Consider the following 56,637-nt stretch of genomic DNA (forward strand, 5'->3'; position numbering starts at 1 on the left):
GACGTCTCGTCGCCCGGCGGCGCGATTCCCATGCCCGACCCGGTGGGAACGCCGCCTTCGACCGGCCAGCAGCCTGCCGCTCCAGATGCGGCAGAGCCCGACAGTCCAGCGGATGGCGGCAGCAACAGGCCGCGTGTCGATCCCGAGGCGCCCTTGCCTGAAGTCGTCTACGACCTTGGCAAGCTGCCCGAGCCCGTGCGGCGCATGCATGATCTGATCATCGAGGCCTGCAAGAGCGGCGACATCGAAAAGCTCCGGCCCCTGATCGGCAAGGGCGACAGCATGACCCAGCTGTCACTGGCCGACATCGACGGCGACGCCATTGCCTTCCTCAAAGGGCTGTCCGGCGACCCTGACGGCCAGGAGATCCTGGCCATACTGGAGGAAGTGCTCAGCGCCGGCTATGTCCATGTCGACGCCGGAACAGCGCAGGAACTCTATGTCTGGCCGTATTTCTTCGCGCTGCCGCTGGACAAGCTCGACGCCAAGCAGCGGGTCGAACTGTTCAAGATCGTCACCGCCGGCGATTTCGACGACATGAAGCAGTTCGGCGCTTATATCTTCTATCGCGTCGGCATCACGCCTGCCGGGCAATGGACATTCTTCGTCGCCGGGGACTGAGTGGCTTGCTCCTGCTTGTAGGGATAGGGAAGCTCAGACGACAAGGGCCTCGGAAAACTCCACCGCCCTGCCCTGGCCCGGTGTGACGATTTCGCCTTCCCACATAACGCGGCGGCCGCGAATGACGGTGCCGACCGGCCAGCCGGTGACTTCCTTGCCGTCATAGGGCGTCCAGCCCGCCTTGGAGCCGGCCTGCGCATTGGTGATGGTCTCGCGCCGCTTCATATCGACAACCGTGAAGTCGGCGTCGTAGCCGGCGGCGATGCGGCCTTTTCTGGCCATGCCGAAAATGCGCTGCGGGCCGTGGCTGGACAGGTCGACGAAGCGCTGCAAGGTCAGCCGGCCTGCGTTGACGTGGTCGAGCATGATCGGCACCAGCGTCTGCACGCCGGTCATGCCCGAGGGCGAGGCTGGATAAGGTTTTGCCTTTTCGGCCAGCGTGTGCGGTGCGTGGTCGGAGCCGAGCACGTCGACGATGCCTTGCGCGATGCCGTGCCAGACGCCATCGCGGTGGCGGGAGGCACGCACGGGTGGGTTCATCTGGATCAGCGTGCCGAGCCTGAGATAGTCGTCGGCGCTCAGCGTCAGATGGTGCGGCGTCGCCTCGCAGGTCGCGACGTCCCTGTGCTGTTCAAGGAACAAGATCTCCTCGGCGGTCGAGATGTGCAGGACATGGATGCGGGCGCGAACGTCGCGCGCGATGCGCACCAGCCGTTCGGTGCAACGCAAGGCGGCGATCTCGTCGCGCCAGACCGGATGCGATGACGGGTCGCCCTCGATGCGTTCGCCAAGGCGCTCGCGCAGCCGGAACTCGTCCTCCGAATGAAAGGCGGCACGGCGGCGAGTGTTCCGCAGGATCGAGGCGACGCCTTCGTCGTCCTCGACCAGCAGGTCGCCGGTGGACGAACCCATGAAAACCTTTATGCCCGCGGCGCCCGGCAGCCGCTCGAGCTCGCCGACATCCCTGGCGTTATCGCGGGTACCGCCGACCCAGAACGCGAAATCGCAATGCATACGGTGGCTGCCTCGCCGAACCTTGTCGGCCAGCGTTGCCTCGCTGGTGGTCAACGGGTTGGTGTTGGGCATCTCGAACACGGCGGTGACGCCGCCAAGCACCGCCGCCCGCGAGCCGGTTTCCAGATCTTCCTTGTGCTCCAGTCCCGGCTCGCGAAAATGCACCTGACTGTCGATGACGCCCGGCAGGATGTGCAGGCCGCGACAGTCGATCGTCTCGCCGGCCGAGGCCTGGCGGAGATCGCCTATTGCGGCGATGCGTCCGTTCTTCACGCCGATGTCACGTGCCCCCTCGCCATCATGGTTGACCACTGTGCCGCCTGTCAGGATGAGGTCGTAGGTCATGGCCATGCTCTCTTGCGGGGGGAGTGTCAGCGGCTTACGTAATGGCCAACCGTTTTGCAAGATCAGGCTTTTATCCTCCCCATGCCCTGTGCCCTGCTGAAAGACCGCGCGCTCATCTCCGTCTCCGGCCAGGATGCCGAGCACTTTCTGCAAAACATCCTGACCACCGATCTCGACACGCTTGGCGCCGGCGAAGCCAAGCCGGGCGCGCTGTTGACGCCGCAAGGCAAGATCCTGTTCGACTTCCTGATCTCGCGTGCCGGCGAAACCGCCTTCCGGCTGGAATGCCGGGCCGACATTGCAGATGATTTCGTGCGCCGGCTGATGCTCTACAAGCTTCGCGCCAAGGTCGAGATTGCCAAGTCGGAACAGTCGCTTGTCGCTGTTGCCTGGGGAAAAGAGTCAACCGCCTCAGAAAATGATTCAACCGCGTTTGCCGACAGGCGCTTTGCCAGGGAAAGCGTCACACGCACCTATGCCGGCATTGCGGATGCCGGCGACATCGCCGCATGGAAGGCCTTCCGCATCGCCCACGGCATCGCGGAGAGCGGTGCCGACTATGCGTTGGGCGACGCCTTCCCGCATGACGTGCTTCTCGACGAGACCGGCGGCGTCGGCTTCAGGAAGGGCTGCTATGTCGGCCAGGAAGTGGTCTCGCGCATGCAGCATCGCGGCACCGCCAGGCGACGTGTGCTGATCGTGCAGGCTGGGCTTGCCCTGCCCGCCTCCGGCACCGAACTCACGGTCGAGGGCCGGCCGGTCGGCACGCTCGGCTCGAGCGCCGGCGACATCGGGCTTGCCATTGCCCGCATCGACAGGGTCAAGGCGGCGCTGGACGCCGGCCAGCCGATCATGGCCGGCGATGTTCCGGTGAAGCTCGCCATTCCCGCCTGGGCCACATTCAGTTTTCCGCAGGAAACCGTCAGCGCGGAGGAAGCCTGATGGCGGCGGACCGCACCGGTGCGCCGCCGCGCGCCTGGCAGCGCATGCTGTCAGGCCGCCGGCTCGACCTGCTCGACCCCTCGCCGCTCGACATCGAGATTTCCGACATTGCCCATGGGCTCGCCCGCGTCGCCCGCTGGAACGGCCAGACCAGCGGCGAGCATGCGTTTTCGGTCGCCCAGCATTCGCTGCTGGTCGAAGCCCTGTTCAATGATCTGGTGCCTCAGGCTTCTGCCACCGACCGGCTCGCCGCGCTGCTGCACGATGCGCCTGAATATGTCATCGGCGACATGATCTCGCCGTTCAAGTCGGTGATGGGCGGCAGCTACAAGGACTGCGAATTGCGCCTGCAGCGCGCCATCCATCAGCGCTTTTCGCTGCCTCCCGAACCGGCCGCGGCACTGCGCAGGGACATCAAACGCGCCGACCAGATCGCCGCCTATTTCGAGGCAACGCTGCTGGCCGGCTTCTCGACCGCCGAGGCGACCGAATTCTTCGGCCGTCCGCGCGGTTTCTCCGCCGAGCGCTTCGATTTCACACCACGCTCGGTGACCTGGGCGCAAGATGCCTTCCTGAGGCGGTTTTCGGCGCTTGAGAAGTCGCGGCATCCAGTTGCAACGTCGGCGGTAGGGTAGAGAACGCTAAATTAACCGGAAACGGCAACAGTGTGGTGTTCGATCACGCACCGCAGGCGCGCCTCATGCCCGTCGTGGACGTCAAGGATGGTTCGATCGTCCCGAAACGGGCGCCCGAAGGCGTGGAGCGCTCTCGCCGCATGGAAGACGAGCTGCGCGAACAGAACGAACGCTTTTCAGCCGCTGTCGAGAACATGTCGCACGGGCTGTGCATGTTCGATGCCGACGAACGCATGATCATCTGCAACGGCAACTACCTCAACATCTTCTGCCTCGACGCCAAGCTGGTACGACCAGGCATCCGCTTCATCGACATTCTGCGCCACAGCGTCGACATCGGCATCGCCTCGCAAAGCGCCGACGAGCTCTATGCCATCCGCAAACCCTACATCGACCAGGCGAAACCCTCGACCTACGAAGAGACGCTGTCGGACGGTCGCATCATAAACATCTCGCACCGCCCGCTGGCCGTGGGCGGTTGGGTCTCGATCTACGAGGACATCACCGAACAGCGGCGCGCCGAGCAGGACCTCAAGGAGCAGCATCGCCGTTTCGACGCGGCACTCGCCAACATGTCGCAAGGCCTGCTGATGTACGACGCCGACGGCAGGATGATCGTACGCAACCGGCGTTTTCTGGAGCTCTACAACGTCACCGCGGGGGACTTTCCGCTCGGGACGACGCATCGCGACGCGCTCGAAAAACTGCTGGAACTCGGCATCTACCAGAAGATCGACGTCGACAGCGAAGTCGCCAAGACCGAGGCCTGCCTGGCGGCGGCAAAAATGCACTCGGCCTATCGTTATCTAACCGACGGCAGGACGGTCCTGGTCACGCGCCAGCCGATGAGCGGCGGCGGCTGGGTGGTGACCTTCGACGACGTCACCGAACGTCGACGCACCGAAGAGCGCATGATCCATCTTGCGCATCACGACACGCTGACCGGACTGCCCAACCGCTCGATGTTTCGCGAGCGGCTCGACCAGGCGCTGGAGGATGCGGCGGCACCGCCGTTGGCGATCTTCTCGCTCGATCTCGACCGCTTCAAGGCGATCAACGACACCTGGGGACATCCCGCCGGCGACTGGCTCTTGAAAAGCGTCGCCGAAAGGCTGCAGCGTTGCCTGCGCAATGAGACTGACGTCGTCGCCCGCTTCGGCGGCGACGAGTTCGTCGTCATGCAGTTCAACTCAAGGGGCGTCGCCGATGCTGAAAAACTGGCGAAGCGCATCGCCGAGGCCATCGCAAAACCGTTTCGCGACAAGAGCCGGGATATGCACATCGGCATCAGCCTGGGTATCGCTGTTTTCCCTGAAGATGGCAGGGACGCCGACACGCTGCTGAAAAACGCCGATACGGCGCTCTATCGGGCCAAGAGCGAAGGGAGAAACCTCTATCGCTTCTTCGAGCCCGCGATGGACGCCATAGTGCAGGCCCGGCGGGCTCTCGAGGTCGACCTCGAGGCCGCACAGCCGCGTCAGGAGTTCGATCTCGATTTCCAGCCCATCATGAACATCGCCTCCGGCGAGATCATCGGCGCGGAGGCCTTGATGCGCTGGCATTCCCCGGCGCGCGGCACCGTCGCGCCGGACGCGTTCATTCCCGTCGCCGAAGAGACCGGCCTGATCGTGCCGCTCGGCGAATGGGCGCTGAGGAAGGCCTGCGCGGCGGCGGCCAGCTGGCCGCCCGGCTTGCGCATCGCGGTCAATGTCTCGGCCGTGCAGCTCAAAAGCGGCGGGTTTGCCCGCAGTGTCATCTCGGCGTTGGCCTTTTCAGGTGTGCCGGCCGGACAGCTGGAGCTGGAAATCACAGAAACCGTACTGATGGACGAGAGCAAAACCGTGCTGAAGACGCTGCGCCAATTGCGCGATCTCGGCATCCGCATCGCGCTGGATGATTTCGGCACCGGCTATTCCTCGCTCGGGTATCTCAGGCGTTTCCCGGTCGACAAGATCAAGATCGACCGCTCCTTCATCCGCGACATGAGCAATCGCGACACGGCGGCGATCGTCCGCACCATTATCGGGCTCGGCAACGAGCTTGGCATTGTCGTCACCGCCGAGGGCGTCGAGACCGAGGCGCAACTCGACATGCTGCGCGACAATGGCTGTGAAGAGGCGCAAGGCTATCTGATCGGTATCCCCTCGAAGGCGGCGGACATCCAGCGTCTGTTGAAGGCGCGTGCGCTACGCAGCCAGACCGGCTGATAGCGTAGGCGCAAGGTCAGATCAGCGTTTCCACGTATTTCTCGTGGAAGCTGACATAGCCCGGCTCGACCACCTTCAGATGCCGCTCGATCAGCGCGTGAAACTGCGGCAATTGGTGAAACGGCACGCCCGGATAGGCATGATGCTCGGCATGGAACGGCATGTTCCAGGCCAGCTTGCGCACCACCCAGTTGGTCAGCGTGGTTCGCGTATTCTCCAGCATGTTGGCCACGAACGGACAGCGGCCGTGCTCGGCGAGCAGATAGAGGCGCAGAAAGGGCTGCCCCAGCAGAGCCGGAATGATCCAGACATAGAGAAGCACGGAGAGACGGAAATAGACGGCGAACAGAAGAACGACGGCGTAAAAGGCAATCGTGGCGCGCGCTTCGGCCCGCACCTTGGGTCGGCCTTTCGGCGGCACATAGCTTTCCTGGCTGCCGCCAACCGCATTGGCGTAGAGCGTCTTGAGATGGCCCCACCACAGCGGGATGCCGGAAACATGCACGAGGTACTGCCGCAGCGTTTCCGGCTTGGGAAAGGCGAGCTCCGGATCGTTCTCAGGGTCCTGCGTGAAGCGGTGATGGGCGAAATGGAAATAACGGAACCAGTCGGCCGGCAGCGCCAGCGCCAGGCTGCACACCCGCGCCACGGCATCGTTCAGCCACTGCGTGTCGAAGGCCGTGCGATGAACCGTCTCGTGCAGCAGCGTGAACAGGAAGACGATCAGGATGCCTTGCGGCAGCATCAGCAGCGGCCAGAATGGCACTTTCGCGGCGATCAGCGATCCAATGATCACTATCGCTCCCCAATGGGCGCCGAGCTGAACGAGACCCACAGCATTGGACTTGGCGGTCAGGCGACTACGCTCCTCCGGGGTAAGTGACGCGATGATGTCGCGATGGTCCATCGATTTCGATCCAGGCTGGCGATTTGATAAGACCCACTCTAGTTGGTGAAAAAGCTTTCCAAAAACGACGATTCCTGCGATTTGGATAAGTTCATCTTATCTATATGGCGATCATGGTCACATCTCCATCGCTCAAAGGACTTCAGGCCTTCGAGGCCGCGGCGCGTACGGGCAGTTTTGCTGCGGCGGCGGAAGAGCTTTCGGTCTCGGCGGCCGCCGTCAGCCAGCTTATCCGCACCGTCGAGGAACAGATGGGGCGCAAGCTGTTTCATCGGGTCAACCGCAAGGTTGTGCTCACCGAGGCCGGCGTGGAGATGCTGCCTCGGTTGACCATGGCCTTCCACGAAATCGGCAGTGTCTCGCGCGAATTGGGCGGCGATGCCTTCCGCCCGCGCCTGGTGGTGTCGGTGCCGCCTTCCATGGCGATGGGCTGGCTTTCGCAGCGTCTGTCGGGCTTCGTCGCAAGCCACGGCGCCGCCGACATCTCGCTGCGCGGCGACGACGACCCGGTGCCGTTCGACCGCGAACTGATCGACATCAGGCTCTCCTACGGTCCGCATTATCGCGAGCACCCGACCGAGGACATCACCCGGGACGCCGTCTATCCGGTCTGCGCACCGAGGCTTGCCAGCGCGATCAAGGCGGACGCCGGTCCGCTCGCCGGGCTGTCGCTGATCCACACCGACTGGGGACCAACCGGCGCCTCGTTTCCGTCCTGGCGCAACTGGTTCGAGGCTGAAGGTGTCCAACCTGGCCGGGCGGCGCAGCGGGGCCTGTCGGCCAACTCGTCGCGCGCCGCCCTCGACCTCGCCATTTCGGGGCTGGGTGTGGCACTGGCGCAAGGGGTCTATTGTGCCGAGGCGGTGGAGGACGGCAGGCTGGTTCGGCCCGCCGCCAGGGCGATCGCACTGCGCCAGCCCTATTGCCTGACCATTCCCGAGCGCAGCGCCAGGCGCGATGTCGTGGCGGCATTCCGCGATTGGCTGATCGAGGAATGCCGTCGCGCCGTGGGCTCGCCGGCGCTGCGTTGACCCGTCGGGCTCGCGTGGTCACAGGTGCCCGCTCAAGGCCGCCACCATTTCCTTGCTCGTCGCCACCGGAATGATCTCGAACTCGACCAGATCGGCCCATTCGATCACCCAGCGTTGCAGCAGCGTGACGTCGTCCGTCTCCACCAGCAGGAAGCAGCGGCTCATGTCCGCGGCGATCCAGCTGTGGTGAACGACAAGCTCCTCCGGCTTCAGGCGGCCCCGATCGCGGAAACGGCGGTAGATATCCTTGCGGTCGCAGCCGGTGAAATCCTCGATCACGATGAACTGCATGTTTTCCCCTTGGTGGACTTGTTACCGCCCCGGCCGGTCGAGCCGCTCCAGGAACCACTGCGTCAGCCGCACCCAGACCTCGTCCTTTTCGCCGGAATCCTCCCAGCCATGGTCGAGATTGGGGTTGTCGTTGACCTCGATGACGAAGACGCCGTCCTTGGTCTCCTTGAGGTCGACGCCATAGAGGCCGTCGCCGATGCAGCGCGCCGCCTTGACCGCCGTCTCGACGACATGGGCCGGCGTCTCCTTCAGCGTGAAGGTCTTGATGCCACCTTGGTCGGGCTTGCCATTGGCCTTGTGGTTGACGATCTGCCAGTGCTTCTTGGCCATCAGATAGTGCACGGCAAACAGCGGCTGGCCGCCGAGCACGCCGACGCGCCAGTCATATTCGGTCGGAATGAATTTCTGCGCGATGAGGAGGTCGGAATCCTCCAGCCACTCGGTCGCAAGCCGTGTCAGTTCCTCAAGATTCTCGCATTTCTTGACGCCGCGCGAGAAGGACGAATCCGGGATCTTCAGCACGAGCGGGAAGCCCAGCGTCTGCGCGGCCAGTTCGAAGTCGGAGGTGCCGGCGATCATCACGGTCGGCGGCACCGGCACCTTGTTGTAGGCCATCAGCTCGTTGAGATAGACCTTGTTGGTGCAACGGATCATCGACAGCGGATCGTCGATGACGGGCATGCCTTCCTGCTGGGCGCGGCGGGCGAAACGATAGGTGTGGTTGGAGATCGAAGTGGTCTCGCGGATGAACAGAGCATCGTAGTTCGCGAGCTTGGCAAGATCCTTCCTGGTGATAGGCTCGATTTCGACGCCCATCTTTTCGGCGATCTTGGCCCAGTAGCGCAGCGACGAGATTTCCGACGGCGGCAGTTCCTCGTGCGGATCGACCAGCGTGGCGAAGGTGTAGCGCGCCGGCGTGCGCCCCTTGGTGTCGCGCCATTCACGGTTGGTGTAGGTCTCCAGGCACTGGATGAAGCTTTTTTCCTCGTCCTCGGTCATACGCGCCAACGGATGGAAGCCGATCTTGCGGATCGAAGCCCATTCGGCGCTGTCCTTGATGTGAACCTCGAGCGCCGGCGCCCGGAACCAGTCGAACAACAGCTTGGCGAAGCGGTCCCAGACTTTCGACGGGCCGATGCCGAAAAAGATGCACACCTTGGCTGGAAAGGCGCCGCCGAGATCCTTGCGGCATTTGTTGAGCGCCAGTTCCAGTTCCGGCAGCGCATGTTCGTAGAGCTTGCGTTCGGACAGGTCGATCATCGTCTCAACGGTCGGAATGACCTTGTGGCCGCGCGAACTCGCCAGCAGCGAGGCATAGTAGCCGCGGCTCTGGTAGCCGTAATTGTTGGACAGGTTGATGACCTTCGGCCGCTGGCCGCGGAACAGCGACGGATGCGCGAGATAGTCGCGATTGGTGATGATCTTATGCGGTGTCGCCACCTGGTCGAGATCGCTCTGCCGGCCGGTAAGGATGACCCAGGTCATTGTGTGTCGCGCTTCCCCAGAGTGATGGCGGCACGCAGTCCGTCGCGGCCGAACTGCGCCATATTCATGAAGATGCCGTAGGGCACGGGAATGTTGGCGGCATCAAGGATGGTTTCCTGCCTTTCGTCCTCGACCCAGGGATCGTGGATAAGAATATGATCGCCATCGTCGCCGATGGCCAGCACCCAGTGCGGCACCTTCTTGCCGAACATCAGGAAACCGCTGATCAGCACCAGAACCAGTTTTCCCTCTGATATCGCGGTTCTGATGTCATCGATGGTGAAGGAGCGGTAATTCACCGGGATGCCGTAAAGTTCCGCGCGGCGGCGAAAGTCGACCTGGGCCAGTTCCATCACGCGGCGCTTGTCCTCGCTGCGCACCGATTGCAGAAACAGCGCGCCGTAGAAGGAAACAAAGATCTCCGCCGCGAGCCCGCTTTCATAACCCGAGACAGCCAGGCCGAATGGTTCGCAGCCGCCCGGCCCCGACATCATGAAGACGGTCGTGGCCTCGCGCCAGAGGCGGATTTCCATCACCGGATCGGGCACGAAGTCGCGGTCGAAATTGGCCATGGCCATCATCAGGCAGCATGGGCCGCAGGTGAACTCGCAGGTCTGCTGGTAGAACGGCACCCTTGTGGCGACCGGAAGGTCGCCGCGCAGGGTTTTCTCATAACGAAGCGCGGTCGCGCCGTCCTCGTAATAGCCAGGCTCGCGGCCAATCTTGCGGTAGCCGGCCCGCTCGTAGATGCGGATGGCGCGGTCGTTGTCCTCGCGCACTTCGAGACGCAGCATCATGCGATCGTGCCCGAAGGCCGCCTCCTCCGCCGCAGTCAAAAGCTGGCGCCCGATGCCAAGCGCGCCGAAAAATGGACCGACGGCTATGGAATAGAGCCGCGCCACCCCACTGCCCTTGCGGAACAGCACGATCGCGTAGCCGGCGACGCGGCCGTCGAGTTCGGCGACCAGCGTCTCAGCGGTCTCGCGCTCGATGAAAAGGCGAAAGGAGCGACGGGAAATGCGATCGCTCGAAAAAACGGCTTTCTCGATGGCGGCGAGATCATCGACGTCAGACGCGCGGGCCGTACGGATCTCGGCAGGCATGCGACTTGAGAAAACCTCGATTGCGTTGCGGAAACGGCCCCGATCAAAAGCGTCGCAAACACCGGCCGAAGCGCCAGTATTCATCAAGCGCTATCGCTCCTTGATTAGGGCCGAATTGTGACAGTTTCGGCGGCGGCAAGGAAGCTCGCGGGCTTTGAGCAGGATCGCTGTTTGATAGGCCACCGGCTGCGAACAATCGCGGCCAACTCAGCTTGCGAGACCCGCCAGAAGCTGGCCATAGGCATTCTTGGCCACGACCGCCAATTGCTCGCGCGGCAGCGAGCCGACGACGGCGCAGCCATAGCCCTTGTCCAGCCAGTAGACGGCCTGAGGGCCGTCCTGCGCCGAAGCATAGGTGCCCTTGGCATTCTCCACCGATTCCGCGGTGACGAAGAGGGATATGCGCTCGCCCTTGTCGTCCTCGTAGAGCAGCATCGCGGCCTTGCTGTCGCCGGCCGGCAGCAAGCGGCCGCCAACCAGTTGGAAGCCGTTCGCGGTCAGGTCCGGCGCCACCAGCTTCAGCCCGACACGGTTGGACAGCCAGGTCTGCAAATGATCCTTGTCGCTGGCCGGCACTTCCACGGCATGCCGCTTCTCGGCGGCGTAGATGACATGGGCGGCAATCGCCTGTTCGGCGAGCCGATCTTCCGCCGGGTCCTCCTGTCCGATGCCGTCCATGCCGGCAAAGTAGCCGCCAAATCCACCCGTGGCCAAAAGCACCGCCGCGGCAGCGGCAAGCCACCAGCGCGAGCGCGGCACCGCAGTCTTAACCGGCGCTTCGCCGAGCACCACCTTGCGCAAGCGCGCGGGAACAGGTTCATCCAGCACGCCGGCAAAGGCTGAGCGCAACGCCTCCCGGTCGGCTGTGAAGCGGGCGCTCCTGGCCCTCATCTCGGGATTGGCGTCGAGCCAGGCATCATAGGCGGCGCGCTCGTCGGCCGGCAGTTCGCCGTCGAGCGCCATATGGATGTCACGTTCTGAAAAATCGCGGCGGATCATTTCTCGACGATCCTTATCGCGCGGCGACGCGCCGTGTCATCCAGCAAGCCGCGCAGCTCCTCACGCCCGCGCGCAATGCGCGACATCAGCGTGCCGGCGGGCACGCCCAGCATGTTGGCGGCCTCGGCATAGGAGAAGCCTTCGATGGCGACCATGACAAGAGCCGCACGGCGATCGGGGCTTATTGCCTGCAGCGCGTTGAAGATCTCACGCGAGGCGATGCCGTCCAACTGCTCTGCCGGCTGGGCTACCGCCTCGCCCGCTTCCAGGGGCAGCATCGCCGCTTCGCCGCGACGGTTCACCTTGCGCATCTGGTCGATGAACAAATGATGCATGATCGTAAACAGCCACCTCCTGGGGCTTTCTCCCGTCTGCCAGTTGTCGAGCCGCACGAGTGCTCGCTCGAGGCAATCCTGGACGAGGTCGTCGGCAGAATCCCGGTCGCGCAATAGCGAGCGTGCGTAGCGGCGCAGGCGCGGTATTTCGCCAAGGATTGCTGCCTTCTTTTCGTCCATGACCGCTGGTTCTGAAATCGCCCTTGTTGATCCCGATTCAACGCGCCTTCCCGGCGCGACGCAAGCGGCCAGCGCGAAGCGGTCCACCGCCCCGGTCACCCAAGCAATGAGACAACGCTGGCGGGAGCCGGTTTATTCCCGGCTTGATTGAACGCCTGCCGTCATTGTTCGAGGACCGGTATCTCCTCCCTCGCCGCCCTGGTCAAAAGCCGCTGGTAGAACAGGCCAATGCCGATCAGCACGGCGCCGAGACCGATGAAGGACAGCGCCCTGAGTACGCCCTCCAGCTCCGACATGTCGAAGAGGAAGACCTTCAGCACGGCGATTGCGATCAACGCGGCCGAGGCAATGCGCAGCACCTGCGACTTCAGCCAGACGCCGGCGGTGAGCAGCGCCACGCCGATCACCAGCCAGAGCGCCGAATAGGTGTAGGTTTCCAACTGGCCGAGCCCGCTCCACAGGCCGATGAACTCACCCTTGAACAGCCGCCTGACCGACAGGGTGGCATAGGCAAAGGCAAGCAGCGCCGCGACCAGCGCCAGCATTGCCGAATACCATTTTGGCCGCTTGCCCCTGACATAGAGCGCCAGTCCGCCGGCGGCGACGGCCGGCAGGAGATAGGCAAGGAACAACAGGTTGAAGACCGGGATCCGGCCGGTCGATTCGTCCGTAAACAGCGGATTGAGCACCACGAAGTGCCGGATGACGATCAGGGCGACCGAAACCACGCCCGCTGCCATCGAACCATAGCGCAGCACCGAACTTGGCGAGCGCATGTCGATGGCGACCAGGATGGCGCCGGCGCCGATGGCAATCAGCGTGTAGATCGCCTGTTCGGCGAGCGTCATCGGACCCGTGTCGATGACACCGCCATGCATGGCGTGACGCACCAGCATGGCGACGGCAAGCAGCGCAAACAGCGCCGCCGCGGCTTCCATGACGAGGCGCGGCCGGCCATTGGTGGTGCGGGCGAGTTGCCAGGCGGCGAAGCCAAAGGCGAGCGCCGGGACGCCATAGCCCGGCAGCAGCCAGTTGAACACCGGTGTCGTCGACAGGAACTCGGCGCCGACGATGGTCGGATCGAAGGCGACGCGGCCAAGCACGGCGATCACCGCGCCAACCGAAATCCAGCCTAGCACCGGGTAGGAGCGCCAACGCGTGGCCAGCGCCGGCACTATGACTGCTGCACCAAGCAGAATGGTGGTCCAGCCGGAACTGAAAGCCATGTGCAGCATCAAGAGGCCGGCGATCGCCGCGCCTCCGAGGGCAAACGACACCGCTATGCCGCCCTTGAGCGGCGGCTCTTCGGCGCGCGCGATCCACTCGCCACCGGCGGCGAAAACCACGACCAGCAGTGCTCCGGCGGCGGCGTAGACAAAGTCGCGGTCGAGATTGCCGAAGGTGAACCAGAGCGCCAGCAGGATGACCAACGGCACGATGACACCCGATGCCGCCCATGAGGCGGATCGAAGCGAGGAAGATGCCGCGAATTTGCGGGCGGCCCAAAGGCCCGCGCCGATGAAGACCAGGCCGAGCGCAATGCCGATGCGCAAGGTCAGGGCATTGGACGTCGCCACGGGCAAACCATCGACACCGAGTGCGCCGGCCGAAAAGTCGGACACGATCGAGGTTGGCGGGATGATGCCGAGATAGATCATGACCGTCGCCAGTCCGGCGGCGTAAATCAGCGGTAGCGCCAGCGGGCGATAAAGCGCGACGGCCACCATCGCCGCGAGGATCGCGGCGCCCGGCAAGGCATAGCCGGCCGCGGCGAAGGCTGGGTCGACCGACAGGCCCAGCGCCGAGAAGGCAACGAACAGGGCAGGCACGATGGACGGCCAGTCGAAGGCCCTGGCGGCGACGATTTCATCACGGCGACCGAGCCAGACAAAAGCGAGGACGGCCAGGGTGACGGCGTCGATGAACAGGATGGAGGAGAGGTTCGCAGCCGGCGCGTCGGTCATATAGAGAATGGTCCAGATGCCGGTGCCGAAAAAGGCCGCCGCCACCAGCGCTTTCCAGTCGCGCATGCGGGCGATGACGCTGGTGGCGGCGAGCACGATGGCGAGGTAGCCGAACAACGCCCAGGGGTTGGGCGCCTGGGAGGCGATCAGCATCGGCGTCACCATGGCGCCGACAAGACCGATGCCGGCCAGGGCCAGGCCATGGACCAGGGCAGCCGCGATCGTCGCCACACCGATGGCCCCAAGCAGCGTGAAGGCAAGCGCCGGGCCAATGAAGCCGTAAATGCCATGGGCGGCATAGACAGTGCCGAACAGGATGAAGGCACCGGCCGCCGTCAGGATCGCCGGAACATAGGCGCCGGCAACGCCTTGCACCGGCACCTTGAAGCCGGTGCGGCGTATGAACTCGCCGCCGGCAACCAGCACCAGCCCAAGCACCGCCGCCATGGTGAGCCGCACGCCGGGGCCGAAAATGCCAGCCTCGATTGTGTAGCGGATCAGGAACAGGCCACCCAGTGCCAGCGCGATGCCGCCGACCCAGACCGCCCAGCGCGTGCCGAGTGCCGTCTCGATATCCGGCTTGCCGGGGGCCTTGGAGGCTGCAACCGGCTCGACAGGTTCTGCTGCCTTCGGAGCCTCGCTCGTGGACCAGGGGCCGGACACAGCCTCGCCAGCCGGAGCTTCCGTTTCTGTAGCCGGCGCCTGTACGACCGGTTCACTCACCGCCGGCGAGGCAATATCGGCCGTGGCCGCGACCACCGGCGCCGCTTCGGCCTTGCCATCGGCCGCCATCTGTTCTGCCGGCTTGGCCACCGGCGGCACGGCGCCTGAAAGGACGAGACTGCGCAGCGCGCCAAGTTCGCGTTCGATCAGACCGATGCGGCTCTGCTGACGCGAAATAATGACGAACAAGGCGATGATGGCGACAAGCCCGATCAGGCTTTCAAACATGGCGGTTCCCCCAAACCAGGCCAGTTTTCACTGACGTTTCATCTCACTGACATCCAAATACGGCGGCTAAACGGCTGAAAAACTCAACGCGCCGCCAGATTGGCGGCTGGAACATGTCTCGGTACCGAAAGCCAAGAGCTTGCCGCCGAGCGACGAATCCGACCCCGATAAAGTTCGACCTCCATCATGCGGCATTGTCTCCGGCAATGGCCTTGCGCGTCGCATGATGCTTGCGCAAGGCGGCGAGAAAGCCGGCGCGGGCATCGGGCTGTTCGATACCGCGCGGCTCATAGACGTGGCGCGTGAAGAAAAACCCGGTGAGCCGGAAGGCGTCCTCGATCGCGGCTGGATCTCCGCGCAGGCCGGAGCCGCGTTGCAGAAAGGCGGGCAGCGCCAGCATCTTGTCGCGCCATGGCGCGCCAGCTTCGCGCGACACCGCGCGGCCCGACTTCGGCGAGACATAGGCCAGATCCTGCCTTGTGCCGGTGGCGGCGCATTGGCTGAGGTCGAGGCCGAAGCCAAGTTCGTCAAGGATCAGAAGTTCGAAGCGCGCCACCAGTTCGCCGGCAGCATCGGGATCGTCGAGATGGACGATCATCACGGAAAGCGCCTCGTAAAGGCCGCCATGGGCGTCACGCTCGGGCAAGAGACGCAGATGCGCGGCCATGGTCTGCAGGCCGTAGACGGCAACGGCGCTGTCCATCAGCCTGGCAGCGTTCATCTCGATCGCCTCGGCCTGGAACGTGCCGAGATGCTCGTCAAGGCGCGCCCGCCATAAGAGATCGACGCGATTGCCGGGCTGGAGAACAGGTTGCTGCTTGCGCGAGCGACCGCCGCGCACGAGGCCGAGATGGCGGCCATGCACACGGGTCATCACCTCGAGTATGGCGCTGGTTTCGCCATGCTTGCGAGTGCCGAGAATGATTCCCTCGTCGCGCCATTCCATGCCCAGAGCTTTTCACCGATCGGGTGGCGAAATCAAGGTATGGGCTTGGCGCCTGGGCCGGCTCTCGCACCCACGCATAAAAAACCGCCCGCAGCGATACGCTCCGGGCGGCCTGGTAAGGTCAGTCGATCGGTTAGAACGAGCGCTGGAAGCGAACGATGCCGCCGACGCTGTCCTTCTTGTTGGCCTTGCTCCAGTTGCCGTAGAGGGACGGGTTGCCATAGTTGCCGTAGTGATCCCAGTCGACTTCGGTCGTGATCGTGAAGCCGGGGACGATGGTGTAAGCGACGTTCGCCGCAAGAGCGTAGTTCTTGTCGTCGTCAGCCGAAACCTGGACGTTGAACGCGGTCTTGTCGTTGAACTTGTAGGTGCCGCCACCCCAGACGGCCCAGTTGCCGCCCCACGGCTTGTACTGGCCACGGCCCTTGGAGAAGTCGCGGAGATTATCGTCAGTGCCATAGCCGCCCATGACGAAAAGGGCCAGTTCCTTGGTGACGTTGACATCCAAGCGAACCTTGCCGGCCACTTCCTCGTAGTTGCTGTCATAGGCGACGACACCGGTGATCGCACCCCAGTCACCCTTGTACTTCAAGCCACCGACGACATGCGGAACGTAGCTGTCGATCGTGTCGCTGATGCCCGAAGCATCGGTGCCTTCTTCGAGCGAGACGACGCCCGAGAAGCCGCTGCCGGCGTCAAAATAGTAGCTGATAAGGTTGGTGTCCTTGATACCATACGGGATGATGGTGTCCTGGATGACATTGCCGGCGTAGCCGATGAACGAGTCATACGTCGTCTCGTCCTTACCGACGCGCAGGCCGCCGAGCTGGATCCAGGCGAAGTTCAGCGTTACCGCCTTGTTAACAGCCTGCCAGTCGGTGGCGCCGCCAGTATAGTCACCAGACTTGTTGCCGAACTGGAAGCGGGTCTCGGTGAAGGTCTTCAACGTACCGAGCTCGGTTTCCTGACCGGTGTAGGTCCTCAGCGCGAAGCGCATGTTCTTGTAGTAGGTGTCGTGCCTACCGTCGCCCATGTGATCGGCAACGTTGTTGACACCATCCAGCGTGCCCGAATCGCCGACGCCGATGTCATAGCGGAGATAGCCGCCGATGCGCAGGCAGGTCTCGGTGCCGGGGATGTAGAAGTAGCCGGCGCCGTAGACGTCGCAGATCTTGACGTATTCGGCGGGTTCCGGTTCGGCGACGACGACCGCGTCGGCGGCGCGAGCGCCGGAGACCGCGATCAGGGCCGCGGCTGAGCCGAGAAGGAGGCTCTTGATGTTCATTTTCTGACCTCTCCAGTCATAGTTTAAATGGCTTCGGATTTGTGGCTGGCGGATATGTTTTCCCGCCTCACCTCCACAACGAAAAAGGCGCGCACCGCGTCCCCTTTTCGCGGCGAACATACCCATCAATCTTCCGCCTTCAATGACGGTTTTGAAAATAACGGCGATTCACGGAACAGTTTTATGCCGTGTTGCACAAATAACACTAGCTGCGGCACAATCGGAACAACGTCATAAAATAAATATATATGCCGAAAATTTCTCGGCTAACCATATTCTCGAGGCAATGTATTTTGGCACGTCCGCTGCAGTCGCCAATATAACATCGACTTTTCGAAGATATCCTTATTGCTTTTCGCAGAAATGACCATGGCAATTCATCATCGTTTGAGGGCACGCCAGTGCTGCGACGATGCCGGCGCAGCCGATCGGCTTTGCCGAGGCAAACCAGCATCGCCTGGAATGCTGCCCCATTGATAATCGCGTGACGGAGCAGACTGGACACGGCGCAAACAGGCTCGGCCCGCCATAAAATCGGAAATCTTTCAGAAAGCGCTCGGGATTCTTGGCTGCAAAAGCGCCAAAAATCCTGGGTCGGCCGATGTGGCCAACACGGCCTGCTGAACAATTCGGCTGGGTTGTTTCCAGAGGCATGTCGACCGATCGGGCAGTCCGGCGACCTCTCATAGATCCCTGCCCGCTGAGAGGACCTGCGATGACTTCCTTGTTGAGCCTGGTGCGAAGGCACCAGCTGACTGCCTTCTTTTCATTGACGATTGGCCTCACCTGGCTGGCCTTCATTCCGTTCTACATGTCGAATGGCGACAGCATTCCCTGGTTCACGTTCGGTCCGATGGTCTCAGGCTTTGTCGTCGCGGCTGTCTCCGGCGGCTGGAGTTCGGTCAAGGCCATCCTCAGCGCGATGGTGAGGTGGCGGGTTCGTCCGATATGGTATCTGGTGGCGTTCGGCCTGCCGTTCGGAACGCAGTTGGCCTCGATCCTGATCAATCCGATGCTTGGCGCAGCGGCGCCGGCCTGGAGCAACGTCCCGGCGCTGTCCGAGATGCTGCCGATCATTGCGCTCTACGCTCTCTTCAGCGGCCCGCTCGGCGAAGAGCCGGGGTGGCGCGGTTTTGCAACGCCACGTCTGCTTGCCAGTCAGCCGGCACTCGCCGGCAGCCTGATCCTCGGTGTGATCTGGGCTATCTGGCACTTCCCGCTCGGGCTTGTCGGCGACCTCAGCCTTTACGGCACGATCAACGTCGTCCTGGCGGGCGTGGTGTTCACCTGGCTCTATCAGAACACCGGCAGCGTGCTTCTTGCCATCATCATGCACGTCACGCACCAGAACAGCGTCCGTTTCCTAGGCAAGGTGTTCATCGGCGGTGACTATGTGCAGCAGCAGTGGATCGCCGTGGCGATCTGGGCAATCATCGCGGTGGCCATCGTCGCTTACTACGGCACCGAAAGCTTCGTCCGGCGGCCAAGGACGCAACTCGCCGTGGCTGGCGCGGTCTAGGCTCGTATTGAGCGCGGTGTCCGAAGCCGGGCGCCGCGCCTCTTCGTCGGCCGCTGGACACGTATGGGTCTTGACCCAGCCCGTCAGCCATAGCCCAATGCCGGCATGGCTTCCACGGAGCAGGCCTTTTGATGGCGGTCTTGGCCACCGACCAGATTTTTCAGTTCGGCGGTTTCACGCTCGATCTGGGCAAGGGCACGCTCAGCCGGGCCGACCAGCCGGCCTTTCTGCGGCCGAAGTCCTATGCGTTGCTGACGCACCTGGCCCGCAACATCGGCCGCGTGGTGCCGAAATCAGAACTGATGGACACGGTCTGGCCAGGCGTTTTCGTCACCGAGGATTCGCTGACGCAATCGGTGCGCGAAATCCGTAAGGTACTCGGCGAAGAGTTGGTGCGAACGGTGTCGAAGCGTGGCTACATGCTGGTGGCCGAGACTGAAGCGGTGCGCGAACCTGGCGCACAGCCGATCGTGGCGGTGCTTAGATTCCGCAATGACAGCGCGGATCCGGCCGACGACGCAATCGTCGACGGATTTGCAGAAGACATTATCAACAGCCTCGCCCGCTTCGGCACGGTGACGGTGCTGGCGCGCAACTCAAGCTTTTCGTTTGCGTCCCATTCGCCCGCCGAATGGCCGGCCATCCGCTCGCGCATCGGCGCTGACTATCTTGTCGAGGGCTCGGTGCGGCGGCAGGCGGACCGCATCGTCGCCGCGGTCAATCTTGTCGATGCAGCCAGCGCCACCCAGATCTGGGGCGATCGCTATCAGGCCGAGGCTGCCGGGCTGTTCGCCATCCAGCAGGATATTGTCGAGGAAATCGTCGGCCGGCTGGTGGTGCGGGTCACCAATGCCGGGCTGCAGCGCGCCGCACGACGACCGGTAACCAGCCTGGCCGCCTATGAGCTGGTGCTGCGCGGCGTCGCCTTGCTGCGCGACCCGGCGCAGAGCGACCTGCAAGGAGCGGCAGAGCTGTTCGAGGCCGCGATAGCCAAAGATCCGGGCTATGGCCTCGCCCATACCTATCTGGCGCTGTCGTATGTGCTGAACAGCGAATTCGGACCCACCAGCGATGCCCTGCTGGCGAAGGCCCGCGACCTTGCCGACAAGGGTATTGCGTTGTCCCCCGATCAGGCAACCGCACACCGCATTCAGTCACTGGTGCGGCTCAGCCTGCGCGACCACGAGGCGGCCGAGCATCATTTGCGGATCGCGCTTCAGCTCAATCCAGGCGACGCCGAATGCATCGGGCAGATGGGGCATCTGCTAACCATGCGCGGGCGGGCGCTCGAGGCGCTTGCCTGGCTGGCGCGCGCGATCAGGATCGATCCGCTCAATCCGCACTGGTACCAGTACGATCGATCGCTGGCGCTCTACATGCTGGGTGAGTACAGGCCGGCCGCCGAGGCGCTGGAACTGGCGACGCGGCCGACGCCATGGATCCGAACGCGACTTGCCGCGTGCTATGCGCAGCTCGGCAACATGGAAGCGGCAAGGCGCCAGGCCGCGCTGGTCAACGCCGATGGCTCCGATTTCTCGTCGGTCGAGTATGCGAGGTCTGTCGTTCCGTTCGAAAACAGGGCTGACGCGGAGCATCTCGCCAATGGCGTGTTGCTGGCGCTTGGACAGCCGCGGTAGTCTGATGTTCCTTTCCACTTGCGGGGAACAGGCCCCCGGCGGACCAAAGCCGTGTCAATGGTAAGCTTGCTATCCAAAGGCCGCTAGAGCGTTTCACCGTTTCATGGAAACGGCGAACCACTCTGACTCTTTGTTTTGACGCAATTCCGGACGGAAAACCGCTCACACTTTTCCTGGAATTGCTCTAGTGCGGGAATTCGAGCCCCATCTCGCGGTAACGCTCGGGATCATCGCCCCAGTTCTCGCGCACCTTGACGAACAGGAAGAGGTGCACCTTCTGCTCGAGGATACCTGCGATCTCCATGCGTGCCGCCTGGCCGATGGCGCGGATGGTTTCGCCCTTGTGGCCGAGCACGATCTTCTTCTGGCTGTCGCGCTCGACATAGATGGTTTGGTCGATCCGCACCGAGCCGTCCGGCTTCTCTTCCCATTTCTCGGTTTCGATATGCGAGGAGTAGGGAAGTTCCTGATGCAGCCGCAGATAGAGTTTTTCGCGGGTGATCTCGGCCGCGAGCTGGCGCATCGGCAGGTCGGAAATCTGGTCTTCCGGATAGTACCAGGGGCCGGCCGGCAGAGCCTGCGCCAGATAGTCGAGCAGGTCCTTGCAGCCGGAGCCGGTCAGTGCGGAGACCATGAAGGTGCGCTTGAACGGCACTTTCTCGTTTGCCGCCGCGGACAGGGCCAGAAGCGTCTCGTGCTTCACCCGATCGACCTTGTTGAGGATCAGCGCCATCGGCTGGCGCACATCCTTCAGCCGTTCGAGGATGGCGTCGGCATCACCCCGGATGCCGCGTTCGGCATCGATCAGTAAAAGCACGATATCGGCATCCTTGGCGCCGCCCCAGGCGGTGGTCACCATCGCCGTATCGAGACGCCGCTTGGGCTTGAAGATACCGGGCGTGTCGACGAAGACGATCTGCGCATTGTCATGCGTGGCGATACCGCGCACGATGGCACGCGTCGTCTGCACCTTGTGGGTGACGATCGACACCTTGGCGCCGACCAACTGGTTGACCAGCGTCGACTTGCCGGCATTCGGCGCGCCGATCAGCGCGACGAAGCCGGAATGCGTGGCGGGGGTTTCAGCAGTTTCAATATCGGTCATGCCGCGTTCCATACACCTTCGCGCAACAGAAGGGCAGCTGCGGCTGCCTGCTCCGCTTCACGTTTGGAACGACCGCTGCCGGTCGCCGGCTGAAATGCACCGACCCTGACACTGACGGTGAACAACGGATCGTGGTCCGGCCCCTCGCGGCTGTCGATCTGATAGGCCGGAACGGCACTTGCCGCCTGATGCGCCCATTCCTGCAATTCGGTCTTGGCGTCGCGGCGCGCGGCACCGGAAGCCTGCGAACGCGGGCGCCAGTATTTGTGAATGAAGGCGCGTGCCGCCTCGAGGCCACCGTCGAGATAGAGCACGGCGATCAGCGATTCCAAGGCATCGGCGCGCAGATTGACGCGCTTGCGCCCCTCCAGCCCGCGCACATCCGATCCGGCGCGGATCAGGTCCGGCAGCCCGATATGTTCGGCTATCTCGGAAAGCGCCTCGGCGTTGACCAGCGCATTGAGCCGCAGCGACAATTCGCCTTCCGCCGCATCGGGAAACGCCGCCAGCAACATATCGGCAACGACGAGGCCCAGAACCCGGTCGCCGAGAAACTCGAAACGCTCGTAATCGGTGCCGGCATTGACGCCGCGGGCGCTGGCATGGGTCAGCGCGCGCTGCAGGCGCTGGCGGTCGGCAAAGGCGTGGCCCGTGCGTTCCACCAGCGCTTCGGCGAGCGCATCGGCGGTCAACCGTCTTGTTGCCGCCATGACCCTAGTTGACGAAATGGAACAGGCGCGAAACGCGCATCAGCGACGGCCATTTCCAGATTTCGAGAGGGCTCGCCTTGCCGGCGATCGAGAAGAAGACAAGGTTGGCGCGACCAACCAGGTTCTCAGCCGGAACGTAGCCGACGGTGAACCGGCTGTCGGCGGAATTGTCCCTGTTGTCTCCCATCATGAAATAGTGGCCGGGCGGCACGTCGAATTCGCGCGTGTTGTCGCCGATCGAATTCGGATTGAGGTCGAGCGTGTCGTAGCTGACGCCGTTGGGCAGGGTTTCCCGGTAGACGTCGATCGGCTGAGGCATTTCGGTGATATCGGGATTGTCGATCTGGCCGGTCTTTACGCGCGGCACGCCGACACCGTTGATGAACAACTGGCCATTCTTCATCTGGATCTTGTCGCCGGGCAGGCCGACCACGCGCTTGATGTAGTCGACGGACGGATCCGGCGGGAACTTGAACACCACAACGTCGCCGCGCTTGGGCTCGGAGCCCCAGATGCGGCCCGAGAAGAGGTCAGGCCCGAACGGCAGCGAATAGCGCGAATAGCCGTAGGACCATTTGGTGACGAACAGATAGTCGCCCTCCAGAAGCGTCGGCCGCATCGATCCCGACGGGATCGAAAAGGGCTGGAATAACAGCGTGCGGATGACCAGCGCGAGCAAAAGCGCCTGGACGATGACGCTGACGGTTTCGCCAAGCCCGCCGGATTTCTTCTGGGATTTTTCAGCCACGCTCATGTCGTCCTCGATTGTGCGTTGGATGGTATAGAGTCTCGGCGCGCGCTGGGCAACGTCAATGCCGGTCGTCAGATGCAATCAATGTGGCGCTTGTTCGACGGGCAACGCCTCGATGATCACAAAGGCTTGAGCGAGCGGGAAATCATCGGTGATGGTGAGGTGGATCGCCGCCCTGTGCCCTGGGGGCAGGATTTTTTCGAGCCGGGCCAGCGCGCCGCCGGTCAGCGCCATGGTCGGCGCGCCGCTGGGCAGGTTGACGACACCCATGTCGCGCCAGAACACGCCTTGCGCCATGCCCGTACCCAGTGCCTTGGCGCAGGCCTCCTTAGCGGCGAAGCGCTTGGCGTAGGAGGCAGCGCGGGCTCGTCGGTTTTCCGAACGCGCCTGTTCGACCTCGGTGTAGATCCTCTGGACGAAGCGCTGGCCGTGATGTTCCAGCGATTTCTCGATGCGCCTGATATCGATCAGATCACTGCCTACACCGATGATCATCGCGTAGCGGAACCAATGCTTGCTCCAGGATGAGGCGGTTGCTGGCGGCGGCTTGCGCGCTCGGCCAGCCGCTTGCGCCTCTGCTCGCGAAAGACATTCATGCCCCAGCGCGTGACGCCGTAGAACAGGAGGCCAAACACCAGCCCGAGCGGCACCGCGCCGATCAGCATGGGTTCCAGCACGGGATGCCACAGTTTCGCGAAAGAAAGCGTGTGCAGCATCTCGCCCAGATGCGCCGGCGGACCATGTGCCGGCAGGCGATCGTGCAGGATGAGCTTGCCGGTTTCCCAGGACGCGCCCCACAGAATGGGAAAAGTCAGCGGATTGCCGAAGAAAACAGCGCCCAGTGCCGCCGCCACCAGATTGCCGGCGATCACCCAACACAGAACGGCGGCAATGATGAAATGGAAGCCCACGGGAAAGAATGAAGCGAAGACACCAGCCGCCACACCGGCTGCCACCGCGTGCGGCGTGGCCTTCAGCCGCAGGATGCGCTTGGAGAAATACTGCAGCGAGCGCGAGAACGAGCGGCGCGGCCACAGATAGGTGCGCACCCGCTCCAAAAGACCATCAGGCTTGCGGCGACGAAAAAGCACTCTCTTCCTATTCCCGATACGTTACAGCTTGCGTTCCGGCTGTCTTCAGCCGGACTTCAACCGCCACATCTTGCGCTTTACGGTCACCCGAAGGCAATCGCGACTTTGATATAGCGATCCGCAACCCCGACAACAACCGAAGGCTACCTGTGCAGCGGCCGCGCCACCATAATCTTTGGTAAGGTTCACGTCTCCAACACCTGACAATCGCGGCGAATTTGAGAATGGCTTCGGCCTATTGTCGCAGCCGGATGTCTGAGACACTACCGCAAGTACTGGCTGACTTCGACAAGATTGCCGTCCGGATCGCGGAAATAGACAGACATCATCGGACCGCGCGCCCCGATGCGTTCGACCGGCCCCAGTTCGAGCACGACGCCATTGGCTTCGAGACGGGCGCGGATTTCGTCGAGCGGCCGTTCGGTGATCAGGCAGAAATCGCCTGACCCTGGCGTCGGCGCCTTCGCCTTCGGCTCGAAAGTGCGGCTGATCTCGTGGACATTGATCTTCTGGCCGCCAAAAGCCAGCGCTGTCGGCCGGCCCGGCGTGTCGATGCGCTCGAAACCCAGCACGCGCTGGTAAAAGGCGCAGGTCGCTTCGAGCGACGCCACTGTCAGCACGAAATGGTCGATCCCGACGATCATTTCGAATTGCCTTCACGCATGTCGTCACTCCCAAAACCGCCGCAGACTTTTTGGGCGACATGCATGGTCAGATATTGCGACTGCCAGGCTTGACCGCCGGTATCGCGGCAAGCTCCGGCGGCAGCCGGTCCGGCGGATAGGCCGGAACCTCGTATTCGGCGAGCGCGATCAGCGGCACGCCGACATGGGTCTTGCCGGCGGAACGGTCGATGATGCAGGCGGCCGCCGCCACCTCGGCGCCAAGCTCGCGCAGGCACTCGATGCTTTCGCGGATCGACAGGCCGGTGGTGACGATATCCTCGACGATGACGACGCGCGCACCCCTGGCGATCTCGAAGCGGCGCAGGCGGAACTCGCCCCCTTCCCGCTCGACCCAGATCGCCGGCACGCCGAGATGGCGCGAGGTTTCGTAGGCCGGGATCAGGCCGCCGATCGCCGGGCCGACGACATAGTCGATCTTGCCTGGCACCGCTGCCCGGATCTTTTCGGCCAGCGCCTTGCAAAGCCGCTCGGTCTTGTCGGCATGCATGAACACCCGCGCCTTCTGCAGGAAGACCGGGCTGCGCAGGCCCGACGTCAGGATGAAATGCCCCTCCAGAACAGCACCCGCCTCGCGGAAAATGCCCAGCACTTCATCGGTCTTCATCTGCGCCTGCCCCCCAGATAGATCAGCCATGTCAGCCATTCACACGCCGTGCGTCGCTGACGCTCGAATTGTCCTTGAGCTGCGACAGCAGCCGGTTGAGGTGCTTCAGATCCCAGACTTCGAGATCGATCAGCATTTCGGTGAAGTCGGGCGCCGTGCGCACCATCGACAGCGTATGGATGTTGGCGTCATTGGACGCAACGACCTGGGCGATATCGGCGAGCGAGCCCGGCGCATTGATGGCGGTGACCGAGACACGCGCGGGGAAGCGCTCCTTGGTGCGCTCGTCAATGTCCCAGCGCACGTCGATCCAGCGCTCGGGCTGGTCATCGAAAGCCTGCAGCGCCGGCGACTGGATCGGATAGATGGTGATGCCGGTGCCCGGCTGGACGATGCCAACGATGCGATCGCCGGGCACAGCACCCTCCGGCGCGAAGCGCACCGGCAGGTCGCCGCGTACGCCGCGGATCGGCACGGCGCCGTCACGCGGCTGGTCCTTGTCCTTGCGCGCGGCCCGGCCCGGAATCTGGAACAGCATGCCAGCGGCGTTGCGGATCTTCGACCAGCCCTCCTCGCGCTGCTTGGGCGCGGCCGGCGTGACGCGTTCGTCCTTGTAGTCTGGGAAGACCGCCTTCATGACGTCGGTGGAGGCAAGTTCGCCACGACCGACGGACGCCAGCACGTCCTCGATGTCCTTGCGCGCCAGCCGGTGCAGCACCGGCTTCAGGCTTTCCTTGGTGAAATTCTTGCCGGCGCGTTCGAAGGCGCGTTCGAGAATACGCGCGCCGAGGCCGGAATACTGCTTGCGAATGGCGTTCTTGGTGGCCCGGCGGATGGCGGCGCGCGCCTTGCCGGTGACGACGACCGATTCCCACGCCGCCGGCGGCACTTGCGCCTTGGAGCGGATGATCTCGACCTCGTCGCCATTCTTCAGTTCCGTCATCAGCGGCATGATGCGGCCGTTGACCTTGGCACCGACGCAGGTGTCGCCGACATCGGTGTGCACCGCATAGGCGAAATCGATGGGCGTGGCGCCGCGCGGCAAGGCAATCAGCATGCCCTTTGGCGTGAAGCAGAACACCTGGTCCTGGAACAGTTCCAGCTTGGTGTTCTCGAGGAAATCCTCGGGATTGTCGCCTTCGGCAAGCTGCTCGATGGTGCGCCGCAGCCAGGCATAGGCATTGGTCTCCTTCGAGATCGCATGGCCGGCACCGTTCGTCTTGCCGCCGGTGTCCTTATAGATCGAGTGCGCCGCGACGCCGTATTCGGCGATCTTGTTCATCTCGCGGGTGCGGATCTGCAGCTCGACGCGCTGACGCGACGGCCCGACAATGGTGGTGTGGATCGAGCGATAGTCGTTCTGCTTCGGCGTCGAGATGTAGTCCTTGAAGCGGCCGGGCACCATCGACCATGTGGTGTGGATGGCGCCAAGCGCGCGGTAGCAGTCCTCGACCGTATCGACCACGACGCGAAAGCCGAAAATGTCGGACAGCTGCTCGAAGGACAGCGCCTTGGCCTCCATCTTGCGGAACACCGACCAGGGCTTCTTCTGGCGGCTCTTCACGCCGGCGTTGATGGCATGCTTTTCAAACAGCCCCGACAGCGCCTTTTCAATGTCGGTCAGCACGCCCTTGTTGCGCTCGAATATCTCGGCAAGCCGCGCGGTGACGGCGCGATAGGCTTCCGGATTGATGTAGCGGAAGGCGATCTCCTCCAGCTCTTCGCGCATGCCTTGCATTCCCATGCGCCCGGCCAGCGGCGCATAGATGTCCATCGTCTCCTCGGCAATGCGCAGGCGCTTGGCCTCCGGCATGTGGTCGAGGGTGCGCATGTTGTGCAGGCGGTCGGCAAGCTTGACCAACAGCACGCGAACGTCTTCCGAGATCGCCAGAAGCAGCTTGCGCAGGTTCTCCGCCTGCTCGGCCTTCTTGGAGACGAGATCGAGCTTCTTCAGCTTGGTCAGGCCCTCGACCAGCTTGCCCATTTCGGGGCCGAACAGATCGTCGATCTCGGCCCGCGTCGCCGTGGTGTCTTCGATGGTGTCGTGCAACAGGGCGACGGCGATCGTTGCCTCGTCCATGTGCATTTCAGTGAGGATGGCGGCGACTTCGAGCGGATGCGAGAAATACGGATCGCCGGAAGCGCGCTTCTGGTGGCCATGCTTCTGCATGGCATAGACATAGGCCTTGTTGAGCAGCGCCTCGTTGACGTCAGGCTTGTAGCGCTGGACGCGCTCGACAAGCTCATACTGACGCATCATGGGCGGAATCTCTCAGCGATGAAATGAATCATGCGCCGCACTGCTGTACGGCGCATGTCATAGATAGCCACGAAACTGCCGGGACGGAAGTGCCGGAAACGCGTTCCGGGCAGGTCCAGAAAACTCTCTTAGTAGTCGTCGCTCTTTTCCGGCGGTACCAGACCTTCGATGCCGGCCAGCAGGTCTTCCTCGGTCATGCGATCGAAGGTGATGTTGTCCTCGGCATCGTCGGTTTCAGCGGCCGCGACAGCGCCGCCGGTCTGATCGGCGATCACCTCGCCTTCAGCCTCGGGCTCGTCGACCTCGACATGCTTCTGCAGCGAATGGATCAGATCTTCCTTGAGGTCGTCGGGCGACAGCGTCTCGTCGGCGATCTCGCGCAGGGCGATGACCGGGTTCTTGTCGTTGTCGCGAGGAACGGTGATCTGCGCGCCCTGGCTGATCTGGCGGGCACGGTGGCCGGCCAAAAGCACCAGCTCGAAGCGGTTGTCGACCTTGTCGATGCAATCTTCAACGGTTACGCGGGCCATGGACTGCCCCTTTCATGCCTGGATTTGATGGAAAACAGGGGCGGTCCATAACCCGAACGCGGCCAAAATACAAGCATCATGGCATTGGCGGGACTATTGGGTGCTCAATCCCTGCCCAAACACCGGATCTGGCAAACAGCCCGCGTCGTTCGTTCGACGCCGCGATCACAATTGCTTGCATTGCCGCATCACGCCTTGGATTGCCACCAAACTGGCGTTATCTCGAATGGACAAGGTCAGCCGGTTTATTATGAGCCTGACCGATAGTCGCTACCGCATTTCGTTTAGACGGCCGCATTTTTCGAAAAGGAATATTTTCCATGTTCGACCCACGTGAAAAAATCGCCTTGTTCATCGACGGTGCCAATCTCTACGCTACGTCGCGGGCGCTCGGCTTCGACATCGACTATCGCAAGCTGTTGTCGAGTTTCCAGAAGCGCGGCTATCTCTTGCGCGCCTATTATTACACGGCACTGGTCGAGGATCAGGAATACTCCTCGATCCGCCCGCTGATCGACTGGCTCGACTATAACGGCTTCAAGGTGGTGACCAAGCCCGCCAAGGAGTTCACCGATTCGACCGGCCGCCGCAAGATCAAGGGCAATATGGACATCGAACTGACGGTCGATGCGCTGGAGCTCGCCGATGTCGTCGACCACTATGTCATTTTCTCCGGCGATGGCGACTTCCGCACGCTGGTCGAGGCGCTGCAGCGGCGCGGCCGCAAGGTGTCGATCGTCTCGACCATGGCCTCGCAACCGCCGATGATCTCGGACGATCTGCGCCGCCAGGCCGACCATTTCATCGACCTGACGACGCTGAAGAACGAAGTCGGCCGCGATCCTTCCGAGCGGCCCGTGCGACGGCCCGAACCGGCTGAAGTCGATGAGGACGACTACTGAGGCCGGTTGCCTTGACCGCCCTCTCCCAAGCCGAACCGGGTCGCGACTGCCCGCTCTGCCCGCGGCTGCATGATTTCATTGCGCAGTGGCGGCAGCGCGAGCCGTCCTGGTTCAACGCGCCGGTGCCGACCTTCCTGCCGCCGCAGGGCGAGGACAGCGTCCAGCTTCTGATCGTCGGGCTGGCGCCCGGCCTGCGCGGTGCCAACCGCACCGGCCGCCCCTTCACCGGCGACTATGCCGGCGACCTGCTCTACTCGACGCTGATCGCGCACGGCTTTGCACGCGGTGAGTTCAAGGCGCGGCCCGATGACGGGCTGGAGCTTGTCGGCACCGCGATCACCAATGCAGTGCGCTGTGTGCCGCCGGAGAACAAGCCGGTGGGCGCCGAAATCTCGACCTGCCGCAGCTTCCTGGTGCCGACGATCGCACGCTTTCCCAAGCTACGCGCGGTGCTGGCGCTTGGGTCCATCGCGCACCAGTCGACCGTGCGCGCGCTGGGCGGGCCCGTCGCCGCCTATCCGTTCAAGCATGGCGGGCAGCTGCCGGCCGGCGGCGTCACGCTGTTTTCGAGCTATCACTGCTCGCGCTACAACACCAACACCGGCGTTTTGACGGAGGCGATGTTCGTCAGCGTGTTCAGCGAGATCGCGGCGTTCCTGCAGAAATAACCACCGCCCTTCAAAACCCCTCCAGCACGATCTTGCCCTTGGCCTTGCCGGTTTCGATCAGCGCATGAGCGCGCTTCAGATTGGCGGCATTGATGGTGCCGAAGGTTTCACCCAAGGTGGTGCGGATGACGCTTGCGTCGACCAGGCGCGACAGCTCGTTCAGATGTTCGCCCTGTGCGGCCATGTCCTGCGTCTCGAACAGCGAGCGAGTGAACATCAGTTCCCAATGCACCGAAACGCTTTTGCGTTTGAACGGATTGATATCGAGCGTCTGGGGATCGTCGATCAACCCGAACCGGCCTTGCGGTGCGATCAATTCGGCAATCTCGGCCAGGTGCCGGTCGGTGTTGGTTGTCGAGAACACGAAGGCCGGTGCGCCGATACCGAGTGCCGCGACTTCGGCAGCCAGCGGCTTGGAATGATCGATGACATGATGGGCGCCAAGCCCAAGCACCCAGTCGCGTGTCTCTGGCCTCGATGCGGTGGCGATCACCGTCAGATCGGTCAGTTGGCGCGCAAGCTGCACCGCGATCGAGCCGACGCCGCCAGCGCCGCCGATGATCATGATGGCGTTCGCGGCACCCACGACAGGCTTCTTCACGTCAAGGCGATCGAACAGCGCCTCAAAGGCGGTGATCGCCGTCAGCGGCAGCGCCGCGGCCTGCGCATACTCGAGCGAGCCGGGCTTGCGGCCGACGAGGCGCTCATCGACAAGGTGGAACTCGGCATTGGTACCTTGCGGCGCGAGCGCACCGGAATAGAAGACGTCGTCTCCGGGCTTGAACAGGGTGGCATCCGGCCCCGTTGCAACGACACGGCCGGCGGCGTCCCAGCCAAGCACACGCCAGCTTCCGGCCTCGGGTTTGGCACTCCGCCGTATCTTGGTGTCGACCGGATTGACCGAGATCGCCTTTACCTCGACCAGCAATTGACGGCCTTTCGGCTCCGGCTTGGGCAGGTCGATGTCGACAAGGGACGCCTCATCGGTGATGGGGGCTGGGACTTGATAGCCGACGGCGCGCATTTCGATCTCCGCAATTGCTGTTGAGCTTTGTATGCGGCAGAGATGCGGATTATGTGCGCAAGGCGCAAGAATGCACATATAAAGCGCATAGTGTCGAAAAGGATACCGTCATGCCGCGCATTCGCCATGAACGACTCGATTGCAGCCCTGGCTGCAGCGTGGAGGGAACGCTGCGCTATATCGACGGAGAATGGAAAGGCGTCGTGCTCTACCATCTGTTCGAAGGGACGCTGCGCTTCAACGAGATCCGCCGGCGCATTCCCAACTACACACAGCGCATGCTGACCAACCAGCTGCGCGAACTGGAAGCCGATGGGCTGATTGCTCGCAAGATCTATCCGGAAGTGCCGCCGAAGGTGGAATACAGCCTGACGCCGCGTGGCAGAAGCCTGGGGCCGGTGATCACAGCCCTGAAAGAGTGGGGCGATGCGAATGTGACGCTGGCGCCGCAGGTTTCGCAGGCTGCAGCATAAAGCGGCAGTGAGCGCTGTCCCCTGAATGAGTTCACGGGGATGGCGGAGCTTCCGGAAGGATCGATCCCGGTGATGCTGTGGACAGCGCGGCCAGCACGGCCGGCCCGCCCTGCAGAACGTTCAGGTCGACGTCACCCTCGATGCCATCCACGCGGCCCCGGTTGTGGTACTGCCAATAGACCCAGTCGTGGCGGTCCGGTTCCACCAGCAGCGAGCGAAGCCAGAGCGGGCGAGCAGCGATCTGCCCGGCATAGGCAGCCTCAGCCTCATCGGTCAGATAGACGATCGCCGTCTTGCCGAACGCCGCCTCGACAGGTCCGAGGAAAGCCTGGAGTTCGGCATTCAACTGTTCGGGCGATGGGCGCTGCGGACAGTTGCCGCCGAACTCGACATCGACCACCGGCGGCAGCAAGGGCTGATCGTGCGGTACCACCGAGATGAAATTCTTCGCCTGGTCGGCGCCGGGCCGGCAGAAGGTGAAGAAATGATAGGCGCCTACGGCGATGCCGGCCGCACGGGCCTCACGTAGATTGGTGGCAAAAGCGCGATCGACATGATCGCCCCCCTCGGTCGCCTTGATGATGGCGAAGGCGACATCGTCGGCGGCAGCCCGCCGCCAGTCGATCTGGCCTTGATGATGCGAGACGTCGATGCCCCTGACCGGATATTTGTTACGGTCGGGAGAATAGGTGTGGAAGTAAAAGAAGCCGCCGGCCACGGCCATCGCTGCAAAAACCAGGCTCATCGATCCCCAGAGGATGATCCGGTTCTTCAAAGCGATCCCCCCTGGTACCTGCCGGTTGCGCCTGCCCGAAATTTGGAAGCCAACCTGGCTTTTCGAGGGCTACCGCCTGATGTCTCTCACCCACGCTCCTTCAAGAGCCGGCCCTTCTCGCGCGACCAGTCGCGCTGTTTCTCGGTCTCGCGCTTGTCGTGCAGTTTCTTGCCGCGGCCGACGGCGAGCAGCAGCTTGGCGCGGCCCTGATCGTTGAAATAGATTTTCAGCGGCACCAGCGTCATGCCTTCACGGTCGACGCTCTGCGACAGCTTGGCCATCTCGCGCTTGTTGAGCAGGAGTTTGCGCCGCCGCCTGGGCTCGTGGTTGAAGCGGTTGGCCTGCAGATATTCGGGCAGATAGGAATTGATCAGCCAGATCTCGCCGCCTTCGACCGAGGCATAGCTGTCCTGGATATTGGCCTGGCCCTGGCGCAGCGACTTGACCTCGGTGCCGGTCAGCACCAAGCCGGCCTCGATCGTGTCGAGCACCTCATAGGAAAACCGCGCCTTGCGGTTTTCCGCAACGGTCTTGTTGTTGGGATCGGCTTTTCTGACTTGATTCATGATGTGGAGAGGTGGCGCCTCATCCTCAATTAATCAAGCCGGCGTGCTTCATGGCCGCATCGATCTTCGCCGCGGTCGACTCCTCGACCGTGACCAGTGGCGAGCGCAGCACATTCTCGACCTTGCCCAGCTTCGACAGCGCGTATTTGGCGCCGGACACGCCGGGCTCCAGGAAGATCGCCTTGTGCAGGGGCAGGAGACGGTCCTGCAGCTCAAGCGCCTTCGCGCTGTCGCCGGAGAGCGTCGCCTCCTGGAATTCGGCGCACAGCCGCGGTGCGACGTTCGAGGTCACCGAGATGCAGCCGACACCGCCATGAGCGTTGAAGCCGAGCGCCGAGGCATCCTCGCCGGAAAGCTGGATGAAATCCTTGCCGCAGGTCATCCGCTGCTCGGACACACGCTCGACCTTACCGGTCGCGTCCTTGACGCCGACGATGTTCTTGAAGTCGTGCGCCAGCCGGCCCATCGTCTCCGGCATCATGTCGATCACCGAACGCGGCGGGATATTGTAGATGATGATCGGCAGCTTGGTCGCCTTGGCGACGGCGGCGAAATGCTCGTAGAGGCCGCGCTGCGTCGGCTTGTTGTAGTAGGGCGTGACGACGAGCGCAGCGTCGGCGCCAACCTTTTCGGCATATTGCACGAGGCCGACGGCTTCCGCCGTGTTGTTGGAACCGGCGCCGGCGACGACCGGAGCGCGGCCCTTGGCCACCTCGATGCAGACCTTGACGACATGGCGATGCTCGTCATGCGACAGCGTCGGCGACTCGCCGGTGGTGCCAACCGGAACCAAGCCTGTCGTGCCTTCCCCGAGCTGCCATTCGACAAAGGCGCGAAAGGCTTTCTCGTCGAAACGCCCGCTCTTTTCGAACGGTGTCACGAGCGCAGTAAGCGAGCCTCTCAGCATGTCGTCCAACTCCTTGGGACTTGTTTGTTTATGCATGTCATTGTCCCAAAACCGGTATCCACTTTTGGGCGACATGCATCGGTGTTTTGTCGATCAGTTTATCGTGCGCGCCTTCTAACCGAAAGCGAAGCGGCGCACCATAGTCTCGACATGGTTGCGCGGCAAGCATCGCCATGGTGCCAGCAAGCGCAATTCGAACGGCCTCGATAACTCTTTGTTTACGAGCCCTTCACGACCTAAGTTTAGGCTTCGAGGCATCTTCGCCTGCTGGTAGAATGCTGGGATAAGGAAAGACACGAGACCATGCCGACCCGTCGGCCTCACCTCTTCGCACTGCTAGGCGCCATCGCAGCGCTTATGCCCGGCGTGGCGATCAGCGGCAGCGTGGATGCGCGGGTCACCTCGGCGATCCCGATGCCGAGCCCGCAGGACAGTACGCAGCAGGGCCCCTCACCCAGCGTCGCCCCGTTGAAAACTGGGCTCGACGCACTGGCCGCCGGCGATATCCCCGGCGCTCGCGGTGTGCGCGATGCGCTTCCCGCCCAATCGCTCGACCAGCACATTCTGGCCTGGGCGATCGCACTTTACGGTGGCGACAAGGTTCCGAGCGGCGACATCGCCGCCGCCGCGAAGATGCTGCCCAACTGGCCGGGCACCATTGCCTTGCGCAAGAACAGCGAGCGGGCGCTCTATCGAGAAAACCCCGCTCCCGACATCGTCATTGCGGCGTTCGATGGCAGCCAGCCGCAAACGTTCGAGGGCGTCATGGTTCTCGCCCGCGCCTATGTGGCGACGGGCAATGTCAAGGCTGCGCGCTCGGTGCTGTCGCCGTTCTGGCGCACCACGGTCCTGGAAGCCAAGGACGAGACGGCGCTGATCAAGGAATTCGGCAGTCTGATCCCTGCCGCCGACCACCGTTTTCGCATGGACCGTATGTTCTATGCCGACCGGGTGAATTCCGCGCTGCGCATTGCCGGTCTTGCCGGCGCCCAGCAGTTTGCCGAGGCCTGGGCCGCGGCCGACAGAGGCGACAAGAATGCGTTGAAACGGCTGACGGCCGTCCCGGCATCCCAGCGTTCTGCCGGCTATTTCTTCGCGCAGGCCGAATATCTGCGCAAGCAGGAGGATTTTGCCGGCGCCGCCGCCGTGGTGATGAAGGCGCCGACGGACCGCGAGGCTCTGGTCGATCCAGATGCCTGGTGGGTCGAGCGCCGGGTGCTGTCGCGCGAACTGGTCGACCAGGGCGACATGAAGACGGCGTACAAGATTGTCGCCACGCATGCGGCTGAAAGTGCGGCCAATGCGGCCGAGGCCGAGTTCCATGCCGGCTGGTATGCGCTGCGTGGCCTCAACGACCCCAAGCTTGCCGCGGCGCATTTTTCGCGCATCGCCGATCTTGCCCAAGGGCCGATGACCCTGTCGCGCGCCTATTACTGGCTCGGCCGTGCCGCGGAAGTCGGCGGTCCCGGCAACGCCAAGGACTATTTTGGTCGCGCCGCCAATTACGGCACGACCTTTTACGGGCAGCTTGCCGCCGAACGTGTCGGCCGGCAGGCGCTCAACATCGTCTATCCCACGCCCAGTGCCGCCGACCGGCAGAATTTTGCCAGCCGCGAGGCGGTCAGCGCGATCAAGCGGCTGCAGGAGGCTAACTATGATCGCTATGCCGAAACGCTCTATCGCGACCTTGCCGGCCAGTTGACCAGCCCGGGCGAACTGGCGCTGCTTGCTGTCCTTGCCGAGAAGCAGGGCAACCATTTCATGGCGCTGAAGGTCGGCAAGATCGCCGGCGCGCGCGGCATCGATGTCGGCGCGTTGTCGCATCCGCTCGGCGTCATTCCCGATTCGGCCAATATTTCCGGTTCGGGCAAGGCGCTGGCCTATGCGATTGCCCGCCAGGAGAGCGAATTCAACATCGGTGCCGTATCCAGCGCCGGCGCGCGCGGGCTGCTGCAGCTGATGCCGGGAACGGCCAAGCAACTGGCGAAGAAGGCCGGATTGCAGTTTTCGCAGGCACGGCTGACCACCGACGCCGGCTACAACGCCACACTCGGCTCGGCCTTCCTCGGCGAGCAGCTCGATCGCTTCAACGGCTCCTACGTGCTGACCTTCGCCGGCTACAATGCCGGCCCCAACCGGGCCAGCCAGTGGGTGGCGAAGTACGGCGACCCGCGCGGCAAGGACATCGATGCGGTGGTGGACTGGATCGAGCGGATTCCCTACACGGAAACAAGAAGTTACGTGCAGCGCGTGATGGAGAATTACGAAGTCTACAAGATGCGTATTTCCGGCAAATACGACATCGTCGGCGACCTCGTGAACGGGCGGAGTTGAGGCTTCTCGGTGCCTCTCCGCTTGTGGGGTGAGCAGCCGGCTCGCGTAAGCGAATTCATCGCGCCGGTGGCACGATGAGAGACCACCGAACGCCGGGACGCAACAAGCAGCGGGGAAATCCAGTGGACCTTTTGAAGGGGTTCAACGCCCGAAGGCTGGGAGTCTGCGAAGGGCCGGATGGTGGCCGATCCGCCCGACGGCGAATCGGGTCCTCACAGTTCGAAGCTCGAAAGGCCAACGATTGGTTTTTCGTCGGCTACGCGCCCCCCCTCCCACCTGACAAGGGGAGAAGGAAAGGCCTTCATTTGACCGATCCTGCACTCGTCTGTAGCAGTCGAAAACAATCCGGCCAGGGAATCTTTTTCAGATGTCGAGCACCGAAGCCTTTGTCGACTTCTTCTACGCCGCGCCTGACGGGCTGAGACTTCATGCCCGCGTCTATGGCGAAGCGAAGTCCGGACATTGGCCGGTCATCTGCCTGCCTGGGTTGACCCGCAACGCACGGGATTTTCATGAGCTGGCACTTTATCTTTCGATGCGATCGCCGGTACCGCGCCAAGTGGTTGCGTTCGACTATCGCGGACGCGGACAGTCGGCCTACGATCCCGATGTCAGCCACTACAATGTCGGCGTCGAGGCCAGCGACATCCTTGCCGGGCTGGCCGCGCTTGGCATCGAGGAGGCCGCTTTCATCGGCACCTCACGCGGCGGACTGATCATCCATGTGCTTGGCGCGCTGCGGCCGGCCGTGCTGAAAGCCATTGTTCTCAACGACATCGGGCCGGTGATCGAGCCGGCCGGCCTCGCCCACATCCAGTCCTATCTCGAACGCGCACCAAGGCCGAAAACCTTCCCCGAGGCGATGGATGCCCAGCGCAGCGTTCACGGCAAGGATTTTTCCAAGCTCAGCGACGCCGACTGGAGGCGGATGGTGGGAGCGCTCTACCGCGAGACGGCTCAAGGGCTGTTGCCGGATTTTGATCCGAAACTGGTCGATACGGTCGCCAATCTCGACCTGTCACAGCCATTGCCGGCGCTGTGGCCACAGTTCGAGGCGTTGGCCGCCATTCCCCTGCTCGCCATGCGTGGCGCCAATTCGAAATTACTGTCGGCTGAAACGCTGGACGGGATGCGAAAGCGTCATCAGATGATGGAAGCGATGACGATCGACGGCCAGGGCCACGCGCCGTTCCTTGAAACCGGCAGCCTCCCCAGCGATATAGCGACCTTCCTTGATCGGGCTGAGCGCGGGCGTCAAACGAAGTAGACCCCAAGACCAGACCTGGTCCTGGGGCCGCCATGACAGTATATGCAGGCCTTAGGAACTGTTTGGGGAACTATTTGACCTTCGAGCTTTTCCCGGACGCTTTGGCTGGCTTCGCTGCGCCCGCCTCGCTCGTCTTGCCCCGCTTTGGCGCGGAAGCCGCGGTCAATGGTGACGAGAACACAGAGCTTTCGGCGTCGCGCGCCGACTCTTCGCTTCGCGGCGTTTCGAGCACCACAACGCAGCCGTCGAGATCATTGGTGGCCAGATGCGCGTAGCGCATGGTCATCGACAAGGTCTGATGGCCGAGCCACATCTGCACGCGCCTGATGTCTATGCCGCCCTGGACAAGACGCGAAGCACAGGTGTGGCGCAGGATGTGAGGCACGACCTGATCGTCGGCACCGAGACCGACTTCAGCCTTAGCCTCGTTCCAAATGGCACGATATTGCGCCTGGCTAAGCTTGGTGAACGGACCTTTGGGCCGCCGGCCCTCGGTCGGAGGCAGCTTGATCACTTCCTTGACCCGTTCGGTCATCGGAATCGTGCGGCTGCGGCCGGATTTGGTGATCCAGAAGGAGACGCGATGTTCCTGGATGTCGTTCCAGATCAGTCCGAGCGCCTCGCCGAGACGGCATCCAGTGTCGACCAGGAAGACGGAAAGCCTGTAGGCATCCTCGCTGCGGCTTCTGATGGCAGCGAACAGCCTTGCCTCTTCCTCCCTCTCGAGGAAGCGAATCCGTCCCGCCCGCTCCTTCTGGCGGCGGAACTCGGGCAGGCTGTGGATATCTCCCATCTTGTAAGCCTTGCGCAGCAGTTTGCTAAGGGCAGCCATCTTTCGATTGATGGTTGCGTTGCTGTTGCCGCGCTGGCGCAAGGTGCCGATAAGGTTGTCAAGGGTACTCTGGTCAAAGGCGCTGAAACGCTCCCCAAGGAGGATCTCGTCTATCTCGCCGATGAAAGAGCTGACATTGTATTTATGCCGCCCATCATCCCACAGTATGTCTCGATAGGCTGAAAAAAGCTCTCCGACTCGGTACGACTTTACTTCTCTTATCTTGTTGTAAGTGTACTTAATCTTTGAATTCTGAGAAGAAAACATCGAAAACGGATCCGGGGGGCTACCCTCTTGAATCGCTTCGTTGGTCATAATTCGTCTCACCCCCGAGTGGATAGATCAGCCCTATCCGCTTGGAAGCGTCCTTTCAAGAGATTTAATCACGCGGTTGTGATCTCATCCGCCCATCTGCGAATCCCACGAAATCACTCTGCGGACTTGTTCAGCTACCGATTCCCCCTCTTCCTTCGTTTGCGTTGACCCAGTCACGAAACAAAAACAGCCCGGGCGTTTGTGCGCCCGGGCTGGATTTCACCTGTAAGGAACCAGCCCTTAGAACGAGCGCTGGAAGCGGAGCATACCGCCGATGCCATCGAACTTGCCATGCCAGTCGCTGGCGGACGCGTTGATGTAGTCAACTTCGCCGGTGACCGTGAAGCCGGGAACGATATCATATGCAATGTTGGCCGCCAGGCCGAACTTCTTGCCATCGTCATAGGAGGCCTGCACGTTGAACGAGGTTTTCTCGTTGAACTTGTAGCTACCACCACCCCAGACTGCCCAGCTGCCGTCCCACAGCTTGAAGAAGTTGTGGCCCGTGTTCAGCTCCGTGACGTCGTCCTTGTTTCCGAAGCCAGCCATCAAGAACAGCGACAGTTCGTTGGTGGCGTTCACGTCCAAGCGAGCCTTGCCGGCCCATGCTTCGTAGTTGCTGTCGTAAGCGGCAACCGCGGTGATCGCACCCCAGCCCTGCGTCCACTTCACGCCACCGACGACGTGCGGAACATAGCTGTCGATCGTGTTGGCGCCAGCGCCTTCTTCGAGCGAGACAACGGCCGAGAAGCCGTTGCCAGCGTCGAAATAGTACTGGACGACGTTGGTGTCGAACGAGCCGTACGGGACAAGCGTATCCTGGATGACGTTGCCGGCGTAGCCGATGAACGTATCGAAGGCCGATTCGTCCTTACCGACGCGGAGACCACCGAGCTGGATCCAGGCGAAGTTCAGAGAGACGCCCTTGTTGAAGGCCTCATTGCTCAAGGCGGTGTTGCCGAAGTTGAAACGGGTCTCAGTGTAGGTCTTCAACGTGCCGAGTTCGGTTTCCTGGCCGGTCCAGGTCTTCAGCGTGAAGCGCGCGTTCTTCTGCCAAGTGTGATTGATGCTGCCGTCCTGATGATCAACGGCGAGCGCACCATCGAACGATTCGACGTCGCCGCCGCCGATGTCATAGCGCACATAGCCGCCGATGCGCAGGCAGGTTTCGGTGCCGGGGATGTAGAAGTAGCCAGCGCCGTAGACGTCGCAAATCTTGACGTATTCAGCGGGTTCCGGCTCGGCGACGACGACGGCGTCGGCGGCGCGCGCACCGGAAACTGCGATCAGGGCCGCAGCGGAGCCGAGAAGAAGGCTCTTGATGTTCATTTTCTGACCTCCAGTCAAAAGTTAAAAAACGGGTCTGGGTATTCTTTGCTGAAGGACAGCGTTCCCTGCCCCATCCCCACTACCGAAAAAGATGCGCACCGCGCCGCTCCTTCGAACCCGACATTACCCATGAGGCGGCGGCGTTCAACAACGATCGTACCGGCGAAAGGGCAGTTTGGCTGCTATCCCCCAGCGTTGTTGCACAAATGACACGATTTGGCCTCACTCAGAAAGCTCTCGTTAACCATCAGGCCCGCCGCAAGCGCTTATTTCCAGCCGAATCCGACGACCGGCTGGCGGAATCAAGGCAAGGCCGCGAGTCATTAGCCAGGGATTTGCCGCAGAACCGCCTAAACCAGGAAAGGCGGGCTTCGGTGCGCCTCCTATTTTCCATATTATGATTTCTTTTTCCGAGATAATGGCTGGGGCTTGTTGATTGTGCCGGCGCTTTTCTTTATCCAGCGGCGCAACGGAGAGGTGGCCGAGTGGTCGAAGGCGCTCCCCTGCTAAGGGAGTAGAGGTCAAAAGCTTCTCGTGGGTTCGAATCCCATCCTCTCCGCCATCCTGCTTCGCGCTGTGCGCTTCGAATCGCATCAACCAGGCCATGTGACGTCGACCAAGGGTCATCTGCCTGTCGTCTTGAAGGCGTGTATTGCGGTCGAAGCGGAGGCCAATGCACGGCAGCTGAAGCGGCATTTCAAGACCGGATCAGCCAAGGCTTTTGCGAGCAAGCGATTTTGGCGAACTGCGTCCCACCGACGGCCCATGATGCTATCTATCTGAGATAAAAAGAAAAACGGCTATTCGATCCGTTTTTCGCCGACCTCTACTCCCGATTCTGACTGGAGGTCAGAAAATGAACATCAAGAGCCTTCTTCTCGGCTCCGCTGCGGCCCTGATCGCAGTTTCCGGTGCGCGCGCCGCCGACGCCGTCGTCGTCGCCGAGCCGGAACCCGCTGAATACGTCAAGATTTGCGACGTCTACGGCGCTGGCTACTTCTACATCCCCGGCACCGAAACCTGCCTGCGCATCGGCGGCTATGTCCGCGAAGACATCGGCGTCGGCGATGCCGGCTCGTTCGATGGCGTCAATCACGTCACGGATCACATGCACGGCGACGACAACTCGACGTACTGGAAAAACACTCGCTTCACGCTGAAGACCTGGACCGGTCAGGAAACCGAACTCGGTACGTTGAAGACCTACACCGAGTATCGCATGAACTTCGGCAACAACTATGGCGACTATGGCAGCTCAACGCTCGCGGGCGGAACTGAGCCAAATCCCAACGCCGGCACCGCCGGCTGGCGGGCTGGTAACAAGAGCAGCGCCCTTGAATTCGCCTGGATCCAGCTCGGCGGTCTGCGCGTCGGTGCCGACGAATCGGCCTTCGATACGTTCATCGGCTACGCCGGCAACGTCATCAACGACACGATCGTCCCCTATGGCGGTTTCCAGACCAACGTCATCCAGTACTACTTCGACGCCGGCAATGGCCTGTCGGCCGTGGTCTCGCTCGAAGAAGGCTCAGGTTCCGATACAATCGACAGCTATGTTCCGCATGTCGTCGGCGGCTTGAAGTGGACGCAGGGCTGGGGCGCCATCACCGGCGTTGTCGCCTATGACAGCAACTACGAAGAAGTCGCCGGCAAGGTTCGCCTGGACGTCAACGTGTCCAACGAACTGTCGCTGTTCGCCATGGTCGGCTACGGTTCGGACAACAACCTCAACGACCCAACCAATAACATCGACGCGCTCGGCCGCGGCTTCTACAAGCTGTGGGGCGGCAACTGGGCAGTGTGGGGCGGCGGCACCTACAAGTTCAACGAGAAGACCTCGTTCAACCTTCAGGCCTCGTATGACGACTGGAAAGACATCGGCCTCGCGGCAAACGTCGCCTACACCGTCGTTCCCGGCTTCACGATCACAGCGGAAGCCGACTGGCAGCGTGTTGGCCAGGGCGCCATCGACAACGACTCGGTTTGGGTCAGCGCGACCAAGAAGAACAACGTTGGCGGCATCCTCCGCTTCCAGCGCGACTTCTAACCAATTTCGCCTTGTCGAAATCGAAACCCGGCGGGCAACCGCCGGGTTTTTTGTCAGCTCGTCAAAAATGTAGCCTTACTGTCACCAGGCTGAGTGCCTGTCTTTTTTGAAAGTTTGCGGGCGGCAGGAGCGGGCGGACGAAACCGGGGCAGCTCTGACAGTTTCGTTCGATGCCTCAGCCATCTCCGTCACATGGTCGCGCTACGAGAGTCCATGTCAGTTCGGCAGCACCCGGAGAGCTTTCGTGCCCAATCAAACCCCAGCCAGATCCCCCAACGCATCGACCAGCGGCTGGATTGCGCTTCCATAAGCCTTCCAGCGATTGACGGACGAGGTGTAGATTGGCTGGCGAACCTGCCAGCGGCTGAACGTGTTCACCGAACCGCCCTTGTCAAAGAACCGCAAGCAGGCGTCGTCCCATGGCAGGCCCAGATGGTCTATCAGGCGGCGCGATTGCCCTTCCTGGTCGGAGACCATGTCCTCATAGCGACTGTGCAGGATTTGCCCTGGAAAAACCGTATCCCAATGACGCATAAGCCGGTGATACTCGCGATAATACAGGCCGAGTGTGTGGAGATCGGCGGCATAGCTATTGTCCTCGTTGAAACTCAGGAAATAGCATGAGAGGCAATTGTCGATGGCATCGCGGCGGCAGTGAATGATGCGCGCCTTGGGAAAAAGGAGCCTTATGAGGCCGATGAGCTCGAAATTATGAGGCAACTTGTCGACGATTCGTGAAGCTTCCGGCGATTTTTGCCTGATGTGAGTGAGATACTCTTCGGCCAGGGACTTCGACTGGTCGACAGTCATATTGAGGATCGATCCGCGCAACTCCTCCGGCGAGCGCGTCTTGGGCGCGAGCCTGTTGGTGATGCGCCGGAGTTTTGTCAGCTCGCCGGCGCCATAAGCATCGGGGTGGCTGGCACAGATCTGCTCGGTCAAAGTGGTGCCCGAACGCGGCATGCCAAGCACGAAGACCGGCACTTCGGAAGAGCTGCCATAACCTGCCTTGGCCGCCAGCATCTGCGGGCTGAACAGTTCGATCATGAAATCGACGCTGCGGCGGTAACCCTCCATGTCGAAGCGACGGGCCGAGCGTTTTGCCTGCCCGAAGTGGTCCATCGCCTCGTCATAGCGCCTGAGGTCGTTGAGCACCTTGCCCGCCGCGTAGTGGAGCTGCTGTATGCTTTTCGCATCAAGCGCCGGATTTTTCAGCTCAGCCAGAATGGATTTGAATTCCGCCGGCTCTTCCGTGAATTTTCGGATGCTAACCAAGCCGTTGTAGGCAGCGGCGACATCCTGACGATGGCTGATCGCCTCGTTCATGTAACCTGTCGCATCGTCCATACGGCCGAGGCTTACTAGCGCATTGGCCAACCCCATTCGGACAAGAGGATGGCCACCATTGATTCTGAGCGCCTTCTCATAAAGCGGGACCGCCATATCGGCCTTGCCGAATTCGGTGTAGGCACGGCCCAGCGTGCAGAGCGCCTCGACCCAGTCGGCTTTCAAGCCGCACGCACGCTCAAAATGCCTGATCGCATCCGCATGCTCGCCGACTTTCAAATAGGTTTCGCCCAATGCCATATGGTAGTTTGGGTTCTGAGGCGCCGCCTCCACCGCCCGCTCAAAACACCGAATGGCCATCTCGTCGTCCAGGCCGAGCGCAAAGGTTCCCAATAGATACAAAGCGAGAGGATGCCTCGGGTTATGAGCCAATACGCGCTGACAAAGTGCCTCCGCATCCAGCAACCGATTTGCCCGATGAAGTTCGACAGCCTGCCTGAGCAGTGCGTCATCGGCCTGCGCTTGGGATAGCGAGCTTGCTTTCAGTTGGGCGATTTTCGGCTGCGGGTTTTTCGGTCCGGACGGAGTTTTCAGATGCCTCGACCAGGCGGGCGGCAGACGATTGTTCATGGTCCTTCGCTAGCAAAAAAGGCCAACCAAATCTATAATTCTAAGCCCATTCGAAGCTTTTTTAGGTACCCAACCTTACAGGCTAGCGGCGAAGAATTCAGTCAAGAGTCGCATCGTCCGCTCAGGCGAGGCAGCGAGTTCACTCTTGCTGCATTGGACAGATTTGGCTTCGGCAATTTAGGTTTCATAGCCGGGCCAGCTTTCAGGCGCTGGCAACCAAATTGGAAGCGGACGATTGTCATGTTGTTTCCAGCAAAAAGCCGTTGAGGAACGTTAGATGCGCTCCGGCAAGCAAAGCGAATTCGGACGCCGCCTCTGCCAAGTGCCTGCTCGCAACTCGATCCGTAGGGACCCTTCCGTCGTGTGGATTAGGCCGCAGGCCTTCCGCGACCGCATCGATGCTATCGCTGTCGCGGGGATGCAGAGGAGATTCCTCAACAAGACTAAAGCACGGCCGCTCGAAGCGTTCAGACACTCGAACAGGCGTTAGGCATCCTGTTTTTTAGTTGCCTGCCAGAAAATCGGTCCGCGAAATTCACAACGACTATGGGCGAGATAACTTAAAGAAAACGCGACTGTCTATTCTCAAACATTTCGTAAAAGAGACTAGGCGATGAAGATCCAAAGTCCCAAGTTTTACCGTAAGATTGAGGGGGTAATGGCATTCTCGCCACATCGCCCGCTATTGAGGTCAAACGTCAGCCAAGTCGCCTAAGGCTTCGATCAACGGCTGGATCTTGCCTTCATAGTTCTTCCACCGCTTAACGGACGACGAGTAAATGGGCTGGCGGACCTGCCAGTGGCTAAGTGTTTTGACGGACCCCTCTTTTTCAAAGAAGCGGAGACATGCGTTATCCCAGGCTAACCCAAGGTGATTTATCAGACGCCGAGACTGCCCTTCCTGATCCACAATAAGATCTTCATAGCTATTATCAAATATTCTCCCTGGCATAATAGACTTCCAATGACACATGAGACGATTATACTCACGGTAATAAAGTCCAAGGGTCGTGAGGTCCGATGTATAAGTATGAGTACCCTTCAGGCTCGATACAAAGCACGACAAGCAACTGTCAATTGGGCTTCGCCTACAATGAATTATGCGAGCGTTGGGAAAAAGAATACCAATGAGCCCTATTATTTCAAAATTATGCGGCATCTTATCAACAATTCGAGATGCGAGCGGCGAATAAATTCGCAAGTTGGATAGATATTCTTCAGCGAAAATCTGAGATCGCTCGGCGGTCATCAATTTGACCATTTGTCCAAAAGCTGGTCCCAACTCCATCTTCAAATTTGTGGAGACAGCAATTCGGCCCAGTTTGGTGAGTTCTCCGGCGCTGTGTACGTCTGGATGGCTTGAGCAGATTTGCTCAGTCAAGGTTGTGCCAGAGCGCGGCATCCCGAGCACAAATACAGGCACCTCAGATGGATCGCCATATCCGGCCTTGGTCGCTAGCAACTCCGTATCGAACAAGGCGATCATGGAATCGACCCACCTGCGGTAGGACTCAATGTCACAAGTTTGAGCCCTGAACTCCTTTGCTTTCAGGTAATGCTCTATCGCTTCGTCATAACGCTCAAGATCGTTCAAAACCTTGCCCGCGGCCTGATGGAGGTTATATGCTTCGTCAGCTGAGTTGGGCGAATTGCTAAGTTCGGTTAGAATGGAATCGAGCTCCGGCGGCGCGGTCGAAAATCTTCGAATGTTCACAAGAGCCATGTAGGCAGCAGACACGTTTTCGCGCCGGGCGATTGTTTCTTCCAAATATGCTGTCGCCTCCTCCATTCTTCCCAAATCTATCAGAATACGCGCCAATCCTATTCGGACCAGGGGGTGATCTCGGTTTAGCTCAAGCGCTTTTTGGTAGACTGGCAAAGCCATCTCGCCCTTGTCAAAATCGACATAGGCCCGCCCTAAAGCACACAGGGCTTCGACCATATCGGACTTTAATTCACAGGCTCGCTGCAAATGCGCTATCGCCGGCAAATAATCACCGAGTTTCAAATAGCATTCGCCCAATGTGAATTGAAAGTATGGATTACCGGGCATTTCAGAGCACGCCTGGCTCAGGTATTCCAGGGCCAACTCGTCATCAAAATTCAGCCCTATCGTGCCAAGTACATACAGAGCTAACGCATGGTTGGGTTTTCTTGTCAGAATGCGGTGGCATAATTCCTCAGCCTCCGGCAATCGGTTGGCCCTCTGCAACTCTATGGCCCGACGCAGCAGCGTGTCATCGTCCTGCGCGCCTGACATTTTAGGCATCGGCGACGGTGTTGGCAGGCCGGTTTTCATCGGCCCAGCCTTTTTGGGCAGGATTTGGACCTTAAGATGCCTGGACCAGGCGGGCGGCAGACGATTGTTCATCGTCCTTCGCTAGCAAAAAGGGGTGACGGAATCCAGCGCTACGGCTGGAAACCGCAGGGTGCTTGCACGGTTAGGCCGGCCACGCTAGCAAGAAGTCCCCTTTTCCAAGCGAGCTTCCACCATGCGTTTGCGCCCTCCCCTTTCGCCGCTTATCGCAGCACTTCCCTCGACCGTGCCTTTTGTCGGCCCGGAAGCGCAGGAGCGGGAGCGCGGGCGGGCTTTTCGTGCCCGCATCGGCGCCAATGAGAGCAGTTTTGGCCCGTCGCCACGCGTCATCGCCCGCATAGAGCGCGTCGCGCGCGACCAGTGGATGTATTGCGATCCCGACAATTACGAGCTGAAGGTCGCGGCTGCCGCGCATCACGACGTAGCGGTCGAGAACGTCGTTGTCGGCGAAGGCATAGACGGCCTGCTCAGTCTTGTGGCGCGCATGTATGTGGCACCTGGCGATGCCGTGGTCACCTCGCTCGGCGCCTATCCGACCTTCAACTTCCATATTGCCGGCGTCGGCGGGCGGCTGGTGACAGTCCCTTACGAGAACGACCGCGAAAGTCTGAACGGTCTGCTCACGGCGGTCGTCAAGGAGAAGGCTCCGCTGGTCTATCTGTCCAACCCGGACAATCCGATGGGCAGTTGGTGGGAAGCGGACGAGGTGATCCGCTTCATCGAGGCGCTGCCGGAGACCACCATGCTGGTGCTCGACGAGGCCTATGGCGAATTGGGGCCCGCCTCGGCCCTGCCACCGATCGATATCTCGCGACCGAATGTCATCCGCATGCGAACCTTTTCAAAGGCTTATGGGCTTGCCGGGATACGCTGCGGCTATGCGATTGCGGAGGCCCAGGTGATCCGCGACTTCGAGAAGATCCGCAACCACTATGGCGTCAGCCGCATGGCGCAGATCGCCGGCGTCGAAGCGCTCGCCGACCAGGCCTATCTCGAGACGGTGGTGGCGCGCGTGGCTGCCGGGCGCCGGCGCATCGCGGCGATCGCCGAGCAGAACGGGTTGAAGCCGCTGGCCTCGGCGACCAATTTCGTCACCATCGATTGCGGTCATGACGGTCCCTTCGCGCTGAAGGTGCTGCAAGGTCTGCTGTCACGTGATGTGTTCATCCGCAAGCCGATGGCGCCAGGGTTAGACCGCTGCATTCGCGTCAGCGTCGGCCTCGACCACGAACTGGATATCTTTGCCGAGGAATTGCCGGGCGCGCTGGCGGCAGCGCGGGGGAACTAGGCGCTTTCGCGGCGTTCGGATGCTGGCGCTGCGCTTAGCAGATGCCTGACGCGTGCCAATATATCCGACAACTCGGCGGCTTCCTCGTCGCCCAGGTCCACGGTCAGGCGGGTGAGATCGCGATCCGCGGCCGACTGAAGTGCAGCGAGCGCTACCTGGCCGCGCATGGTGAGCGAGAGGACGCGCCGGCGCAGAGCATCGGGGCCGGCACGCGTTTCGGTGAGGCCGGCGGCAGAGAATTTTCGAAGGATTCTCGTGACATAGGCCGGATCCAGCTGGAGGTCCCTGGCAATGTCGGACGCTGCTGGTTCGAAGTCGATTTGAAGCACCCGTGCCAGAAAGCCTGCCTTGCCGCCGGAATTGGCTGCAATGCGGCCGGGTCGACGACCCAGTTCGAACAGCACCCGCGCCTCGGTCAGCGTAAAGGCGCTGTGCGTCAAGGTTTCGTCGAGCAGCCCGATCAGGCCGGTATAAAACCGGTTGAAGCATCTGAGATCGCGGACCAAGGCACTGCGATCGGCTGGCATGTCATGCGCCTTCCCTGAGATTCCACTTCGGTGGATCATTGCGTAAAAGTTGACCAAGTCAACTATTTATTGGATGGGGTCATCCACCTTGCGAGCAAGCCTCGGCTTCTGTTCGATAGTCCCCTTCAAGCCAGTTGCCTTCGCTCGATCCTGCGCCAGACTCTAAGGAAGGGAGCGCACGATGAACGATCGGAAAAGGGCCGTCCAGGCCCGCGTACACGGCAGGGTGCAAGGCGTCGGCTATAGGATCTGGGCGAGAGGCGAAGCGGCAAGGCTTGGGCTGGTGGGCTGGGTGCGCAACGAAAGAGATGGCTCGGTAACGGCATGGCTTGCCGGCGCCGACATGGCGGTTTCGTCCATGATCGAACGGCTTCGCCAGGGCCCGGCGGGCGCTTCAGTCTCGCGGGTAGATGTCGAGGAGATCGAGACCTGGACCGCGCCTGGAGATTTCAGGATCGTCGCATAGGCCCATGCGCATCGATTTACTAGTTTGGCACTCTTGAATTAATTGAACGTTCGTTTTATTATCGTCGAATTAACGAGGCGATCATGGCGCGCACCACGGGATCGGACGGCGAGCGAACCGAGGCGGCAGTCCGCGAAGCGGCGGTCAACCTGATCGCACGCTACGGCTACGAGGCGATGTCGATGCGCCAGCTGGCGGCCGAGGTCGGCGTGCAGGCGGCCGCGCTCTATCGCTACTTTCCGACCAAGGAAGACCTGCTGTTCACGCTGATGCGCGAGCACATGGAGGGGCTTCGGGAGGCCTGGGAACGCGCGAGGCCATTCGATGCGGATCCGGCGGAGCAGCTTGCGGCCTATGTGCGCAACCACATCGCTTTCCACATCGGGCGCCGGCATGCCACGCATGTGTCGAACATGGAACTGCGCAGCCTGTCGCCCGACAGGCTGACACAGATCCTCAAGCAGCGCACAGCCTACGAAAAGGAACTGCGCACCATCCTGCGCGAAGGCGCCGAGGCGGGCGACTTCAGCATCGAGGACACCGGCCTGACGGCCATGGCGCTGATCCAGATGATGACCGGCGTCATCGTCTGGTTTCGCCCAGGCGAGCGGCTGTCGGTCACTGAAGTAACGGCGACATATCTTTCAATGACAATGCGCCTGGTTGGCGCGAGGATGGACACCTACAGCGCCGCACGTCCCTTGGACGGGCAAAGGACGCAGTAGCACTTGAATTTGCGCATGATCCTTTCCGAAAATCGAAGTCGATTTTCGGGGTCATGCGGGAGGAGGAACGGCATGTACACGAACACGCTCAGCTTCGGGCATGACGAGGATATCGAGGCGCTGCGCGACCTGGTACGCCGTTTTGCCCAGGACAGGATAGCGCCGATCGCCGGCGATATCGACCGCCAGAACGAATTTCCGGCGCATCTGTGGCGCGAGCTCGGCGACCTCGGCCTGCTCGGCATCACCGCCGATCCCGATTTCGGCGGCAGCGGCATGGGGTATCTCGCCCATGTGATTGCGGTGGAAGAAATCTCCCGCGCCTCGGCTTCGGTCGGTCTTTCCTACGGCGCCCATTCCAACCTCTGCGTCAACCAGATCAACCGCTGGGCGACGCCGGTGCAGAAGGAAAAATTCCTGCCGCCGCTGTGTTCGGGCGAGCGCGTCGGCGCGCTGGCGATGTCTGAATCCGGCGCCGGCTCCGATGTCGTCTCGCTCAAGCTGCGCGCCGAAAAGCGCAATGACCGCTATGTGCTCAACGGTACCAAGATGTGGATCACCAACGGCCCGGACGCCGACACGCTGGTCGTCTATGCCAAGACCGATCCTGAGCGGAAATCGCGCGGCATCACCGCCTTCATCGTCGAAAAGGCTTTTGCCGGGTTTTCCGTGGCGCAGAAACTCGACAAGCTCGGCATGCGCGGCTCCAATACCGGGGAGTTGGTGTTCGAGAATGTCGAGGTGCCATTCGACAATGTGCTGCATGAGGAAGGACGCGGCGTCGAGGTGCTGATGTCGGGCCTCGACTATGAACGCACCGTGCTTGCCGGCGGCCCGATCGGCCTGATGGCAGCCTGTCTCGACGTGGCGATCCCCTATGTGCACGAACGCAAGCAGTTCGGCCAACCGATCGGCGAGTTCCAGCTGGTGCAAGGCAAGCTCGCCGACATGTACACGGTGATGAACGCCGCGCGCGCTTACGTCTATGCCGTCGCGGCGGCCTGCGATCGCGGCCAGACCACCCGGAAGGATGCCGCCGGCTGCGTTTTGTTCGCGGCCGAAAAGGCGACGCAGATGGCGCTCGACGCCATCCAGCTGCTGGGCGGCAACGGCTATATCAACGACTATCCGACCGGCCGGCTGCTGCGCGACGCCAAACTCTACGAGATCGGCGCCGGCACCAGCGAAATCCGGCGCTGGCTGATCGGTCGCGAGATCATGGCGGAGGGGGTGTGAGCATGGCCGTCCTGCAAACCCAGATCTCCCCTTCCTCCGACAGCTTCCGCGCCAATGCCGAACGCATGCGCGCGCTGGTCGCCGACATCGCCGACAAGGCCGCGATCGTCGAGCGCGGCGGCTCCGAAGAGGCGCGCGAGCGCCATATTTCACGCGGCAAGCTGCTGCCGCGCGAGCGCCTGGCACAATTGCTCGACACCGGTTCGCCTTTCCTCGAGATCGGCCAGTTCGCAGCGTGGTCAATGTATGGCGAGGAGATTTCCTCGGCCGGCATGATCGCCGGCGTCGGCCGGGTCGAGGGCGCCGAGGTGATGGTCGTCGTCAACGATGCCACGGTGAAGGGCGGCACCTACTATCCGCTGACGGTGAAAAAGCACCTTCGCGCGCAGGAGATCGCGCTGCAGAACAATCTGCCCTGCATCTATCTGGTCGACAGCGGCGGCGCCAATCTGCCCAACCAGGACGAGGTCTTTCCCGACCGCGAGCATTTCGGCCGCATCTTCTACAACCAGGCCAACATGTCGGCTGCCGGCATCCCGCAGATCGCCTGCGTCATGGGGTCCTGTACCGCAGGCGGCGCCTATGTGCCGGCGATGTCGGACGAGACGATCATGGTGCGCAACCAGGCGACCATTTTTCTCGGCGGCCCGCCGCTGGTGAAGGCGGCCACCGGCGAGGATGTCAGCGCCGAGGATCTGGGGGGCGCGGATGTGCATACGCGGCTTTCCGGCGTTGCCGATCATTATGCGATGGACGACGAACATGCGCTCGCCATCTGCCGGCGCATCGTCAAAAACCTGAATCGGAACAAGACCGTAAGCCTGAACTTACAGAGATCGATTCCACCGCTTCATCCGGCGGATGAACTCTACGGCGTCGTGCCGACCGATCTGCGCCAGCCCTATGACGTGCGCGAGGTGATCGCGCGTCTTGTCGACGGCTCCGAGTTCGACGAGTTCAAGCAGAACTACGGCACGACGCTGATCACCGGTTTTGCCCATCTCCACGGCATGCCGGTCGGCATCATCGCCAACAATGGCGTGCTGTTTTCCGAAAGCGCGCTGAAGGGCGCGCATTTCATCGAGTTGTGCTGCCAGCGTGGGATCCCGCTGGTCTTTCTGCAGAACATCACCGGCTTCATGGTCGGCCGAAAATACGAGGCCGGCGGCATCGCCAAGGACGGCGCCAAGCTGGTGATGGCGGTCGCCACCGCCAGGGTGCCGAAGGTGACCGTCATCATCGGCGGTTCGTTCGGCGCCGGCAATTACGGCATGTGCGGCCGCGCCTATTCCCCGCGCTTCCTGTGGATGTGGCCGAACGCCCGCATCTCGGTGATGGGCGGCGAACAGGCGGCAACCGTGCTTGCCATGGTCAAGCGCGAAGGCATCGAGCGCAAGGGCGGCGAGTGGAGCGCCGAGGAGGAGGCGAAATTCAAGAAGCCGATCCTGATGAAGTACGAGCATGAGGGCCATCCGCTCTACTCGTCCGCCCGCCTCTGGGACGACGGCATCATCGATCCAGCGAAGACGCGCGAGGTGCTCGCACTCAGCCTTTCGGCGTCGCTCAACGCCGAGGTCGAGGACACGCGCTTCGGCGTGTTCAGGATGTGACGATGAGCAAGGCGCTGGACAGGATCCGCATCCACACCGGCGACATCACGAAGCTGGATGTCGACGCCATCGTCAATGCCGCCAACACCGCGCTTCTCGGCGGCGGCGGGGTCGATGGCGCCATCCACCGCGCGGCGGGTCGTGAGCTCGAGTTCGAATGCCGGATGCTGAACGGATGCAAGGTAGGCGACGCCAAGATCACCAAGGGTTACAAGCTGCCGGCTCGACATATCATCCACACCGTCGGGCCGGTCTGGCAGGGCGGCGGCAGGAGCGAAGCCGAACTGCTGGCCTCCTGCTATCGCAGGTCGCTGGAACTCGCGGCCGCCAATGATTGCCGAACGGTGGCGTTTCCGGCGATCTCGACCGGTGTTTACCACTACCCGAAAGATGAGGCGGCCGAGATCGCTGTCGGCACGGTCACCATGGTCATGGAAGAGAAAACCGTGCCTGAATCTGTCATCTTCTGCTGCTTCGACGAGCACATGGCGGAACTATACTGGCAAGCCGTTGCTGCGCTCCGGAAGGGTTGAACTGTATGGACCAACCGATTCACCAACACATGCAAGCTCGAACCCCCGACAACGAACTGGCGGCGAGGAAAAATATTCGTTACTGCTTGTCCCGCGCAATGCAACGGGGACAGGGTGGAAATGGAACTGAAATATTGCCGGGGGATGGCTGCCTCGATACTTGCAAGTTTGCTCATATTCGCAACACATGGCGCCGGTTCGGCGGAATCGCTGGCGGGCAAGATGGGCGACAAGCGGTTTTCCCCGACCTTGTCACTCGATCCGAAGGAAGCCTGCTACAAATCCTACCTCGCCTATATCGCGGCCAGCGGCCATTCGGTCTACGCCACGACGTTCTATTCGCGCGTCGTCGATCTCCACATTTTCTGCAGCGTGAAGCTGAACGCACCATCGCAGAAGGCCGCGGAGGAAACGGCGTTGCGCGCCTGTCAGAGCGGCTTCGCCAAATGGAAGGTCAAGACCGCAAGCGGCGGCTGCGCGATCGCTGCGTCGAAGTAAGCCGGCGGCCAGGCTGGTGCCGCCCGAGGCAAACCCGGGAGGCTCCATGTTCGCCAAAATCCTGATCGCCAATCGGGGCGAGATTGCTTGCCGTGTCATCCGCACGACCCGCAAGATGGGGGTGCACACCGTCGCCGTCTATTCGGACGCCGACGCGAAATCCCTGCATGTCGAGATGGCCGACGAGGCCGTTCACATCGGCCCCTCGCCTGTCGGTGAGAGTTACTTGCGCGGGGACCGGATTGTCGCGGCTGCGCTTTCGACGGGGGCGCAGGCCATCCATCCCGGCTACGGCTTCCTGTCGGAAAATCCTGATTTCGTCGACCAGGTGGTGGCGGCGGGGCTCACCTTCATCGGTCCGTCGGCGGCCTCGATCCGCGCCATGGGGCTGAAGGATGCCGCCAAGCGGCTGATGGAGAAAGCCGGCGTTCCCGTCGTTCCGGGCTATCATGGCGAAGCGCAGGAGATCGTGCTGCTTGCCTCCAAGGCACGCGAGATCGGCTATCCCGTGCTGATCAAGGCGCGCGCCGGCGGCGGCGGCAAGGGCATGCGGCGCGTCGAGCATCCCGATGATTTCTCCGAGGCGCTATCCAGCGCCCGGCGCGAGGCAAAGGCTGCTTTCGGCGACGACCGCGTTCTGGTCGAAAAATATGTCGACAAGCCGCGGCACATCGAAGTGCAGGTGTTCGGCGATAATTTCGGCAATGCGGTGCATCTTTACGAACGCGACTGCTCGGCGCAACGCCGCCACCAGAAGGTGATAGAGGAAGCCCCCGCCCCCGGCATGACGCCGGCGCTGCGCAAGGCGATGACGGAAGCGGCGGTGAAGGCAGCCAAGGCGATCGGCTACTCAGGCGCCGGCACCATCGAGTTCATCGTCGACGCCTCGCACGGGCTGAAGGCCGACCGCTTCTGGTTCATGGAGATGAACACTCGCCTGCAGGTCGAGCATCCCGTCACCGAAATGGTCACCGGCATCGATCTGGTCGAGTGGCAGTTGCGGGTTGCCAGCGGCGAAAAGCTGCCGAAGACGCAGAGCGAGATCGCGCCGACCGGCCATGCCCTGGAGGCGCGCATCTATGCCGAGGATGCGGCAAAGGGGTTCCTGCCCGCAACGGGTACGCTGCATCATCTGAAGTTCCCTGACGCGGCCCCCGAAGGCGCCACAATGCGCGTCGAGACCGGCGTGCGGGCCGGCGATGCCATCTCCCCCTACTATGATCCGATGATCGCCAAGCTGGTGGTTCATGCCAAGGACAGGCAAGCCGCGCTGGAAGCGCTCGGCGCGGCGCTGTCGCGGACCGAAATCGCCGGTTCCACGGTCAACACCGGTTTCCTTGCCGCCCTTGCCGCCGATCCCGACTTTTGTGCTGGCGACGTCGACACCGGCCTGATCGGCAGGCATCAGGCGGCACTGACCGGGGTCGCGCCGCCGACCGGCGAAATCGTCTCGGCAGCAGCGCTCGCGGCCTCCGGTGCGGAAGCCTTGCCGCCATCGAACGACCCATGGTCGTCGCTTTCCGGCTATGCGCATTTCCACGGCGTGGCGCGGCGCACGCGGCTGAAGTTCGGCGAGACCGATATACTGGCAAAGGTTTCGGTGCGGCCGGACGGGCGCTTCCAGGTGGCGCTCGATGCGCCCTATGACAGCACCAATTCGCATGATTTCCGCGCCACTCCCCGCCTCGCCCGCTGGCCTGGCCACATCACGGTGTTCGAAGGCGCCGTCGGCTACACATTCGCGGTATCGGACCCCTTGGCACGCAGCGATGACGCGGCTGCCGCCTCCGGCAGCTTGCGCGCGCCGATGCCCGGGCTGGTCAAGCTGGTGCGCGTGGCGAAAGGCGACGCGGTGATCAAGGGACAAGCGTTGCTGATCCTCGAGGCGATGAAGATGGAGCACACCATCGCCGCCCCGCATGACGGAGTGGTTGCCGAGATCGCCGTGGAAGGAGCGCAGGTCACCGACGGGACGGTGCTGGTGCGGTTCGTCGAGGAACAGAGCGCGCCGACCGCTACTGCAGGCTGACAAGCGGAGCGCTTCGCGGACCGCAAACAAAATGGCCGGGGCGAACCCCGGCCATTTCCTTGGATTATCTCATTACCCGAGATTACTGCGCGATCGGCGCGTACTTGCCGTCATGCCACTGGTTGATGTCGTAGCTGGCGTTCTTGAGGTCGCCCTTTTCGTCGAAGGTGACGTCGCCGACAACGGTGCTGATCGGCGTGCCGTTCTTCAACGCTTCGGCAACCTTGGCCGGATCGTCGCTGCCGGCGCGCTTGATGCCTTCGGCGAACGCCTGGACCACGGCGTAGGAGAACAGCGTGAAGCCTTCCGGCACGAAGCCGCCGGCCTTGATCTTCTCGACGGCGGCCTTGGCTTCCGGCTTTGCCTGCGGGTCCGACGGGAAGACGAACATGGTGCCTTCGCCGGCCGGGCCGGCAACCTGCCAGAATTCCGGCGAGGCGATGGAGTCCGGCATGATCAGCTGGAACTTCAGGTTCTGTTCGGCCGACTGGCGCAGGATCAGGCCGGCTTCAGGATGATAGCCGCCGAAATAGACGACGTCGGCCTTGAGATCCTTCAGCTTGGTGACAAGCGCCGAATAGTCCTTCTCGCCGGGATTGATGGCGTCATAATAGACTTCCTTGAGGCCGCCAGTGTTCATGGTCGCCCTGACGGCATCGGCCACGCCCTGACCGTAAGCGCTCTTGTCGTGCAGGATGACGACGTTCTTGCCGGCATATTTCTTGGCGATCCACGGGCCGATGAAGGCGCCCTGTGCATCGTCACGCGTATAGAGGCGCATGATGGTCGGCCAGCCGGCCTTGGCGGCCGCGTCGGTCAGCACCGGGTTCGAGGAAGCCGGGCTCATCATCAGCGCGCCGGCCTCGGCATAGACGGCCGAGGCCGGAATGCTCGAGCCCGAGCAGGCATGGCCGTCGATGAACTTGACGCCGTTGGCGACGATGCGGTTGGCGACCGACACGGCCTGCTTGGGATCGCACTGGTCGTCCTCGATATCGAGCTTGATCATCGAGCCGTTGACGCCGCCCGCGGCGTTGATGGCATCGGCGGCGGCCTGTGCGCCCTGTTTGAACTGATCGCCGATGGTGGCGAGCTGTCCGGTCATCGGGCCGACCACCGAGACGGTGATGTCGTCGGCGAATGCGACGGGCGCACTCATCATCAGGCCGAAAATGGCCGCGCTCAAAATACTCATTTTTTTCATGGCAATAGAACTCCTCCACTCACGCGCGGCCCCCGGCCGCGCTTCTTCCAGAGAGGCGGGACAATTTCATCCTTCATTGGGCCTGTCTAGGCGCATTGGCGCCACTCGATTGGGCCTGCGAGCCCTCATCCACGCAAAAAGCCACGCCAGCCTTGTTCCGGCTGGTCGTGGCTTTTTTTGCCTATCGGGCGGTTTCCCAGCGCCCCCGCGCCGCGAACCCCAACGTAGCCTTCCCTGTCTTCCCTGCCATGATCCGAAGAACGGATACTTTTCGGGGTCATGGTCCGTCGCACGGCTTGGCCGATCCTGCATGCCGCATTCTTGTTGTTGATGGCCCGTGGCCTGGCTGTCTGCGCAGCCTTATCCCTGTTTTGGCCCGACCGTCTTGGAGCGGTCTTGGCCGGAGCGTCCCCGTCTGCCGAAACTCAGTGCATGGTCATCCATTCGCGGGCTTCGCGCAGCGCCTTGGCGATCTCGACCTTCGACATGGCGGCCGACAGTTCCGAGCGCAGTTCCGCGGCGCGGGCCGAGCCCTTTATGGCGGCGATGTTGAACCATTTGTGGGCGGCAACGACGTCGGTTTCGCAATCGCGGCCGGTCGCATACATCATGCCCAGTTCGAAAAGAATGTCGGCCTGGGCAGTTGCCCCCATGGCGCCGAAACCTGCTTCAAGCATTTCAAAACGTGCCATTTTAGTCCCCTGTCTGGCTCCC

51 protein-coding genes and 1 tRNA gene (1 of these 52 running past the window's edge) are annotated in these 56,637 nt (G+C 62.1%); 22 read left to right on the top strand and 30 right to left on the bottom strand.

Annotated features, from left to right (window positions below):
• Nucleotides 1–621: the 3' portion of a hypothetical protein gene (locus JG747_RS25915; protein WP_019857218.1), read on the top strand. 171 nt of this gene lie to the left of the window's left edge; the window shows 621 of its 792 coding nt (coding positions 172–792); its start codon lies off the left edge, out of view; it ends in the stop codon at nt 619–621.
• Nucleotides 622–654: 33 nt separating this feature from the next.
• Here JG747_RS25915 and JG747_RS25920 read toward each other — a convergent pair whose 3' ends face one another.
• Entirely contained in the window at nt 655–1,986 is a 1,332-nt protein-coding gene (locus JG747_RS25920; RefSeq protein ID WP_202360332.1) for a dihydroorotase, read from the bottom strand.
• Nucleotides 1,987–2,061: 75 nt separating this feature from the next.
• Here JG747_RS25920 and ygfZ point away from each other — a divergent pair, with 75 nt between their 5' ends.
• From ygfZ to JG747_RS25935, 3 genes are all read left to right on the top strand, one after another.
• Nucleotides 2,062–2,922 carry a CAF17-like 4Fe-4S cluster assembly/insertion protein YgfZ gene (gene ygfZ, locus JG747_RS25925; RefSeq protein WP_202360333.1) on the top strand — a complete coding sequence of 287 codons (861 nt, stop codon included), beginning with the start codon at nt 2,062–2,064 and terminating at the stop codon, nt 2,920–2,922.
• Complete coding sequence (locus JG747_RS25930; protein WP_069091777.1) at nt 2,922–3,557, top strand: HD family hydrolase; 636 nt, start codon at nt 2,922–2,924, stop codon at nt 3,555–3,557. Before ygfZ ends, JG747_RS25930 begins: the two co-directional genes overlap by 1 nt.
• Nucleotides 3,558–3,622: 65 nt before the next feature.
• The gene (locus tag JG747_RS25935; RefSeq protein ID WP_202360334.1) at nt 3,623–5,764 is read left to right on the top strand and encodes a putative bifunctional diguanylate cyclase/phosphodiesterase; all 2,142 of its coding nucleotides are present in this window, start codon (nt 3,623–3,625) and stop codon (nt 5,762–5,764) included.
• Between the two features lie 16 nt (nt 5,765–5,780).
• On the opposite strand, the gene JG747_RS25940 is transcribed toward JG747_RS25935, so the two are convergent.
• Entirely contained in the window at nt 5,781–6,671 is an 891-nt protein-coding gene (locus JG747_RS25940) for a fatty acid desaturase family protein (RefSeq protein ID WP_038645658.1), read from the bottom strand.
• A gap of 113 nt (nt 6,672–6,784) precedes the next feature.
• Between JG747_RS25940 and JG747_RS25945 the strand changes: the two genes are divergently transcribed.
• Nucleotides 6,785–7,702: a LysR substrate-binding domain-containing protein gene (locus JG747_RS25945; RefSeq protein ID WP_027046664.1), complete on the top strand. Its 918-nt coding sequence runs from the start codon at nt 6,785–6,787 to the stop codon at nt 7,700–7,702.
• 18 nt (nt 7,703–7,720) lie between these two features.
• Here JG747_RS25945 and JG747_RS25950 read toward each other — a convergent pair whose 3' ends face one another.
• The 8 genes from JG747_RS25950 to JG747_RS25985 form a co-directional block, all read right to left on the bottom strand.
• Nucleotides 7,721–7,993: a DUF3303 domain-containing protein gene (locus tag JG747_RS25950; protein WP_019857211.1), complete on the bottom strand. Its 273-nt coding sequence runs from the start codon at nt 7,991–7,993 to the stop codon at nt 7,721–7,723.
• Nucleotides 7,994–8,014: 21 nt separating this feature from the next.
• Nucleotides 8,015–9,478 (bottom strand): RimK family alpha-L-glutamate ligase, encoded by a 1,464-nt coding sequence (locus JG747_RS25955; protein ID WP_019857210.1) that lies wholly within the window; start codon nt 9,476–9,478, stop codon nt 8,015–8,017.
• Nucleotides 9,475–10,581, bottom strand: a complete 1,107-nt coding sequence (locus JG747_RS25960) for a peptidase C39 family protein (RefSeq protein ID WP_038645656.1) — start codon at nt 10,579–10,581, stop codon at nt 9,475–9,477. Before JG747_RS25960 ends, JG747_RS25955 begins: the two co-directional genes overlap by 4 nt.
• 207 nt (nt 10,582–10,788) lie before the next feature.
• Entirely contained in the window at nt 10,789–11,580 is a 792-nt protein-coding gene (locus JG747_RS25965) for an anti-sigma factor family protein (protein ID WP_202360335.1), read from the bottom strand.
• Entirely contained in the window at nt 11,577–12,095 is a 519-nt protein-coding gene (locus tag JG747_RS25970; RefSeq protein WP_027046662.1) for an RNA polymerase sigma factor, read from the bottom strand. Before JG747_RS25970 ends, JG747_RS25965 begins: the two co-directional genes overlap by 4 nt.
• 161 nt (nt 12,096–12,256) lie before the next feature.
• A complete protein-coding gene (locus tag JG747_RS25975) occupies nt 12,257–15,010 on the bottom strand; it encodes a DUF2339 domain-containing protein (RefSeq protein WP_202360336.1) in 2,754 nt (917 codons plus the stop codon).
• Nucleotides 15,011–15,194: 184 nt separating this feature from the next.
• On the bottom strand, nt 15,195–15,956 hold the full coding sequence (recO, locus tag JG747_RS25980; RefSeq protein ID WP_019857205.1) for a DNA repair protein RecO: 762 nt from the start codon (nt 15,954–15,956) through the stop codon (nt 15,195–15,197).
• Between the two features lie 133 nt (nt 15,957–16,089).
• Nucleotides 16,090–17,241, bottom strand: a complete 1,152-nt coding sequence (locus JG747_RS25985) for a porin (protein WP_069091772.1) — start codon at nt 17,239–17,241, stop codon at nt 16,090–16,092.
• A 715-nt stretch (nt 17,242–17,956) separates the two neighbouring features.
• Between JG747_RS25985 and JG747_RS25990 the strand changes: the two genes are divergently transcribed.
• A complete protein-coding gene (locus JG747_RS25990; RefSeq protein WP_038645647.1) occupies nt 17,957–18,760 on the top strand; it encodes a CPBP family intramembrane glutamic endopeptidase in 804 nt (267 codons plus the stop codon).
• Between the two features lie 131 nt (nt 18,761–18,891).
• A complete protein-coding gene (locus tag JG747_RS25995) occupies nt 18,892–20,397 on the top strand; it encodes a winged helix-turn-helix domain-containing protein (protein WP_069091771.1) in 1,506 nt (501 codons plus the stop codon).
• Nucleotides 20,398–20,581: 184 nt separating this feature from the next.
• Here JG747_RS25995 and era read toward each other — a convergent pair whose 3' ends face one another.
• The 9 genes from era to rpoZ all read right to left on the bottom strand — a co-directional run bounded on the left by era (nt 20,582) and on the right by rpoZ (nt 28,134).
• Nucleotides 20,582–21,514, bottom strand: coding sequence for a GTPase Era (era, locus tag JG747_RS26000; RefSeq protein WP_010915105.1), 933 nt, complete (start codon nt 21,512–21,514; stop codon nt 20,582–20,584).
• A complete protein-coding gene (gene rnc, locus JG747_RS26005; RefSeq protein ID WP_019857200.1) occupies nt 21,499–22,212 on the bottom strand; it encodes a ribonuclease III in 714 nt (237 codons plus the stop codon). Before rnc ends, era begins: the two co-directional genes overlap by 16 nt.
• A 4-nt stretch (nt 22,213–22,216) precedes the next feature.
• Entirely contained in the window at nt 22,217–22,966 is a 750-nt protein-coding gene (lepB, locus tag JG747_RS26010) for a signal peptidase I (protein ID WP_010915103.1), read from the bottom strand.
• Between the two features lie 78 nt (nt 22,967–23,044).
• A complete protein-coding gene (acpS, locus tag JG747_RS26015) occupies nt 23,045–23,458 on the bottom strand; it encodes a holo-ACP synthase (protein ID WP_064985015.1) in 414 nt (137 codons plus the stop codon).
• Nucleotides 23,455–24,054: a DUF2062 domain-containing protein gene (locus JG747_RS26020; protein WP_019857197.1), complete on the bottom strand. Its 600-nt coding sequence runs from the start codon at nt 24,052–24,054 to the stop codon at nt 23,455–23,457. The genes acpS and JG747_RS26020 overlap by 4 nt, the downstream gene beginning before the upstream one ends.
• A gap of 263 nt (nt 24,055–24,317) precedes the next feature.
• Entirely contained in the window at nt 24,318–24,698 is a 381-nt protein-coding gene (locus JG747_RS26025) for a VOC family protein (RefSeq protein ID WP_019857196.1), read from the bottom strand.
• Between the two features lie 67 nt (nt 24,699–24,765).
• Nucleotides 24,766–25,344, bottom strand: coding sequence for an orotate phosphoribosyltransferase (pyrE, locus tag JG747_RS26030; RefSeq protein ID WP_069091769.1), 579 nt, complete (start codon nt 25,342–25,344; stop codon nt 24,766–24,768).
• A 31-nt stretch (nt 25,345–25,375) separates the two neighbouring features.
• A complete protein-coding gene (locus JG747_RS26035) occupies nt 25,376–27,604 on the bottom strand; it encodes a RelA/SpoT family protein (protein ID WP_019857194.1) in 2,229 nt (742 codons plus the stop codon).
• A 128-nt stretch (nt 27,605–27,732) separates the two neighbouring features.
• Nucleotides 27,733–28,134, bottom strand: coding sequence for a DNA-directed RNA polymerase subunit omega (rpoZ, locus tag JG747_RS26040; protein WP_019857193.1), 402 nt, complete (start codon nt 28,132–28,134; stop codon nt 27,733–27,735).
• A 320-nt stretch (nt 28,135–28,454) separates the two neighbouring features.
• Here rpoZ and JG747_RS26045 point away from each other — a divergent pair, with 320 nt between their 5' ends.
• Together JG747_RS26045 and JG747_RS26050 are read left to right on the top strand one after the other, a co-directional pair.
• On the top strand, nt 28,455–29,036 hold the full coding sequence (locus JG747_RS26045) for a LabA-like NYN domain-containing protein (protein WP_010915096.1): 582 nt from the start codon (nt 28,455–28,457) through the stop codon (nt 29,034–29,036).
• Between the two features lie 11 nt (nt 29,037–29,047).
• Nucleotides 29,048–29,704: a uracil-DNA glycosylase gene (locus JG747_RS26050; RefSeq protein ID WP_038645642.1), complete on the top strand. Its 657-nt coding sequence runs from the start codon at nt 29,048–29,050 to the stop codon at nt 29,702–29,704.
• A gap of 10 nt (nt 29,705–29,714) precedes the next feature.
• On the opposite strand, the gene JG747_RS26055 is transcribed toward JG747_RS26050, so the two are convergent.
• Nucleotides 29,715–30,728, bottom strand: a complete 1,014-nt coding sequence (locus JG747_RS26055) for a zinc-binding alcohol dehydrogenase family protein (RefSeq protein ID WP_069091768.1) — start codon at nt 30,726–30,728, stop codon at nt 29,715–29,717.
• A gap of 110 nt (nt 30,729–30,838) precedes the next feature.
• Here JG747_RS26055 and JG747_RS26060 point away from each other — a divergent pair, with 110 nt between their 5' ends.
• Nucleotides 30,839–31,201, top strand: coding sequence for a winged helix-turn-helix transcriptional regulator (locus tag JG747_RS26060; protein ID WP_202360337.1), 363 nt, complete (start codon nt 30,839–30,841; stop codon nt 31,199–31,201).
• A gap of 31 nt (nt 31,202–31,232) precedes the next feature.
• Here JG747_RS26060 and JG747_RS26065 read toward each other — a convergent pair whose 3' ends face one another.
• From JG747_RS26065 to dapA, 3 genes are all read right to left on the bottom strand, one after another.
• Complete coding sequence (locus tag JG747_RS26065) at nt 31,233–31,976, bottom strand: glycoside hydrolase family 25 protein (protein ID WP_069091767.1); 744 nt, start codon at nt 31,974–31,976, stop codon at nt 31,233–31,235.
• An 86-nt stretch (nt 31,977–32,062) separates the two neighbouring features.
• Nucleotides 32,063–32,542 carry an SsrA-binding protein SmpB gene (gene smpB, locus JG747_RS26070; RefSeq protein ID WP_006202221.1) on the bottom strand — a complete coding sequence of 160 codons (480 nt, stop codon included), beginning with the start codon at nt 32,540–32,542 and terminating at the stop codon, nt 32,063–32,065.
• A gap of 25 nt (nt 32,543–32,567) precedes the next feature.
• Entirely contained in the window at nt 32,568–33,449 is an 882-nt protein-coding gene (gene dapA / locus JG747_RS26075) for a 4-hydroxy-tetrahydrodipicolinate synthase (protein WP_038652384.1), read from the bottom strand.
• Nucleotides 33,450–33,752: 303 nt separating this feature from the next.
• Here dapA and JG747_RS26080 point away from each other — a divergent pair, with 303 nt between their 5' ends.
• Together JG747_RS26080 and JG747_RS26085 are read left to right on the top strand one after the other, a co-directional pair.
• Nucleotides 33,753–35,783: a lytic transglycosylase domain-containing protein gene (locus JG747_RS26080; protein WP_202360338.1), complete on the top strand. Its 2,031-nt coding sequence runs from the start codon at nt 33,753–33,755 to the stop codon at nt 35,781–35,783.
• Between the two features lie 367 nt (nt 35,784–36,150).
• Complete coding sequence (locus JG747_RS26085; protein WP_202360339.1) at nt 36,151–37,050, top strand: alpha/beta fold hydrolase; 900 nt, start codon at nt 36,151–36,153, stop codon at nt 37,048–37,050.
• Nucleotides 37,051–37,120: 70 nt separating this feature from the next.
• On the opposite strand, the gene JG747_RS26090 is transcribed toward JG747_RS26085, so the two are convergent.
• Entirely contained in the window at nt 37,121–38,197 is a 1,077-nt protein-coding gene (locus tag JG747_RS26090) for a tyrosine-type recombinase/integrase (protein ID WP_276315230.1), read from the bottom strand.
• Between the two features lie 240 nt (nt 38,198–38,437).
• Nucleotides 38,438–39,526, bottom strand: coding sequence for a porin (locus JG747_RS26095; protein WP_064985027.1), 1,089 nt, complete (start codon nt 39,524–39,526; stop codon nt 38,438–38,440).
• 471 nt (nt 39,527–39,997) lie between these two features.
• Here JG747_RS26095 and JG747_RS26100 point away from each other — a divergent pair.
• A tRNA-Ser gene (locus JG747_RS26100) sits at nt 39,998–40,088 on the top strand.
• Between the two features lie 294 nt (nt 40,089–40,382).
• Nucleotides 40,383–41,573 carry a porin gene (locus tag JG747_RS26105; protein WP_064985030.1) on the top strand — a complete coding sequence of 397 codons (1,191 nt, stop codon included), beginning with the start codon at nt 40,383–40,385 and terminating at the stop codon, nt 41,571–41,573.
• Nucleotides 41,574–41,825: 252 nt separating this feature from the next.
• Here the strand turns inward: JG747_RS26105 and JG747_RS26110 are convergent, their stop codons facing one another.
• Together JG747_RS26110 and JG747_RS26115 are read right to left on the bottom strand one after the other, a co-directional pair.
• Nucleotides 41,826–43,490 carry a tetratricopeptide repeat-containing sulfotransferase family protein gene (locus JG747_RS26110; protein WP_202360340.1) on the bottom strand — a complete coding sequence of 555 codons (1,665 nt, stop codon included), beginning with the start codon at nt 43,488–43,490 and terminating at the stop codon, nt 41,826–41,828.
• 691 nt (nt 43,491–44,181) lie between these two features.
• Nucleotides 44,182–45,861 carry a tetratricopeptide repeat-containing sulfotransferase family protein gene (locus JG747_RS26115; protein WP_202360341.1) on the bottom strand — a complete coding sequence of 560 codons (1,680 nt, stop codon included), beginning with the start codon at nt 45,859–45,861 and terminating at the stop codon, nt 44,182–44,184.
• Nucleotides 45,862–45,982: 121 nt separating this feature from the next.
• On the opposite strand from JG747_RS26115, the gene JG747_RS26120 reads away from it, so the two are divergent.
• Nucleotides 45,983–47,095, top strand: coding sequence for a pyridoxal phosphate-dependent aminotransferase (locus JG747_RS26120; RefSeq protein ID WP_064985035.1), 1,113 nt, complete (start codon nt 45,983–45,985; stop codon nt 47,093–47,095).
• Here the strand turns inward: JG747_RS26120 and JG747_RS26125 are convergent.
• Entirely contained in the window at nt 47,092–47,622 is a 531-nt protein-coding gene (locus JG747_RS26125) for a MarR family winged helix-turn-helix transcriptional regulator (protein WP_064985036.1), read from the bottom strand. The genes JG747_RS26120 and JG747_RS26125 overlap by 4 nt on opposite strands.
• 181 nt (nt 47,623–47,803) lie before the next feature.
• Here JG747_RS26125 and JG747_RS26130 point away from each other — a divergent pair, with 181 nt between their 5' ends.
• The 7 genes from JG747_RS26130 to JG747_RS26160 all read left to right on the top strand — a co-directional run bounded on the left by JG747_RS26130 (nt 47,804) and on the right by JG747_RS26160 (nt 54,719).
• Nucleotides 47,804–48,088, top strand: coding sequence for an acylphosphatase (locus JG747_RS26130; protein ID WP_019857177.1), 285 nt, complete (start codon nt 47,804–47,806; stop codon nt 48,086–48,088).
• 83 nt (nt 48,089–48,171) lie between these two features.
• On the top strand, nt 48,172–48,813 hold the full coding sequence (locus JG747_RS26135; protein WP_038645625.1) for a TetR/AcrR family transcriptional regulator: 642 nt from the start codon (nt 48,172–48,174) through the stop codon (nt 48,811–48,813).
• 72 nt (nt 48,814–48,885) lie between these two features.
• Entirely contained in the window at nt 48,886–50,049 is a 1,164-nt protein-coding gene (locus JG747_RS26140) for an isovaleryl-CoA dehydrogenase (protein WP_019857175.1), read from the top strand.
• 2 nt (nt 50,050–50,051) lie between these two features.
• The gene (locus JG747_RS26145) at nt 50,052–51,659 is read left to right on the top strand and encodes a carboxyl transferase domain-containing protein (protein WP_202360342.1); all 1,608 of its coding nucleotides are present in this window, start codon (nt 50,052–50,054) and stop codon (nt 51,657–51,659) included.
• Nucleotides 51,660–51,661: 2 nt separating this feature from the next.
• Nucleotides 51,662–52,192 (top strand): O-acetyl-ADP-ribose deacetylase, encoded by a 531-nt coding sequence (locus tag JG747_RS26150; RefSeq protein ID WP_069091759.1) that lies wholly within the window; start codon nt 51,662–51,664, stop codon nt 52,190–52,192.
• A 120-nt stretch (nt 52,193–52,312) separates the two neighbouring features.
• The gene (locus JG747_RS26155; protein WP_069091758.1) at nt 52,313–52,690 is read left to right on the top strand and encodes a hypothetical protein; all 378 of its coding nucleotides are present in this window, start codon (nt 52,313–52,315) and stop codon (nt 52,688–52,690) included.
• 46 nt (nt 52,691–52,736) lie between these two features.
• Nucleotides 52,737–54,719, top strand: coding sequence for an acetyl/propionyl/methylcrotonyl-CoA carboxylase subunit alpha (locus JG747_RS26160; RefSeq protein ID WP_202360343.1), 1,983 nt, complete (start codon nt 52,737–52,739; stop codon nt 54,717–54,719).
• Between the two features lie 82 nt (nt 54,720–54,801).
• Here the strand turns inward: JG747_RS26160 and JG747_RS26165 are convergent, their stop codons facing one another.
• Nucleotides 54,802–55,923, bottom strand: a complete 1,122-nt coding sequence (locus JG747_RS26165; RefSeq protein ID WP_027046653.1) for a branched-chain amino acid ABC transporter substrate-binding protein — start codon at nt 55,921–55,923, stop codon at nt 54,802–54,804.
• A 425-nt stretch (nt 55,924–56,348) separates the two neighbouring features.
• Nucleotides 56,349–56,615: a sel1 repeat family protein gene (locus tag JG747_RS26170; protein ID WP_010915070.1), complete on the bottom strand. Its 267-nt coding sequence runs from the start codon at nt 56,613–56,615 to the stop codon at nt 56,349–56,351.
• Nucleotides 56,616–56,637 lie beyond the last annotated feature (22 nt).

Origin of the sequence: Mesorhizobium sp. 131-3-5, assembly GCF_016756575.1 — a bacterium.
Lineage (GTDB): Bacteria > Pseudomonadota > Alphaproteobacteria > Rhizobiales > Rhizobiaceae > Mesorhizobium > Mesorhizobium jarvisii.

Coding starts and splice junctions, on each gene's coding strand:
- JG747_RS25920 (WP_202360332.1), bottom strand. CDS start 1,986: ATGGCCATGACCTACGACCTCATCCTGACAGGCGGCACAGTGGTCAAC.
- ygfZ (WP_202360333.1), top strand. CDS start 2,062: ATGCCCTGTGCCCTGCTGAAAGACCGCGCGCTCATCTCCGTCTCCGGC.
- JG747_RS25930 (WP_069091777.1), top strand. CDS start 2,922: ATGGCGGCGGACCGCACCGGTGCGCCGCCGCGCGCCTGGCAGCGCATG.
- JG747_RS25935 (WP_202360334.1), top strand. CDS start 3,623: ATGCCCGTCGTGGACGTCAAGGATGGTTCGATCGTCCCGAAACGGGCG.
- JG747_RS25940 (WP_038645658.1), bottom strand. CDS start 6,671: ATGGACCATCGCGACATCATCGCGTCACTTACCCCGGAGGAGCGTAGT.
- JG747_RS25945 (WP_027046664.1), top strand. CDS start 6,785: ATGGTCACATCTCCATCGCTCAAAGGACTTCAGGCCTTCGAGGCCGCG.
- JG747_RS25950 (WP_019857211.1), bottom strand. CDS start 7,993: ATGCAGTTCATCGTGATCGAGGATTTCACCGGCTGCGACCGCAAGGAT.
- JG747_RS25955 (WP_019857210.1), bottom strand. CDS start 9,478: ATGACCTGGGTCATCCTTACCGGCCGGCAGAGCGATCTCGACCAGGTG.
- JG747_RS25960 (WP_038645656.1), bottom strand. CDS start 10,581: ATGCCTGCCGAGATCCGTACGGCCCGCGCGTCTGACGTCGATGATCTC.
- JG747_RS25965 (WP_202360335.1), bottom strand. CDS start 11,580: ATGATCCGCCGCGATTTTTCAGAACGTGACATCCATATGGCGCTCGAC.
- JG747_RS25970 (WP_027046662.1), bottom strand. CDS start 12,095: ATGGACGAAAAGAAGGCAGCAATCCTTGGCGAAATACCGCGCCTGCGC.
- JG747_RS25975 (WP_202360336.1), bottom strand. CDS start 15,010: ATGTTTGAAAGCCTGATCGGGCTTGTCGCCATCATCGCCTTGTTCGTC.
- recO (WP_019857205.1), bottom strand. CDS start 15,956: ATGGAATGGCGCGACGAGGGAATCATTCTCGGCACTCGCAAGCATGGC.
- JG747_RS25985 (WP_069091772.1), bottom strand. CDS start 17,241: ATGAACATCAAGAGCCTCCTTCTCGGCTCAGCCGCGGCCCTGATCGCG.
- JG747_RS25990 (WP_038645647.1), top strand. CDS start 17,957: ATGACTTCCTTGTTGAGCCTGGTGCGAAGGCACCAGCTGACTGCCTTC.
- JG747_RS25995 (WP_069091771.1), top strand. CDS start 18,892: ATGGCGGTCTTGGCCACCGACCAGATTTTTCAGTTCGGCGGTTTCACG.
- era (WP_010915105.1), bottom strand. CDS start 21,514: ATGGAACGCGGCATGACCGATATTGAAACTGCTGAAACCCCCGCCACG.
- rnc (WP_019857200.1), bottom strand. CDS start 22,212: ATGGCGGCAACAAGACGGTTGACCGCCGATGCGCTCGCCGAAGCGCTG.
- lepB (WP_010915103.1), bottom strand. CDS start 22,966: ATGAGCGTGGCTGAAAAATCCCAGAAGAAATCCGGCGGGCTTGGCGAA.
- acpS (WP_064985015.1), bottom strand. CDS start 23,458: ATGATCATCGGTGTAGGCAGTGATCTGATCGATATCAGGCGCATCGAG.
- JG747_RS26025 (WP_019857196.1), bottom strand. CDS start 24,698: ATGATCGTCGGGATCGACCATTTCGTGCTGACAGTGGCGTCGCTCGAA.
- pyrE (WP_069091769.1), bottom strand. CDS start 25,344: ATGAAGACCGATGAAGTGCTGGGCATTTTCCGCGAGGCGGGTGCTGTT.
- JG747_RS26035 (WP_019857194.1), bottom strand. CDS start 27,604: ATGATGCGTCAGTATGAGCTTGTCGAGCGCGTCCAGCGCTACAAGCCT.
- rpoZ (WP_019857193.1), bottom strand. CDS start 28,134: ATGGCCCGCGTAACCGTTGAAGATTGCATCGACAAGGTCGACAACCGC.
- JG747_RS26045 (WP_010915096.1), top strand. CDS start 28,455: ATGTTCGACCCACGTGAAAAAATCGCCTTGTTCATCGACGGTGCCAAT.
- JG747_RS26055 (WP_069091768.1), bottom strand. CDS start 30,728: ATGCGCGCCGTCGGCTATCAAGTCCCAGCCCCCATCACCGATGAGGCG.
- JG747_RS26060 (WP_202360337.1), top strand. CDS start 30,839: ATGCCGCGCATTCGCCATGAACGACTCGATTGCAGCCCTGGCTGCAGC.
- smpB (WP_006202221.1), bottom strand. CDS start 32,542: ATGAATCAAGTCAGAAAAGCCGATCCCAACAACAAGACCGTTGCGGAA.
- dapA (WP_038652384.1), bottom strand. CDS start 33,449: ATGCTGAGAGGCTCGCTTACTGCGCTCGTGACACCGTTCGAAAAGAGC.
- JG747_RS26080 (WP_202360338.1), top strand. CDS start 33,753: ATGCCGACCCGTCGGCCTCACCTCTTCGCACTGCTAGGCGCCATCGCA.
- JG747_RS26085 (WP_202360339.1), top strand. CDS start 36,151: ATGTCGAGCACCGAAGCCTTTGTCGACTTCTTCTACGCCGCGCCTGAC.
- JG747_RS26090 (WP_276315230.1), bottom strand. CDS start 38,197: ATGACCAACGAAGCGATTCAAGAGGGTAGCCCCCCGGATCCGTTTTCG.
- JG747_RS26095 (WP_064985027.1), bottom strand. CDS start 39,526: ATGAACATCAAGAGCCTTCTTCTCGGCTCCGCTGCGGCCCTGATCGCA.
- JG747_RS26105 (WP_064985030.1), top strand. CDS start 40,383: ATGAACATCAAGAGCCTTCTTCTCGGCTCCGCTGCGGCCCTGATCGCA.
- JG747_RS26110 (WP_202360340.1), bottom strand. CDS start 43,490: ATGAACAATCGTCTGCCGCCCGCCTGGTCGAGGCATCTGAAAACTCCG.
- JG747_RS26115 (WP_202360341.1), bottom strand. CDS start 45,861: ATGAACAATCGTCTGCCGCCCGCCTGGTCCAGGCATCTTAAGGTCCAA.
- JG747_RS26120 (WP_064985035.1), top strand. CDS start 45,983: ATGCGTTTGCGCCCTCCCCTTTCGCCGCTTATCGCAGCACTTCCCTCG.
- JG747_RS26125 (WP_064985036.1), bottom strand. CDS start 47,622: ATGCCAGCCGATCGCAGTGCCTTGGTCCGCGATCTCAGATGCTTCAAC.
- JG747_RS26130 (WP_019857177.1), top strand. CDS start 47,804: ATGAACGATCGGAAAAGGGCCGTCCAGGCCCGCGTACACGGCAGGGTG.
- JG747_RS26135 (WP_038645625.1), top strand. CDS start 48,172: ATGGCGCGCACCACGGGATCGGACGGCGAGCGAACCGAGGCGGCAGTC.
- JG747_RS26140 (WP_019857175.1), top strand. CDS start 48,886: ATGTACACGAACACGCTCAGCTTCGGGCATGACGAGGATATCGAGGCG.
- JG747_RS26145 (WP_202360342.1), top strand. CDS start 50,052: ATGGCCGTCCTGCAAACCCAGATCTCCCCTTCCTCCGACAGCTTCCGC.
- JG747_RS26150 (WP_069091759.1), top strand. CDS start 51,662: ATGAGCAAGGCGCTGGACAGGATCCGCATCCACACCGGCGACATCACG.
- JG747_RS26155 (WP_069091758.1), top strand. CDS start 52,313: ATGGAACTGAAATATTGCCGGGGGATGGCTGCCTCGATACTTGCAAGT.
- JG747_RS26160 (WP_202360343.1), top strand. CDS start 52,737: ATGTTCGCCAAAATCCTGATCGCCAATCGGGGCGAGATTGCTTGCCGT.
- JG747_RS26165 (WP_027046653.1), bottom strand. CDS start 55,923: ATGAAAAAAATGAGTATTTTGAGCGCGGCCATTTTCGGCCTGATGATG.
- JG747_RS26170 (WP_010915070.1), bottom strand. CDS start 56,615: ATGGCACGTTTTGAAATGCTTGAAGCAGGTTTCGGCGCCATGGGGGCA.